This window comes from Microcoleus vaginatus FACHB-2002, from assembly GCF_040004035.1.
Classification (GTDB): Bacteria; Cyanobacteriota; Cyanobacteriia; order Cyanobacteriales; family Microcoleaceae; genus Microcoleus; species Microcoleus vaginatus_C.
On sequence record NZ_JAMPLN010000049.1, the window covers coordinates 1 to 40451 of the forward strand.

The following is a 40451-nucleotide window of genomic DNA, read 5'->3' on the forward strand; positions in this document are numbered from 1 at the left end:
CCGACTCCTGCGGAAACTCCGACGCCAACTCCTCCGACTCCGACGCCGACTCCTGCGGAAACTCCGACGCCAACTCCACCGACTCCGACGCCGACTCCTGCGGAAACTCCGACGCCAACTCCACCGACTCCGACGCCGACTCCTGCGGAAACTCCGACGCCAACTCCACCGACTCCGACGCCGACTCCTGCGGAAACTCCGACGCCAACTCCACCGACTCCGACGCCGACTCCTGCGGAAACTCCGACGCCAACTCCACCGACTCCGACGCCGACTCCTGCGGAAACTCCGACGCCAACTCCACCGACTCCGACGCCGACTCCTGCGGAAACTCCGACGCCAACTCCACCGACTCCGACGCCGACTCCTGCGGAAACTCCGACGCCAACTCCACCGACTCCGACGCCGACTCCTGCGGAAACTCCGACGCCAACTCCACCAAGTCCGACTCCGACTCCTGCGGAAACTCCGACGCCAACTCCACCAAGTCCGACTCCGACTCCTGCGGAAACTCCGACTCCGACTCCTGCGGAAACTCCGACTCCGACTCCACCAACCCCGACTCCGACGCCAACAGCATCGGAAACTCCGACTCCGACTCCACCGACGCCAACGCCAACACCATCGGAAACTCCGACTCCCACTCCTGCGGAAACTCCGACTCCAACTCCAACTCCGACGCCTGCGGAAACTCCGACCCCAACACCGACCCCAACACCAACTCCGACGCCTGCGGAAACTCCGACCCCAACACCGACCCCAACACCATCAGTACCCGTTGTTACACCAGGAAGTGATACTGATTGCATTTGCAATACTATTGAGTATCCAAAAGTTGATCGCCCCAACCAAGCTGACAACATTATCAACGGCGATGGTAGCGATAAAATTCAGTTTGGCACGTCAGAAAATGATGCTTTTTACGGCAGCCCAAATCCGAATATTTTCGATGCGGATTTAGGCGATGATAACCTCTACGGCGGTGAAGGAAACGACCTCCTTTACGGCAAGCGAGGCAATGACTTTATTGACGGCAACAAGGGAGATGATATCCTTTTTGGCGGCAAAAGTAATGACATCATCCTTGGCAATGAAGGCGAAGATATCATCTTCGGAAATCGCGGCAATGATTCAATAAATGGTAAACAAGACGACGACTTAATTTTTGGCGGTGAAGGTGATGATTTTATAGACGGTGGCAAAGGCAGCGATCTCGCATTTGGAGGCAAGGGAAATGATATAATCTTCGGCAGCGAAGGCGAGGATTCTCTCTACGGCGATTATGGTAATGATACCCTCTGCGGAGGTGCTGGCAATAATTATCTGAGTGGAGGTGCTGGCAATGATTTGCTAGACGGGTGCGAGGGAAATGATACTTTGATTGGTGGCAAAGGTAATGATACTCTGATTGGCGGTTTGGGGGATGATTGTTTAATTGGAGGTGCTGGGAGCGATCGCTTTTTACTGTCTGCAAATTCCGGTATCGATATTATTGCCGATTTTGAAGCTGGAAAAGATTTGCTGATGCTAGCTAATGGCTTGACATTCGAGCAATTAACTCTTACTGAAAATAGCGGTGCAACATTGATTCAGTTTGGGGAAACAGGAGAAATTATAGCTGCTTTAAACGGAGTTTCTGCTAGCATAATAAGCGCCAGCGATTTCAGTTTCATTTAAACAGGCTCACCACTGATGCAGGTCGGCAACAAAGGGTGTCCCGGAACTCGAATTTTTGTGCCGATCGAGCATCTCCAAGATGACGCACCCTACCGCAACTGTCTCTTTCTCCTCTTACTCTGTGTCCTCTGCGGTTAAAAACTCTAATTCTTATATGAATTAAAGCATTTTTTCCAGAAATTGCTTGGCGCGATCGCACTTCGGGTTGCTAAAAAACTCCTGCGGCGGCACATCTTCCGCCACCTTTCCCCCATCCAGAAACAAAATCCGGTGGGCGACTTCCCGCGCAAAACCCATTTCGTGAGTTACAATCGCCATTGTAATGCCCGTTTTCGTCAAAGCTTTCATCACCTCTAACACTTCTTTAACCATTTCTGGATCGAGTGCAGAAGTCGGTTCGTCCATCAACAAAATTTCCGGTTCCATAGCCAAACAGCGGGCGATCGCCACCCGCTGTTTTTGTCCTCCCGAAAGTTTAGAAGGATAAACCTCTGCCTTATCTGACAAACCCACTTTTTCCAGCAATTCTAACCCCTTCCGACGCGCCTCATCCTTAGCAACCTGCTTCACCTTTACAGGGGCATACATCACATTTTGCAGCACAGTCATGTGCGGGAACAAGTGGAAATGCTGAAAAACCATCCCCACTTTCTGGCGGATTTTCAGAATATCTGCCTTCGGCAAAGTAATATCCACTCCGTCAATGTATATGTGTCCCGAAGTCGGAATTTCCAGTAAATTCAAACACCGCAAAAAAGTAGACTTGCCGCACCCCGAAGGGCCGATAATGGCAATCACTTCTCCTTTATGAATCTCAGTAGTTATCTCGCGCAAAACCTTCAGATTGCCAAAAGATTTATACAGGCGATCGACCTTAACTGCTACTTTGGAGTCTGCGTTCGAGTACATTGGCCCCCCAAGTTAAACTAAGCACCATCAAATAATAAATTGCGCCGACAAATATCAAAGGTTCAAAGTAAATATACTTTTCTGCTCCCACAATTGTAGCGCGGCGCAGCAAGTCTTCTACGCCAATTACTGAAACTAAAGCTGAATCCTTCAGCAAAGCAATACTTTCATTCACCAATGCAGGCAAAATATTTTTCAACGCTTGCGGCAAGATAATATCGCCCATCATCAGTTTGTAGGGAACGCCAAGGGATTCTGCGGCTTCTTTTTGACCTTTATCTACGGCTTGAATTCCCGCGCGGATTGTTTCGGAAATATAAGCCCCAGAATTCAGGAAAAAAGTAATCACGCCAGCTTGCAGCGCCGATATATTATAGCCCGTAAGCTGCGGCGTTGCAAAATAAACTAAAGTCAACTGCAAAATTAGCGGCGTTCCTCGAAAAATAGAGGTATAAGCAGTGGCAAACCAGAACAGCGGTTTAATGCTAGAAATCTTAAACAGAGACAGGACGATTCCCCAGATAAATCCGAGAAATGCCGACAGCAAGGTAAAAGTTAGCGTTACCCCAAGCCCGGACAAAATATAAGGCAGACTCGGCAAGATTTTGCCAAAATCTAACCCGAACTTGGGCGCTACCGGAGGCTGAGTTGCTTGAGCAAGTTCTTGCGGAATCGGTCGAGAAAACCACTTAGTAGCTAGTTCCTTAATTTGACCGCTGGCTTTCATTTGCTGGAGGACTCGGTTGAATTCTGGAACTAATCTCGAACCTTTGGGAAAGGCGATCGCCGAACCGCTTTCTTCAGTATTCGGAATTGTGTTAAATTCCAAGTCCGGGTTCGCTGCTGCATAACCCGTAGCAACAGTATCCTCGATCACTCCTGCGGCGATGCGGTTCGATTTAATTTCTTGAATGATGTCAGGAATCCTATTGAGAGCAGCCAGTTGCACACCGGGCATTTTTTTCACAGCTTCCTGCTGAATGCTTCCGAGTTGAACGCCTACTTTTTTCCCGGCTAAATCTTCAGCTTTGGTCAAATTGCTGCCTTTATTGGCGACAATTGTATTTTGAGCTTCGTAGTAAAGGTCAGAAAAAGCAACATTTTTTTTCCTTTCTGCTGTGGGAGTCATTCCAGCCATCACAAAATCGGCTCTTCCCGCCTGCAAAGCGGGAATTAAGCCGTTAAAATCCATGCCAACTACTTTCAGTTCGTAGCCTAATTTTTTAGTAATATATTTGGCAATATCGATGTCAAAACCGATGATTTCGTTGCCGCTAACAGCCGTATCTTTAAATTCATAGGGCGGGTAGTCTGGAGAAGTCGCCAGTGTTAAAGTCTTGTTGGCTTGGGCGTAGCTGGCGATCGCAATTAAGCAAAAGGCGATCGCGATCGCCGCCGCCAGCATTGATTTTAATGTTAAACGTTTCATATCGAACATTGTCCTAAAAAATCCCCTCGCCCAGAAAATATACCACAAATCGGAATCAAGTCACCTTTGTAAAGGAAGATATAGTCCTGGAAGCACGGGTTGCCAGAAACCGGGTTTGATGGACAAACAAACTGCATAATTAGCCTTTAACGAGGGTAAAACACCCGGTTATAAAGGTATTAATGCGCCCAGGGCTAAAGATAGATAATTGTGCCACCAACTTATATCTAAAAAATGTCCGAAAGGCACAATTTTTAACATTTTATAAAGTAAAGCTTATCCGCACAACTCCCATCAATGTTGTACCGTTGTCCAAGTTGCGATCGGTATTTGTAATCATCATCAATTCTAAGCCGCCCAGAACGATCGAATGGGAATAATATCGCGTTCGATTGGCGGCTTGCGATCTTCAATTTTCGAGAGTTCTAAATGTTATGTGCAAGTCATGTAATTAACGCGGGACTTACACATAACATTTATATTTGCTATTGAAGACACAAATGTATGGGTGGCGATCGCCGCTGATTCAACCGTGGGTTTTGTAGCTGTGAAACTAGATTCCGAGTCGCGCATGGGTAAAATCTACATGGTAGCTGTCGATCCAGACTTTCAAGGTAACGGGATTGGCACTACGCAGAAATGGTGGCGGCTCAACGGTTTAACCGACAAAAGCAACAGCCGATATCGACGATTTACGGGACGGTTACTAGCGGTACGGTTTGGCGGTTTCTCAAGCTAGAATAGCAATGCGCGTCCATCGATCTTACCGATTATCCGCTACCTCCGGTCGAGCAAATCTTGGGTTTTCTAGTTTGGATGATGGCCCGAGGGTGAGCTGATATTATACAGAAATATCGACCTGCTGCGGCGTTGATGCGTCAAGGACTGGAGGCGATCGCCAAACAACTATTTTAACCGTCATGAAATCAATTTTATTTCTGAGTGCATTAATCTTTGCCGAACTAGCAAATCTTTGCTGTTCGACTCCAGCCACAGCGCAGCTCGTTCCCGACACGACTTTAGGGGCCGAAAATTCTCTGGTTGCGCCGAATGTCGGGATTAAAGGAATTCCGGGCGATCGCGCAGAGGGGGGCGCGGTGCGCGGTGCTAATTTATTCCACAGTTTTCGAGAATTTAACGTCAGCGAAGGCAGGGCAGTTTATTTTGCCAATCCGGCGGGTGTGGAAAATATTTTGACTAGGGTAACTGGCGGCAATCCTTCTAATATTTTGGGAACGATCGGCGTTTTGGGAAATGCCAATTTATTTTTGCTCAATCCCAACGGTATTGTCTTCGGGCCGAAGGCGCGTTTGGATGTCGGGGGTGCTTTTTATGCCTCAACTGCGAGCAGTTTGGTATTTAGAGGCGGATTGAATTTCAGTGCAGCTAATCCGCAAACTGCGCCGCTGTTAACTGTGAATATTCCTGTAGGTTTGCAGTTTCGGGGAACGGAAAAAGGAATTCTGAATGCAGGCGGCAAACTTGAGGTACAAAATGGCAGAATTTTGGCTTTAGTGGGGGGGCAAAATACCGCACCGGGAACGGCAGGAGTGACGGTTTCAGCGGCAGGAAGTTTGACTGCTGCTGATGGCAGAATTGAATTGGGAGGGTTGGCGGCGGCGGGAATTGTGGAATTGAGCGCTAACGGCTTGATTTTTCCCGATCGCGCGGCGCGCGCTGACGTATCCCTGAACAACCGCGCCAGCCTGAACGTGTCAGCTAGCGGCAGAGGCAGCATTGCGATCGCCGCTCGAAATTTAGACATTGCTTCGCAGAGCTCTCTGAATGCGGGCGTGCTCGCGGGTTTCAATTTGGGGGGCGCTGTGCCCGGAAGCATCAGCATCAACGCTTCGGATGCGGTGGCGATCGCGAACAGCCGCGTCGAAACCGATGTTAAAAGCGGAGGTGTCGGCGATGCCGGGCCGATCGAAGTGAGGGCGGGTTCTCTGTTTGTCAGAGACGGTGCGGTGCTGCTGAGCGGCGTTCGGAAAGCCGACGCTCAAAACCCCGCCGGTCAAGGAAAAGGGGGCAATATAGCTGTGGAAGTGCGCGATCGCGTTTCCCTGACTGGGAGCGATACTGCGATCGTCGCCAACATCGGCAACGGCGTTGTCGGCAGGAGCGGTAAAATTAGAATTACTGCTAGCAGGGGCTCAATTTCCCTCGCTGACGGCGCTAAGCTGCGGACGGGTACGTCGGGACAGGGAAATGCCGGTCAAATTACCCTGCGTGCGGGAGATGCAGTTTCCCTGACTGGCGGCAGCCGGATCGAAGCGGAAGTTGACAGCGGTGCTGTGGGGAACGGCGGCGATGTCAGCATTGTGGCGCGATCGCTCTCCCTGACAAACGGCGCGGCGCTGGTAACGCGCGCTAGCAAAGCAGAAGCCGAAAAGCCGGCCTCCCGGGGAAATGCGGGAAATGCGATTGTTAACGTGCGCGAAGGGGTGACGCTTGATCGCGGTTTTATTGTCACCGCGGTGGGAGATGAAGTGCTCGGAAAAAGCGGCGAAATTGTCATAAACGCGCGATCGCTGGCGCTCAGCAACGGTTCTCGCCTGGAAACTGCGACTTCTGGGGGGAATCCGGCTAATCGGTCGATCGCGGGCAATACTGACATCAGCGTGCGCGATCGCGTGGTGATTGCCGGCAGCAACAGCGCCAATCCCAGCGAGCGATCGGGCATTTTTGCCACTGTTACCGAGCGGGCGCAAGGCGGTTTTGGCGGCAATATCAAGATCGCAGCCCGATCTGTTACTGTCAGAAACGGCGCCCAAATAACGGCAAGCAGCCAGACTTTTCAACCGCTGCAAACAGCGGAAAATTTGCGGAACAATGCAGGCAGCATCAACATTAAAGCCGGCAACATCCGTTTAGAAACAGGCAGCATTGAAGCCAACACGCAAGCCGGGAAACGAGCGGAAATACAATTAGATTCATCGGGATTGCAATTGCTGAGAAATAGCGCGATCGCTACTAATGCCGACAATACCAACGGCGGGAATATTAATCTCAGACTCAGTACATTAGTTGGATTAGGAAATAGCGACATTACAGCCAACGCCCGAAATGGAGGAGGGGGAGTAATATCGATTTCTTCTCAAGCAATTTTTGGGTCAAAATCGCAGACAAGACAGCAAGTAGAATCTCGATTGACAGGCGAGCAAATTCTCGATACAGAGTTCAGCCAGAGATTTTTGCCGACCAGCGATATCGTAGCAATTTCTCAAACAGACCCCACCCTTAGCGGCACGGTAACAATCGTAACTCCTGATATTGACCCCGCATCTGGGTTAGTCGAATTGCCGGAAAACGTTGTCGATCCGGCGGCATTGATCGGGCAGAATCCCTGCGAAAGAGGGCGGGAAAGCGAATTCACAATTACCGGGCGCGGCGGCTTGCCTGCGAATCCCGGCGAAGCGTTAAATAGCGACAGCGTGCGAGTTAATTTAGTCGATCCCGCAGCACCGGCAAATTCGGGAAATACACTGCAAACGCAGCCGCTATCAAATATTGAGGGAGGGAATGGGGAAACTGCGCCGATAATTGTGGCTGCTAATGGGTGGATTCAAAACGAACGGGGGGAAGTAATTTTAGTTGGCTATAACCCTGCAGGTACGGGAACAAATCATCGAGTTCAAAATCGGGCTGCTTGTGGGCCGCATCTGCGTTGATTTACCGGAGTACAATGTGATCTTTCAACCGCAGATATCAGCCGGTTAACACAAATTAACGCTGATAGAGTTCGATCTGTTATGATGGAGCAACTAATAATCTCCGCGCTTTTGTGTTGGCCGAAGGTGGCATCGCCTGCGCTGGTATGATGCTAATGGTAATTGGATTGCCACGACTGCCGAAGGAGCCGGCGCAGCAAGCCGAACAGCAGCGCTGTTCGGGCAGAAGGTTTAGCCGAAAGATTGAGGGCGATGGGGCTCGATCGAGATGAACTTTAGCTGAGAACCGTAAATGGCACGCAAACAGATGAGAAAAATTCAAAAAATACTCGATATTTTGGCGGGTATCGCTCTATTTGCAGCCATCAAAAGACTGTACGGCAGGCACTGGTCGATCGCGCTTGCTGTATTATTTATCATCTCCACAGCAGTGCCGCCCATCCTCTCGGCAACAGCTCAAATCCCAATTATTCAAGCTCAACAAAATACCCCGCAGTTAGTACAGCAAGCTAAAGATTTTTACCGACAGAGACAGTTCGAGAGCGCTGCGAATATCTGGCAGCAAGCCGCCGCTGCATTTGCCGCCAAAAGCGACAGTTTAAATCAAGCAATGGCACTCAGCAATCTGTCGCTCACCTACCAGCAACTCGGAGAGTGGCAGCAGGCAAAAACTGCGATAGACCAAAGCATCAATCTCCTGCAAAAATTAGCAAATAGCTCGGAAAAACAGCGAATTTTTGCCCAAAGCCTCGACATTCAAGGGCGGCTGCAAAGAGCCAGCGGCGACTCAGAAACTGCGATCGAAACTTGGCAAAAAGCCGCCGAAATTTATACTCAAATCGAGAACAAAGACGCTGCAATTCAAAATCTGATAAATCAATCCCAAGCCCTGCAAGATTTGGGTCTTTACCCCAGAGCTTGCAAAACTTTACTAAATGCTTTCGCTCTGGATATCCAAGACTGTAAAAGTTTAACCGAGTTACCGCCAGAAAGCGCAAGCAAAAAGTTAGAAATTATCGCAAACCGACCCGATTCGCTGCTGAAATTTGATGCAATGTACGGTCTCGGCGAAATTCTGCGAGTTATCGGCAATTTGCAGCTATCTCAAAATATTTTAGAATCGAGTTTAACGGTGGCGCGGAATTTGCGATCGCCCTTAGAGGAAAGTACAGCAATGCTCGGTTTGGGGAATACAGCCAGAGCATTTGTCGAAAGGCAAATCTTGCTGCCTCCCCAAGACCAAGATACCACCATACTTATCTTAAAAACTCAAGAGGCTTTAAACTTTTACCGCGAAGCCGCACAGCTATCTCCATCTCCAACAGCCCAACTTCAAGCCCAACTAAATCAGCTCAGTTTGCTGTTAGAAAGCCAGCCGTGGATAGGAGACGGCGAATTAACAAAAGCTGGGGATTTGTGGCCGTCCATTCAAGCAAAAATCAATAACTTGCCCGCCAGCAGAGGCGGAATTTACGCTCAAATTAACTTAGCTCAAAATTATATCAAACTGAGCAAAAGAGGGGCAACCGCAGCAAGATTGCCTTTACAATTGCCAACAGCTAGCGAGATTAATAAAATCTTGACAAAAGCAGCAGACCAAGCTAGAACATTGGGGGATAAAAAAGCAGAAGCTTATGCAGTTGGCAGTTTGGGTACTCTGTACGAAAGCTCGAAACTGTGGAAACTGGCAGAAAATTTGACATATCGATCTTTAAGCTTAGTTTCATCCTCCAAAGCAGCCGACGTTACCTATCAATATTTCTGGCAGTTGGGACGCATCCACAAAGCGCAAGCAGATATTGAGAAAAGCTTGGGAAATACCGACCAAGCCGAAAAGTATATTGAAACAGCAGTTGCAGCTTATACCAATGCGTTTGAAAATTTGCGATCGCTCCGCAGCGACTTGGTAGCGCTCAATCCCGAAGTGCAATTTTCCTTCCGCGACAGCGTAGAACCAGTTTACCGCCAATTAGTAGCGCTGAACTTGCAAGTCGCCAAATCTCTGATTGGTAAAGGCAAAATTGATGACAGCCAAAAATCTCTCAAACAAGCTCGAGATGTCATAGAATCCCTGCAAATAGCGGAACTCAACAACTTCTTTCAAGATGCCTGCATTGATGTCAAAACCCAACAAATCGATCAAGTCGATCGCACCGCAGCAATTATCTATCCAATTATCCTCGAACAGCAGCTAGAAGTAATAGTTCGTTTGCCCGGTGGCAAATTGCTTTTGTACACTCCCACTAACCCGGATAATAACAGTCAGGCTGTCACTCAACAAGAACTAGAAAATACTTTAATAGAATTGCGATCGGGCGAAAAAAACGCTTCTCTTCAATCCACAGCCAGCCGCAATAACTTTTTGCCTTTAACTCAAAAAGTCTATAATTGGTTGATCCGCCCTATCGAAACAGGACTGCAAGAAAGCCAAGCCAAAATATTAGTTTTTGTCCTCGACGGCGAATTGCGAAATATCCCGATGGCAGTGCTCCACGACGGCAGTCAATATTTAGTAGAAAAATATGCGATCGCTCTCACGCCCGGTTTGCAACTGCTAAACCCGCAACCTCTCTCGCAAGCGCAGTTAAGAGCCTTAATTGCCGGCGCCGCTAATGCCCCCAGCTTTCAAGCAAACAATCTCAATCCGCTGCCCGGTGTCGAAAGAGAATTGAACGATATTGCCGAAACACTGCCGAATAATGACAAGCGCGAAAATGAGAATTTTACCAAAGCTAACCTGCAAGCTACTATCAATCGAGTGCCTTTTCCTGTAGTTCACATCGCCACCCACGGACAGTTTAGTTCCAACGCTGAAAGAACATTTATTCTCGACTGGAACGGACAGATAAATGTTAAAGATTTAGATGGATTGCTGCGGGTAACAGATCGAAAAAGACCGATCGAACTGCTTGTTTTAAGCGCTTGCGAAACCGTAGCCGGAGACAGCAGGGCCGCTTTGGGATTGGCCGGAGTTGCGGTGCGCGCGGGCGCTCGCAGCACCCTAGCGACGCTGTGGCAAGTTAGCGATGAAAGCACGGCTGTGTTTATGAGCGAATTCTACAGCGAATTAGCTAAATCTCAAGGGCAGGTTAACAAAGCTGAAGCGCTGCGCCGAGCTCAAGTCAAGCTTTTAAAAGATAGCAAATACCAGCATCCATATTTCTGGGCGCCTTATGTTTTAGTGGGAAATTGGAAGTAGCAGCAAACAGTTGATAGTTGACAGTTGATAGTTGATTATTGGCAATTGTTAACGCAGTTTTTTCATCGTTCTGAGGGTTGGTCGATCGTTCCGATAGTCCGACAGGGGTTTTCAACCGCGGTCTCACAGCTAAAGTCCTCTAAAAGAAAACTAAAATTTATCGGAAGTGCGATCGTAATTAACAGTCGGTATCAACCAACTTAAGCTATGAGGCAGGGGTTTAAACCCCTGCCGAACTGTCGGACTACCGAAATGCCCGATCGCATCAAAGTCAGTTTCATAAATCCGGGGGTAAAAGTAAATTATCTACCCGCACAATTACCCCATTTTTAGCCTCAATAGACGGTTGAACTCCTTTAACATTATCATTCATAATCACTCCATCAGGTGCGACGCGAATTTTCACCGTGCCGCCTTCAACTGTTTTAATTTCCCCTTTATTCACATCTTCAGCAGTGACACTGCCAGCAATTAAATGATATTTCAAAACTCTCGCTAATTTCTCCTTGTTTTGCGGCTGGAGTAGCTGATTGTAAACAGCGGCATTTTTACGAAAAGCTTGATTGGTAGGAGCGAAAATTGTTAAAGGACGACCTTCTTGTCGGAGTAGATCCGTCAAACCAGCAACAGCCAACACAGAAGCAAGAGTTTGGAATTCGCTTTCTCTCTTGAGAGTATCTGCAATGTTGCCGCCCGATCGCTGGGGGGAGTCAAGTACGGAAGAGGGCTGAAAAGTGCTCTGGGATTCGCGGTTAGATTGCGCTAAGACGGGTAAAATCAAGAGACTGCTGAGGCCAAAAATTCCCGCTAGCACCGCCGCCCGATCGCGCCATCCTTGAGAATTGTAAAATTTGCTCATAATTTATAAGTGAATTTACAGAAATAACCTACACTCATTATTATAATCCTAAGAATAGAAGCTGCTTGTGGCGATCGACTGCCAAACATTTTATACCCGATGCCTATTTTTAGCGACTGCAACGCTGCTGCTGTGGGCGTCTCCATCTGGGCAGATATTTTTCTGTCCTCAAATCTCTCTGGCACAAACCCCAACAGTTCGGGAAACCAACAAATCGAAAGCAGAACAGCTTTATCAAGCAGCTACCGAGCAATTAAATAAAGGTCAACTCCGCACAGCTTTGAAAACATTCGAGCAGGTTTTGGCAACTCTCAGGGAAATGAGCGCTCCGCAAGCAGAAGCAGCAACGCTAAACCAAATTGGTTTGGTTTACAACAATCTAGGCGAGTCGCAAAAAGCGCTCAATTACTATCAGCAAGCCCTGACCATTTTTCAACAGCACAAAGCTCGGAAAGAGCAAGGCACAACCCTGACAAACATAGCAGCAGTTTACCGCAATCTCGGTCAGTATCAAAAAGCTTTGGAATTTTACCAGCAAGCTTTGGCACTCCGCCGCGCAGTCCAAGATGCGCTCGGTGAAGCGATCACTCTCAATAACATGGCGGCCGTTTACGACAATCTCGGTCAGTATAAAAAATCTCTGGAATTTTACCAGCAAGCTTTGGCAATTTTTGATAAAGTAAAGGACGCTAGAGGTAAAGGAACTACTCTCAATAATATTGGCTTGAATTACAGCAATCAAGGTGCATATACCGAAGCTTTATCTTACTACAAACAAGCGTTGGAGATTTTGGAAGCAGCGGGCGATCGCATGGGAGTAGGTCGAATTTTAACTAATATCGGTTTTGCTTACAGCAATCTCGCTGAATATCAAAAAGCTTTGGCATCTTTAGAACAAGCTTTGGCAATTCGGCGGGAAATCGGCGATCGCCCCGGAGAAGCTGTCACCCTCGATCGCATGGGAACTGTTCACCGCCAGCAAAAGTCCGATCGAACAGCGCTGCAATTCTACCAGCAAGCTTTAACCATTTTTCGGGAAGTAAATAACAGCCCAGGTGTCGGCTATACTCTCAGCAATATCGGCGCAACTTTGTTAAAAAGCGACCGCTTTGAGGAGGCAACAAAGAAATTAATGACCGCAGTGGAAGTTTGGGAATCCCTGCGGCCGGGATTGACTGACGAAAATAAAGTATCGCTGTTTGAAAAACAAGCTGAAACTTACAGTTTTTTGCAACAAGCTTTGATTGCTCAAAACCAAATAGAAGCCGCTTTAGAAATTGCGGAAAGAGGCAGGGCGCGAGCATTTGCCGAGCTGTTGGCTTCTCGCCTGGGAACTGAGAATTCCGAACAATTAGCTCTGCCAAAACCGCCAAATTTAGCGCAAATTAAACGGATAGCTGCGGAGCAAAAAGCGACATTAATTGAATATTCAATTGTTGATGAAAAACTTTATGTATGGGCGATAGCCCCAAGCGGCGATATTGCTTTCCGCCAAATTGATACCAGCAATTTAGATATTTCCCTGGCTGATGTGGCGAGGAATACGCTAGTAGCTGCTGCTACGGGCAGAACTCGCGGTTCTGCACCGGATGCCCGCGCCGCAGAAAGTGCAAATAATTCGGCAGCGGTTTCAACTCGAAGACTCAACCGCCGCCTGCATCAAACATACAAATTATTGATAGAACCCCTCGCCAATATTTTGCCAAAAAATGAGGGCGACCGGGTAATTTTCATCCCCCAAGGCGTGCTGTTTTTAATTCCATTTGCAGCTTTACAAGATGCAGCGGGAAATTATATAATAGAAAAACATACTGTCTCAATTGCACCTTCAATTCAAGTATTGGGTTTAACTCGCCAGCACCGGCAGCGGCTGCGATCGCACCCGAGTTCGCAGTTATTGGTAGTCGGAAATCCGACAATGCCCAGCATTCGATCGATCCCGGATGAGGCGCCGACACCTTTGAGTCCTTTGCCCGGGGCCGAACAGGAAGCGATCGCAATTGCGAGAATACTCCAAACGCAAGCTATTGTCGGCAAGGATGCTACAGAAAGGGCGATCGTGCAGAAGATGCCGCAAGCGAGAATCATTCATCTAGCGACTCACGGATTGCTCAACGAATTGCAAGATATGGATTTGGGAGTACCGGGTGCGATCGCGCTTGCACCCGATCGCACCCCCCCAACCGGGGCAACAACAGCGGGATTGCCCCTACATCAAGGGGGGGCTATGACTTCAACTACCGCCGATTCAGGGGGGGGGGCAGGTGACGGTTTGCTGACTTCTGGGGAGATTCTCCACCTGAAGCTGAACGCGGAATTGGTGGTACTGAGCGCTTGCAATACCGGTAGGGGAACGATTTCGGGAGATGGAGTGCTGGGATTGTCGCGATCGTTTATTGCTGCGGGAGTTTCCAGTATTGTAGTATCGCTGTGGTTTGTGCCCGACGCACCGACAGCGGATTTGATGACAGAATTTTACCGTCAATTGCAGCAGAATTCCGATAAAGCGGCAGCGCTGCGGCAGGCAATGTTAGTGACGATGCGACAGCACCCTCAACCGAGCAATTGGGCGGCTTTTACCTTGATTGGGGAAGCGGATTAATTGCGATCGGCAATTTCAGCATCCAGCAGCCATTCGCACTGTTGAAACACGTAATTGATCGCGGCAAAAAGCCGATCTAATTCTTGAATTGTATAAAACATTTGATTGCGAGTAAAAACATTAGATTTGAGTTTGCCTAACTGCCAGACTCCCCCATTTGATACAATTCCAAAAACATCTTGCTCTGAGTTTTGATTCAGTGGCTGTGCCGCAATCATTTCCGCCAAACACTGCGCCCATCCATTTTCAAAGTTATCTTGTTTCGCTTCCACTAACAGAAAGTAAGGTTGTTCAAAAACCACTTTTCCTAATGAAGAACGTTTAGCCAAAATATATTCAGGAAATCCAGAAAGATATTGATCGTAGGTGAGAGATTGATGGCTCCACAAAACAAACCCGCTATAATAGCGCTTCCAAACTTCTTTGAGCACTGGATAAATCAAATTTTCACAAATTGCAAATTCAGAATTATCAACCACTCCTTCTCGCATTGTAAATTCTAAATCTTCTCGAAAATAGTCAGAGACATGAAACTCTGTTTCTACTATAAAATTAGATTCGGTGTAGGTAATCTGAAATTCTTTGAGGACTGAACTGATGGTTTTACAAGCACTGAAGGGCATAATCGCTTACCAGATTTAGGTTGCGTATTTTAGTGAGCTGATTTTAGCATGAGCAAAAGGCGATTGCGCTTCAGGGGATGGGGGAGTTGGAGTGTGCGATCGGCAAAAATAATATTTACCTCACAGTTTATTTTTGTGGCAGTAAGCTTTCTCCAAGCTTTTTCAGTCGAGGATAGAGTGATGAAGCCTTCTTTTTAAGCTTGGCTGCCGCTTGAGGTTTCAGATTCATGCCAACATGAGCAATATCATTACGCAATTCAGTCATTTTACTCCAAACACTAGCAAGTTCACCTGCTTCTGACAAAGCTGCAAACTTTTCATTGCAACGGCTATCAAGAGGAGGACGAGGATGAGGTTTATTCATTTCAACTGCATTATTGAGAGCAGCTTCTACAAAGTTACGACCGTTTTTCTCATCGAACATGGGTTCCTCAAATCGCAGGGCTAAGATAGAAACCAACCACTCACGTGCTAAAGTAACTGCTTGTACCAATTGATTTCGGTCAATGTACCATTTAATCATCTGAAATTGTAGTCGCAGATTCTCGCTTAATGCTGCTTCATCTTTAGGATTGGGGAGAGCAAATTGCCCATACTCTTGAACCACTTTTTCTGATAGTAAGGAAAATGGTTTAGCTCGTTCAGCAAAACTTGTAGTAGCTTGACGAAGAATTTCTTCTAGCTTAGTTGCAGATTCCATTGTTTCAATCGGTCGTGTAAGGCTCAAAGCAAGTGATATATCTTCAATAGCTTTGGCAGATTGTTTAAGCTGATCTCTTAGAGGTCTAGTATTTGGATAGTTTTTCAACTCTTCATTGGATGGAATAGCACCTTCAAGTAAACTAGCAAGCGGTTGCCCGTCTCCTATTTCGACAAATTGAGTCGTGGCTGTAATCCAATCTATCATGGATACAAACTCTGATAAATCAATCACTGGTGCAGGTATGCCCTCGTTTTTGTTACCTAACTCTAATGCGCCGTAATAAATAGCTTCGATCGTAACCTTTTTAGCAGCTTTCAAATAAGCCGCAAATAAAAACACCAGAAATGGTAATGAACGCAGTCCGTGAGTAATATCAAAAATTACGCCATCGCCTTCATCAACATATTTAGTGATGGTTTGAAAAGTTTCCCACATTTCCTCGGTAGTTCTTCCCGTGGGGATATCAATTGCCTGAATGCGCGGATCTTGCAATGCTTCCAGTACAGGCCAAGTATTTGTTTTGGCTTTTTCTGTTACACACACCAACATGGTGTCGTATTTGCAAAACAGGCGTAATGCTTCCGCAAAAACTCCACCAATATAACAATTTTTATTGTAGCTATATGTGGTTTGCATGGCGCCTCGATCGCCTAAAAATGTAATGATTTTAGTTTTGCTCATTGATGGTTTCCTCTTGGATATAAATTAATAGTTGTCTGACCCATTCCGAGACGGGTTTTAATTCCCGTACCTGAATACTGACTGTATTGAGTCAGTAGATTCGCTACATTAGCTAGCAAGGAATCAGTGCGGTAAGGAATTTGCAGCGTTACTTGACCAACAAACCCGTTTACATATCCTCTCGGCAACTGGTGCGATCGCGTTTGAATCTTGTGGTGTTTTAATAAAACAGCCTGACTCAAATAAGCGATTAATTCATCACTCCCCAAATAAACAGGAGCAAAGTGATTCCACCTTTCTAACCAACTGCGAAACATCTGATTGGGAACGGGTAAAGCTAAGTGTGCCGAACCTTGTGCGAAAGCAGTCGGAGTTGTAAATTTAAGGTCGAAGCGGCGGACGGGTTCGGGTTCATTGGCTACAAGTTCTGTGTAAAGTTGTTCGTAGCTGGTGATTTCATCTTGTCGATTAATTATATCAAATTTAGCACCTAGAAATTCGAGAGATGGTGAGAGATTCAGGGAGGCGAGCGCTTTTGCAGCATTTTCCTGCAAACCAGACAAAGACAAGGTATAAAACTCATCTGGTGTAAACGTCTGAAAATCTTTTGAAACTTGGTAGAAACCCTGAATTCCTGAAAAACTTACAGAAGGTACAGCCTCACTCCCGACTTCTAAGTCTAATCGGCGATGCAACTCCTTCACCAATTCTAAATGGTAAGCGCGCGGCAAAAGAGCGGGTTCGGATACAGTTAATGTCCAGGTAGAACGAATTAGCATGGCTTAAACTTTACCCATCCAGGTACATATTTGATATCGCCCTTATGATCTACAACAGTCCGCCGCGATTTTGGTGCTTCAAAACCCGGTGCTTTGATTCCGCAAGTATCGCGAATTTCTGCTGTCAGGCGATCGTCTAAACACAGAGCAATTGTTGTTCCCAACATTCCGCTTGCCCAACCAACCCTTAAGCTATAAGGGCACTCAGTGGGTTCGTATAGTTCCTGAATATAGCTAAAATTTAAGTCTTTACCTTGAGATAGATTAGTTTGGATATCCTCCCAATAATCGTGTTCAGCATCCCATTGCTCTTGAGCGAACTCTTGACAAATTTTTAGGAGTTCATCCAGATTTTTAAAGGGTATTTGCATCCCTTGGTTGTGGGTGAACCATTGCAGCATTTCCGTATCCAGACTGATGGTAAATTCAGTCTGCACGTTGCGAACCATTTCCGCATAAATCGGAGCGTGATATTTAGCTTTATAATCTCGAAAGTGACTGGAGACAACTACCTCAGCAACTATAGGTAAGTTAAAAACTACCTTCTTTCCCTGCTTAGGGTGTTTTTCCAAAGGCTGAGAATCGCTGACTTTTATGGCTCGCATGAAGTCCGTGTTAGGCCCAATTTTGCTTTTGACCGATCGCCCTTGATATGATAGCTCAAAATCAGTGAATAAACTATCCATGAATAGTTCATCATCTAAAAATTTTTGTTTGTGTTTATTTGCGACTTCCCCTCTACCAAGTTTTTCTCGTAATTTGATTTCTATGACACTAAGGCTGGCAGATTCTGGGAGTTGATATTTGTTTTCATGTTTGAGAAGGTGGTAGGCGATCGCAGTTCTAATTGCCCCCTTAATCGACGAACCGGGAATATACAATTGTCCCATGCCGTTGCGAATCATCGGACGCAAATCTGTCACCGGATTTTCAGTCCATTTATGACTGACGGCAATTTCAGGAAAAATGCGATCGCCATCTTCACCTGTAGCATTCCACCATTGATCGCCCAAAACATCTTCAAGCAATTTAGTAATATTTTTGGACTCTTCAATAGTACGAATATAATCGTCCAATCGACCCCCTTGATACAGCACTTTTGCTAAAGCTTCCCGATCTGGGAGATAAACCCTTTTAGATGTCTGGACATATTCAAAAGGATTCAAGCGCGAGACTTCTGAGCCGATATGTAAAAGAGGACTTGTTAGCTGAATCCGCTTTGATTCGGAAGCTTCAGGTTTTTTGATGGCAAGGTGAGAAGTAGCAGTCATGATATTTATTCACTCTTGACTTTGATAGGAAGACTTAAACTAATGCCGCTGCGGTAGATCGGATGATTTTTAGGTTTTTTAGTTTGTTTATCTATTAATTGATGAGGTGTAACGTCAGCAATTTTTCCTAACGGCGGCGACGAAAAAACCGAACCTTCCACAAACATTCGCAGCATTTGGCGGCGCAACTGTTGCCATGAAATCCAACCTCCTCGCTCTATAGTTTCATAGCAAGCATCTTTATCTTCGGTTATCAAATGCTTTAGCGCTGACAAATCATCATCCCAGAATAAACTCATTAGACTGTAATGACTTGCCTTGAAATCCACTACTTTTTGCCAAAATTCAGGTAACGACAACCATTCAACCTCAAAGTGTCCTGCACCGCTGCTGCGTTCGCCTCCTATTCCTTCTTCACCAAGCAGTTGTAAAGCAGCATAGAGTTGATTTTCTAAGGTTTCGTCTTTCTGAGAAAAGTTCAGCAGGAAGTACAAACCCGATAGACTTTTGATATCGTTACCATTTTGCTCCCATTGGAATTGCACAAAACCTGTATGATAAAAGTTGGTTGCTCTGGTAACGCGGTCTACTGCTATTTTTGGTTCTTGACCGATTTTAAAGGCTTCTTTATAGCTAAAAGTTCCCTGTTCGCGCAAAAAGCACTCAGATTTTTTCTTGTTACTCTCCTTAATTAGTTCTTGTCTGTCCTCACTGGTAAATCCTTCTCCCTGATACCATTTATGCCACACTTCTAAAGGCAGATAATTAATCTTTTTGTAAGCCTTGAAAAATTCTAAGTCTCCGTCACCAGCAGGGTAGTTAGCGGGAAACTTTAAAGGACGCGGCAAATAGTAAATATCGCGATCGTTGTGATGGCGATAGACAAACGTCGAACTCATCGTTACGGATGGCTGCGGGTTGAGAAACCGCTGCAATACTTTCTCAAAGTCATCCTTCTTAAACAATCGAGCGCAAGCACTAATCCAAGCACTAAATAGAGTGTCAGAACGCACGCGATCGCTCGTCTCCTCCATCCCAATTCCCAATTCCCCAAAATGAGCGGGAGAGTTGCCAAAATTGAGTTTAACTAATCTCCAGTTATTCATGCTTCGCCCCCATTTCCTGGCAGCAATCGCTGCTGAATTTCCTCGCGAAATTGGCTGAAGTTTTCGAGAAGTGCTTCTGTATTAGCCACGGGTTGAATTGGGGGCAAACCTGATTCTCCGCTGGCTATCTGACGGTATTGATTTAAACTGCGAAAAGAAAACTGAAAATCCGCAAATTTGACTTTGCCATAGCCGCGAGAACCGTGTCCGCCGAGAGCATCATCTTCTAATAATGCAAGTGCGATCGCCAGATTCTGCAAATCCTCAATAGCTTGAGAAGCATCTTCAACCGTGTAGATCAGTTCAAACTGAAATTTTGACCCAGCAGGAACCCTTTCTACTTGTCTGGGATTGGCTGCTGCTGTAATGCGATCGATACCGTTTTCAAACTTCCACTCTGTCATGTAAAGTCCGGTATTTACCCTCTCAAGTTTTTCTGCAGATTCCCTCTGTAAATGACAGTCCCGAACAATCAAACGGGCTGTGGCGTTCCGTCCTTTAACTTTAGTGTATAATTCTCCAATTTCGCCTTCTCTTTCCTCTACAAAACTCCCCAATCTACTGCCATCATTAGCTTTAGCAATCCTTCGCTTGGAACTGTCTTTTACTGCTTCTAATTGCTCTGCTTCAACCACATCAGTTTTTACCCAACAATCTTCCCCCGTAGATCCAAAAACGCGACAGACTTTGCAAGTTTTAGCGCCATCGTAAAAAATTAGCAGAGGTGGTTTTTCTCTTCCTTGCTTAACTTCGGTAAATCCATCTACTAAATCATCGCTTTCGTAGCGATAAGTACCGCTTCCACCAGGTCTGTTAACTGGCTTGTTTTCCAATCGTTCTAGAATGGAACGCAGTTTGCCTTTAATTGACGAACCAGGTAAATAAGGATGCTGAGTTAAAGGATCGCGAATGACCGGTTTATCAAGTCCTCCGATGTCGAGACTTTCTCCGCCTCCACCAATATGCAATCCGGTTTCTACATTCAGCGTACTGGTAATGCGAACTTTACCGAGTAAAGGTTTTTGTGTAAGATATACAGGCATAGCTATTTTCCACCTTCTGCTTTGTGATAAGCAATAATTGATTCAATCAGTTGAACGAGACGCTCAAAATCTTCGGTGCTGCGTACTTTGTCGATCGCCGCTGACATCACCTCACTCATCGGTTTTGCAGCTTTTTGTCTGGCTGCGGCGTAGGCTAGTTTTGGTTTAAGTAGAACTACTTCTATTTCTATTTTAGAAAAGTCATTCGTTTGAGCCAAAGTGACTTTCATCTGGTTCACAGCGTCGAGGAACTTCCGAACCTGATTAGTTTCTAATCGTTGCTGCTTCAAATAAGGGCCAAAATCCTCAGCGTGTTTAACCAAGTCGCGAATCGGATAAGTTTTTAAACTTTCTAATCCAGTAATGGTTTTGACTATCTTTTGCGTAATTTCTAAAGTCTGTTCAGTTGACTGAACCGTCTTGTCTGTCGAGGTGTGTAGTTGTTGTTTTTCCTGTTGTCTATTTGGAGAATTATAGACATTTGGAGAATTGGGTTTTTTAGGTGGTTCAGGCATTTTTATAAGCGGTTGAGTAGTTCAAGCCAAGTTGCGATCGCCCTAAAATAAGGCGCGTTATACGGATTTTTTAGAGAAGTTCGCACCGGGGCAAAATTATCATTGTCTCGGACTTGACTGGGAAGTCGCGCCAAAGTATAAACTATTTTAGGCAAATGTAAGTAGTAACGAATTTCCCTTTGTTGCTCTTCTGATTTATCCTGAATTTTTGCCAGAATATTTTCTTGAGCTTCCGCAGTCATCAACAGGTTGCGAATAAAACTTCGGGAGTAATTGCTCTCTAGATTTTTCAGTTGTTCGACAATGGGAAATATCCCCCACAAATCTGGTTTAAACTCGGTATTTAAGTAGTTTATAATTTCCTCGTCTATGACATCCCAGTTTTCTTGAATTCCCAACCATTCATCCCATTTAAACTTACCTCCAAACAAACCTAAACTATCCCGCCCATTACCTTTAGCAGCTTCTTCTGCTTCGCCAGATCTTTTAGCCGCTTGATACAGAGGAAATTTAGCACAATCGATGCTAATTCCCCCAGATAACGTAATATCTGGGTTTCTTCCCGTATAAGCTCGGAAACACTGGTAAACGTCAAAGGCAAATTCAACTATTTCATTCCATGCACCGCTGACAAATAGATCGTCGCCACCCGCGTAGATGAACAGGAGATTTGGGCGCTCGTCCTCTGTCAAGCATTTTGCATTCTCTAAGATTTTAACACTGTTTCGAGTTTGTAGGAAATTCTCCTTGCGGTTTTTTGCCAAACTGTTGAGATAGACTTTAAAGAAGTAACTCATTTGGCGAGAAAGTCCAGCCAATCTCGGTAACGTTTGATTTTTACCCAAACCTTCAGCAAAAATTCTCCCCAGCCTATCTACATCCATCCGCAAATAGCCAACTCTAGCAATACCCTCGGCTTTCTCAGCCATCTCATTCGCTCGTATAAATCCAGCCTTTTTTTGGTATTTTTCTTTTTTTTCGCTCCGCAGGGCATAGTTTCCTAACAAAAGCGGCACAGTATTATTTTTGTGATATTTTTTTAAGTCCCAATTGTTAACGAGCAAGACTGTTTCATCATCTTTAGCTACTTCTAAAGCTCCCTCGCATTCAGGAAAAAAGTAGTAATAAAAATTTGGCAAATAAATTCTGCCTACTCCGCCTTTAATGTTCGATCGCTTAGAGCGGACTATTGCCTTAACATCAAACAATTCATCCCCCAGCTCAAACATGGTGCGACACATCCAACAAGCACGAGATGAATCAGGCTCACGGCGATTTAAACTTTTGAGACTCTGCAAATCATCACGGTGGCAAACTCGGCAAGGTTCATGACTAGGTTTGGGTTGGATAAAGTCATGAAGGTCACTTTCAAACTTGCGGAGTTTCTGCTTGGCCAGGTTCTTAGTTACTTGTGTCCAGATATCCGCAAATTCTTTACTTTTGAGAGCTGTAGTTGGCACAGGCAAATAATCGATAGCTAAAAATAGTTTACCTTGAAACGTATTTTTGAGCCACTTGTTAAAGCGGTCTCGAATAGTATTTAAAGTAGCTTTTACCTTGCTTGTATCATTTGAGGCCAGCAAATATAAATTACCGCCACCCGCATAAATAACATTAGTACGTGGTAACTTTAACTCTTCCAAAAGCTGCTGAACAATTTCTTCAGTGACTAATTCCAGATAAAAACTTCGAGCGCGGAGAGATTTCAGCGCCCCGTCAGAAGAAATCGTGTAAATAAATTTTTGAATTCCCGATAAATCGCCAGCAATTAAACCGATTTCGTTGGCATCATGATTGTCAACCAAAGCAGATGCAACAGCCGCCGTCGATCGCACCATATCTATTAAAGCAATATTCCGCTCGCCAGAACTGAGACAAGAACCATACTTCTCTAACACCATAGTTAGCAGCGATAAGTTTTTGCAGTCTTGTTCGCGAAGATTTTCTAACTCTTTTTTTACCTTTTCTTTGTAGTTTTCTAAATGGGGAGGTTCTGTCAATGGATAAGGAATAGATGGATAACAATTATCCTTAGCTTCGATAGCCACTACCGGACAATAATGAGGTTCAAAATCTCTGTGTTTGCTATCGGGAAACTTTACCTCATCAAATAGCAACGCCAAGTAACTCACTTCTGGCTTTTTCCATGACAATAATTCTTTCGCTTTAGCCACGGCTTGATGTTCTGTATCTTCTGTTGAAAGTGGACAGCCATCGGGCAAACTTGCCCCAGCCCAATCTGCTAAAGTGCAGATAGCTTGCTGGATAACTTGGAGAGCAACTTCTTGTGATGTCATATCTAAAACTTCCTCAATTACCTAGCGAACTATCAATCAACTAAGTCACCCAAATTATACTCAGGATTGTGAGTAATAGCAATTACATATTTTCCCAATTTGGGATCGAAAACTCCAACTGCACCGTAAAGATGAGAAACTTTGTGAGCCAAAACACAAGCTACAGGTATAGATGTGGACCCATTAATTTTAATTAGCCGCCCTCCCGACAATTCCCCAGAATTGCTCATTTCTTCCAAACGAGCCGCCGCATCTTGCACAATTTGGTCGTTTTGAGCAGCTTCTCCAAATCCAATTTTTAACACTTCACCCTGAAGTTCAATCTTGTAAGTAGTCATCAGCTCTTCCCACTTGATCTCCCGGATTATTGCATACTATCGGAAACACCCCCTTCCGATCGCCCTTACGCTATAAAACACAACTTAAATCCCTCAACCCACCATGAACCCAACATTTCGCAATCCGCCACACCCCAGACTCCTAGAGGATTTCGCCAACGGATCACTCGACCAAATGCAAAATCTCACCCGCGCCATTAGGTTATGGGTTTTGGTAAGTTGGCTGTACAGCGACGAGGGATATATTGCCCTTAGCAGCCCCTTTACCTATGCTGATTGGCGCGAAGCTTTCTTTGGCAAAAATTACAAAGATGAAAAGCAGGAAGATATTCTTAACTATTCAGACCCGAATTGTGCTTGCAACAAAACAACGCAACAGTGGTTGACAAAATGGAATGTATCTGTAAACGAGTGGCGGCATTCTTTGCAAAAACAAATAGCTATTGCCGATGCGGATTTAGACAAGCTCTTAGCAGAAAAGTTATTCGCTCAGGTGCGAAAATCGCTGCAAAATGACTTCGATTTCTTGGTAAGCCGGAATTTGCTGCAACGGTTAACCAGGGTGACGGGTAGAAGTAAAAACTACCGCAGAGTTGACACAATACCGCCAATTTCCTGTCAAACAGAAAACCCCAATACAGACAGCAATTTGACTCCAAAAACACAGGCTTATCTCGCTGCTACTTTGGGGATGTTTAGTTTTCTAGACCCAAGTTTGCCTTTATTAGCCGACCAATTTTCAGAAGAGCTAGTTGATGAAGATAATCACCGCGTCTTTTTGTACGTTGATTATCTCGTACCCGAATCTAGTCCCATGCAAGATGCTGTCGATCAATTTCAGAGCGAATTGCAGGAAATGTGGGATTCTCAAAATATCGCTCCTTTGCTATTAACTTATCGCAGCGCTCATCAAAATCAGATTAAAGAGTGCGTTGTTTATCCTGTTTGTATTTACTTTATGGATCGAGCTAAATATTTGTGTGCCTACGGCAGCACCCCCAGAGGTGAAATTAATTGGTACAAATATCGGCTCGATCGCATTATTTCAAAACGTCTAGAATCCTTGGATTGGCAAGATTCTCGGGTTCCCCAATTACTCAAGGAAAAATATCAGGGAAATAACCTGCCAACTCCCAAAACAGTTAACGATATGTTAAAGGAAGCTTGGGGCTGCGATTTTTATAAAGAAACTGCGCTGATGGTATTGCGGTTCGATCGCACTTTTCATCAAAGTTATATGCAGGGAATCAGCATTCACCATACCTGTAACGCCATAGAGTACGATCGCGCCGCCACATTAATCAAACAATATACTCCCAACCCAGAACACCGATCGGCACTTTTACAAATCCTCCAGTCTCGCCCAACCGACGATGCTTACTACCAAGTCACTTACCGAGAGACAGACTACTACCCGCTGAGGTGGTTGCGCGCTTTAGGTTCAGAAGTCGAAATTCTGCTACCTTGGAACTTGCGACAGAAAATGGCCGTAGAAATCCAAAAAACTCGGAACTTGTACCAATAGTCTTTGGCTCGATAATTATCAAAGCTATTGTGGAAAACTTGCTGATTTCTGTGGAAAACCCCCCTTTTCCTGTGGAAAACTAGCACTAAATTAAGTGCGATCGCTTTAACTTCATTGATAGCATTTAAAAAATTGGAGCAATTGCGATCGCAAAAACCGCCTTCCTCCTTCATCCCTCAACCTGCGGTTTGCTAGAAATACAGCCTAAATATTTCCTCCTTCACATCCATCCTCTTCCAGCTTCAGTCTATCCGTTACACCCTTTAAATCCCTTACACTCATCCGTTACCCAACTTCACGCTTAACTTCTTCCTTCTCTTGAGAATCGTAGCTAATTTGGTCGGAATGGTAAGCCGGCGGCTCAACATGAATTAAGATGCGTACAGGGCTGAAACGTTCTTCCAAACGAGCTTCTACTTCTTCTGTAATCCGGTGAGCTGTTTCTACATCGACAGCATCCACAATCATGTGCATATCAATAAATACTTGACGCCCTACCACACCACGGGAGGCGATCGAGTGACAGTTGACAACCCCCGGTACATTGATCGCGATCGCGTGAATAACTTCCGGTGCGATCGCCATTTCATCCACCAGCCAAGGCAGATTTTCCCTTAAAACCTTCCAACCGCTGCTAAATACCAAAACAGCCACAGGAAAAGACAAAAACACATCCAGGGATTGTAATAGAGGTATATTCCAAACCTGCCCTTGCCAAACACCAATCAACCCGCCGATGACCATAATTGTCACCCAAACATCGCTCATCGTGTGCTGAGCGTCAGCCACTAAAATCGCGCTACCGAGACGTTGGCCAACTCTCCGCTCGTAAAAAGTGACAAAAATATTAATCCCCAGTACAATCAGCAAAATCCACAGTTCATTTGGGGATATTTTGACAACTTTACCCCCGTTAATCAGCCTTTCGACAGCACCGCTGAGAATTTCAAAACAGGCAATTCCCAGAAAAGCAGCAATTCCCAGAGCTCCGAGAGCATCAAATTTTTGGTGTCCGTAGGGATGATCGCGATCGGGCTGCGGATTGGCATAATGATTAGTTACCAATCCTAAAATATTATTAGCGCTGTCCGTGACGCTGTGCAAAGCATCTGCCAGCAAACTGAGGGAACCAGTCAGCCATCCCACGGCTGCTTTAATTGCCATCACCAGCAAATTTAGTAATAAAGTAATTATTAAAACCTTGCGGACTTCGGAACGGTTATCGGCCACCATAAAATCTCCTCGATCGGCCGTCAAGTTTTCTGGCTTCTAGTTTAAAGCTTATCAAGTCATAACAGGTTAAAACTATTGCTGAATCTAGCTTGCGACTAGATTTATCTTCATTAATTTAGCCTAGCTTCTTGAGACAAATTTTAATTAATAGCAGTTTTGCCGCCCAATTTAGCTGGCAGGTACTTCTTTTAGGTTATTGTATATTTTATCATTAACAATTGTATGTTAAATTTCATTGCCCATGTCTCTTTCTCCGCTGACACTGAATTTAGTCGAAGGTTCTGTCTCCTTTAGCTTTTCCCCGCAAGCCGCGCGGGATTTGCAAAGCGCGATCGCCGCTTTGATGGAAAGCTTGAAAGCTGTAGCCGCCAAAACTGCTGGCGGCAAAGCTTCTCCCCAGAAACCTATGGAATATCGGTATGCAGGAGATGTATTTTTGGAAGTTTTCTGCAACCCGAATATCTGGCCAACTCCTTTTGCTGCAAAAGTGCTGATTACGGTTAGGGACGATCGCGTGCGCGTCACCACCGAAGCCGAACTCAGCCGCCTGCGCGACGATCTCGCTCAGTATATCGAACAAGTCGGTTGAGATTCTCAACCTGAAACGCTCTTGTTTTAGATTCCCGACTTCTTGAAGCAGAACAGGCTTTCCGCCCTGTTCCACAAAGAGTTAATTTTCTTGTGGGGAGGAGGGGTTGGGCTTCTAGCCCGCCCCTGAAAGGCTTATTGAAAGGGGATAACTATCTGCCGGCGACGCCGACCATTCCCACATAGAACCTGCATAATTCTTAGCATTAAATCCCACATTTGTCAAGACACAAGTCAACCATGCAGAGCGAATTCCCCCGGAGCAATAACTCACAATTTGAGTTGACTGCGAAACTCCTTTTTGCTGCAAAATAGCGACAATTTCCCCACGACTCAGCAGTTGTCCCTGTTTGTCCATTAACTGTTTGTAATAGAGGTGAACCGCACCGGGAATGTGGCCGCCCCGCTTTTCTCCGTAAGGCGTTTTACCTGCATATTCTCGCGGCTCTCTGGCGTCAATAATGACTAAATTATCATCTCCTAAAATAGCTTTCAAATCATCCCGCTGAATTGCCCAATTCGAGCTGCGAGATATTACAAAATCTCCAGTTTGCGGTGGATTTTTTGCAGCTTTTACTCGATTAATTCCAGCTTTGATTAAAGCTCGATATCCTCCATCGACAAAAACTGCTTTTTCGTGTCCCAAAGTCCGCAACATCCAAACAATTCGCCCGTCTTCGCCCCACCCTTTCACGGAATCGGCAACCACTATGACAGGTTTGTCTTGACAAATACCAATTGCTTGCAGTTTTTGAGTTAAAACTGTGTTATTTTCGATAATTTTTCCCTTGTGGGGAAAGTCGGAACGCGAAAATTCCTGCCAAGTTACGGGAATAGCTGGTGGGAGACGGCAAAACCACTTTAAAATGGGTGCGCGAGCATCTAGTAAAGTAGCTTCTTGTTCCAGCAATTGCTTAGTTAAATCTGCATTAACTATCCAGTTATTTGCTAAATTACCCAGTAAATTAGACATAATTTATTGAGTAACTTTGGCTGTATTAGCACCGCAGGCTAAAACCCCTTTGGTATTAGTTGGATTAGCTGGTTTAGTCTTGCCAGGAGCAGCATTTATACACAAGATTGTTTGGGTCTTGTTTTCCACCAAAAAGACTCCCCCCACAAAACTTTTGAGATTAGCTTGTTTCGATACTCCGTAGTTAAATACAGCACCTTTTTTCATCATGCCGATCGAGTAGCTGTAATTGGCTGAGTTAGGTTTAACTTGGAGACCGAGATAAACCAATAGATTGGAAACAGAACTTGTAAAGCCTGCTTTTTCAGCATAGTAAACTTGCTGAGCTTTATTCATCGAACCCACAAATTTTTTGGCTTCTAATTCCTTAGCTTTAAGTGTTTGTGACACTTGAGCTTCCGAGACAGGACTGAAAACAACTGGCAGAGTTAGAGCTGCGATCGCAACTTTGAGCTGCCAGTTGCGGCTGCTAGGAATCATGCTTGATTTCACAGATAACAGGTGGAATGAGCGGTTGGGCAACATACAATTAAACTAATTGTTTTGCCTGAAACTGTTTCAACGCCCCAGGAGCAACCGTGCCGTGTTCAGTAATAATTCCTGAGATTAATTCCGCCGGAGTTACGTCAAAAGCGGGATTGTAAAATTCGACCCCCACAGGACAAATTCGCGTAGTTCCAACTTGATACATTTCAACTGGATCGCGTTCTTCAATGGGGATTTTGCTGCCGTCGGAAAGTTCAAAATCAATTGTTGACAGAGGAGCGGCCACAAAAAACGGGACGTTGTGAGCTTTGGCAACAATTGCTAAACTGTAAGTGCCAATTTTATTGGCGGCGTCGCCGTTAGCAGCGATTCTGTCTGCACCGACAACTACTGCGTGAATCATGCCGAGTTTCATGCAGTGAGCGGCCATATTGTCGGCTATTAATGTGACGGGAATTCCTTCTTGCACGCATTCCCAAGTGGTGAGTTTGGCACCTTGGAGACGGGGCCGAGTTTCGTCTGCAAAAACTCTTCCGAGTCTTCCTTCTCGCCAAGCAGAACGAAATACACCTAAAGCAGTTCCGTAGCCGGCAGTTGCTAATGCACCTGCATTGCAGTGAGTTAGTAAATTCAATTTTTCGGGTGTAGCGGGCAGAACTTCTAAACCTTTGTCGCCGATATCTTTACAAGTTTGCAAATCTTCGGCTTGAATGGTTTTGGCCATTTCTAACAAAGTTTTTTGCACTTGTTCGACAGAACCGCTAGTTCTCTCAGCCGTTTTGAGCATTCGCGATATTGCCCAAAACAAATTAACCGCCGTGGGACGAGTCGATCGCAATAACTCGCCAACTTGTTCTAGTTTAGTAAAAAACTCGGTGCGATCGCCCGTTTCGATTTCTCGCGCCCCCAAATACATCCCGTAGGCTGCTGCAACCCCGATCGCCGGAGCACCTCGGACTATCATAGTTTTAATCGCCTCAGCCATATCTTCGCAGCGGCTAATTTCGACTACAGCGTATTCTTTCGGCAGTCGGTTTTGGTCAATTAGCAGAACTCGGTCTTCGATCCAAGTGACGGGGGAAACGGGGGAGTTTTGAGCGGTCATCTATTTCAATTATGTGAGGGACAAGTTTCTATGATGCCATGAAGGCGACTATTCCTCTATGTTATGAGGGACACGCTGAATTTGCCAAAATCCCAGTTTTGCGGTTTGAGATTCGAGACAGGAGATTTGAGATTGAATAATTGCTGCATACCTACCACTCTCTGGGTTTGGAACTTATACAGATTTGGATTCTTTTTCACAAAAGTGTACTTAGTAAAAAACCGTACATTAAGTTGTGTAAATTATACTTACGTTTTCTGAAAAATTTCCGTAATCGGGAACAAGCTAGCTGTACCAGGGGTCTGGTTTTTTTAAGTTGAGAATGAAAAAGTGCGATCGAGCAACTTTCCAGCTCCAACAGATTTACAAGAAGCACAAAAATAGATAATTGTAAAGCTTTGTCTGTACAACTTTTACTGAGTTGAAGGCGGGTTTTGTGGTAGCCGTATTTGTGGTGGATTGAAGTAGCGATTATCATCGCACGGAAACAACATTTTGAAAACCTACTTAGGTGCATGGGGGAACAGTAATTATGAAAAACCTACACATAGTCTTCGTAGATTCAGCAGTTGAAGATTGGCTAAGTCTGGCGGTCGGTGTTAAAGCGGGGATGGAGGTAATTTTAGTCGATCGCACGCGGGACGGCATCGAACAAATTGCCGAAGCACTGCAGAGCCGCAAAGGTATAGAAAGCGTTCACATTATTTCTCACGGGGAATCTGGAAGTTTGCAGCTAGGGCCAACTATCCTGAATTCCGACAATTTAGAAACATATAGCGACTGTTTGAAACAGTGGTTTTTGTCATCGGTAAACTCAATTAAAAATCGATTTGAAATTCTGCTATACGGATGTAACGTAGCAGCAGGTGAAAAAGGAGAGGCTTTTGTACAAAAGCTGAGCAAGTTAACAAAAGCTAATATTGCTGCTTCTGCAGATATTACCGGGAGTGCCCATAAAGGCGGAAACTGGGTACTTGAATACGCTACTGGAGCGATTAAAACAGGATTGGCGATCGAGCCGGAGGTAATGGCCAACTACGCGCATACATTGGCGACGTTTACTGTTACTAATATCAACGATGCTGGGCCGGGTTCGCTGCGACAAGCGATTACGGATGCGAATGCAGCGGCCGCACCGCCGCACAATATTAACTTCAACATTCCCGGTGCAGGCGTTCAGACGATCGCGCCCCTGACTGCCTTGCCACCCATCACCACGGCTGTTAGCATCAATGGCTTCAGTCAACCTGGGGCTGCTGCTGCGACTGCGACTGCTCCAGCCACGGTACTGATTGAACTAAGTGGAGCCAGCCCGGGGTTGGTTGCAAACGGTTTAACACTCCAGGGCAGTGGCATCAACGTAGAAGGGCTGTCAATCAATCGCTTCAGTGACAGCGGGATCGCTATCCTAGGCAATACTTCCACGGGAAACGTAGTGCGGGGCAACTACATCGGCACCAATCCAGCAGGGACTGCTGCGTTGGCCAACGGCTTCGGTGTGTTTAACAACGCACCAGGAAACAGGATCGGTGGGAATTCAGCAGCCGATCGCAACGTCATTTCCGGCAATACTGCCGATGGTGTCGTCATCTTGGGCGGTATTGGGGGCAACCAAGTGCTGGGTAACTACATCGGCACTAACGCCACAGGCACCACCGCCTTGCCTAACACCAGCGGAGTTACCCTCAATGGCGTACCGAACAACACTGTTAGCGGAAATGTTATTTCCGGCAATGGCACCGGTACGGTCATTCTCGGTGCTGATGCCAGTGGCAACTTTTTGACAGGCAACTTTATCGGCACTAATTTTGACGGCAGCGCCGCTGTCCCTAACACTAATACCGGCGTATTCATTGTGGCAGGTGCAAGCAACAATACCATCGGTGGAACGACCCCAGCGGCTCGCAACATTATTTCCGGCAACGGTAATGGTGTCGCTCTTTTTGATGCCACCACTACCGATAACTCCTTGTTAGGCAACTTCATCGGTGTCGGGGCTAACGGTACAACTGCGCTGCCCAATGCTACTGGGATATTTATTGCTGCTGGCGCAAAGAACAATACTATTGGCGGAACGACCTCACAGGCTCGCAACATTATTTCCGGCAACGGTAATGGTGTCGCTCTTTTTGATGCCACCACTACCGATAACTCCTTGTTAGGCAACTTCATCGGTGTCGGGGCCGACGGTACGACAGCGGTGCCCAATGCTACTGGGATATTCATTAACCTAGCAAACAATAATGCGATCGGCGGTACGGCAGCAGGTCAAGGAAATACGATCGCCAGCAACCTCGGTTCGGGAGTAAATATCATCGCCGGTACGGGTAACAGCATCCAAAACAACTCGATCTTTGCCAACGCCGGCTTAGGAATCGACCTCGGCAACGACGGCATCACCGCCAACGATCCCGGCGACGCCGACATCGGTGCAAACAACCTCCAAAACACCCCCGTACTCACCACCGCTACTGCCAGTGCTGGCAGCGTCACCGTCGCGGGTACTTTCAACAGCACTCCCAGTACCCCGTTCACCCTCCAATTTTTCGCCAACACTCCCCCCGGCACCCAAGGCCAAACATTCATCGCTTCTATCCCGGTAACTACTGACGCTGCCGGCAACGCTGCTTTCAATCAAACTTTCCCAGCAGCCGTCACCGCAGGCCAATTAATCACCGCGACAGCAACCGACGCCGCCGGCAACACTTCGGAATTTTCCGCACAGCCTGTTCCCGTTGTCGTACCGCTGAGTACCATCACCGGCATCAAATTTAACGACATTGACGGCAACGGCACTCAAGCTGCCGGAGAAGTTGGTGTCGCCGGAGTGACTGTTTTTCTCGACACTAACGGTGACAACATCCTCAGTGCCGGTGAAACTTCCGCAACTACCGGGGCTGACGGCAGTTTCACTTTCGGCAACTTGCCTGCGGGCACTTACAACGTTCGGGAAGTCGTACCGGCTGGCAGTCAACAAACTACTCCCAACCCGCCCCCAGTGACGCTGGCAGCAGGCCAAACTACTCCTGCTACAGTTAATTTCGGCAACCAAGCAATACCAGTACCGCTGAGTACGATCGCCGGCATCAAATTCAACGACATTGACGGCAACGGCACTCAAACCGCCGGAGAACTAGGCGTCGCCGGAGTGACTGTTTTTCTCGACACTAACGGTGACGACCTCCTCAGTACCGGTGAAACTTCCGCAACTACCGGGGCTGACGGCAGTTTCACTTTCGGCAACTTGCCTGCGGGCACTTACAACGTTCGGGAAGTTGTACCAGCTGGAAGTCAGCAAACTACTCCCAACCCGCCCCCAGTGATTCTGACAGCAGGCCAAACTACTCCTGCGACGGTGAATTTCGGCAATCGATCGACACCCGCTGTACTCGGCAGCATTACTGGTATAAAATTTAACGACATAGACGGCAACGGCACTCAAGCTGCCGGAGAAGTTGGCGTTCCCGGAGTTACAGTTTTCCTCGACACCAACGGTGACGGCATCCTCGGTGCCGGCGAAACTTCGGCAACTACCGATGCTAACGGCGGCTTCAATTTCCCCAACTTGCCTGCCGGCACTTACAACGTTCGGGAAGTTGTACCGGCCAACAGCCAGCCAACTACTCCCAATCCCGTTGCTGTGACGCTGGCAGCAGGCCAAACTACTCCTGCTACGGTGAATTTCGGCAACCAAGCAATACCCGCTGTACTCGGCAGCATTACTGGTATAAAATTCAACGACATTGACGGCGACGGCACTCAAGCAGCCGGAGAAGTTGGTGTGCCCGGAGTCACTGTTTTCCTCGACACTAACAACGACGGCATTCTCGATGCCACAGAAACTTCGGCAACTACCGATGCTAACGGCGGCTTCAATTTCCCCAACTTGCCCGCAGGCACTTACAACGTTCGGGAAGTTGTACCGTCATTCAGCCAGCCAACTACTCCCAATCCGGTTTCAGTGACGCTGGCAGCAGGTGAAACGACTCCTGCTACAGTTAATTTCGGCAATAGCCTCCAGACGGGCACCATAACTGGCATTAAATTCAACGACACCAACGGTAACGGCACTCAAGATACCGGAGAAATTGGCATCCCTGGCGTCACGATTTTCCTTGACACTAACAACAACGGCACTCCAGACACCGGAGAAACCCAAGTTACTACCGATACCGATGGCAGCTACAGCTTCCCCAACCTGCAAACAGGTACCTACAACGTCCGGGAAGTGGTGCCGACAGGTTTTACGGCAACCACCCCTAACCCCCGAACGGTTCCGTTAGATCCAGGTCAAACTTCCACTGCCAATTTCGGCAACCAACCAGTCCCGCCAACACCAACGCCGCCTCCGACTCCGACACCGCCTCCGACTCCGACTCCGCCTCCGACTCCGCCTCTGCCTCCCACTCCGGTCCAGCAAGGCAGCATCAGCGGTCTTAAATTCAACGACGGCAACGGCAACGGTACTCAGGATGCGGAGGAAACTGGTCTTTCGGGATGGCAAATTTTCCTCGATGCTAACGGGAACAACTCTTTAGATGAGGGCGAAACTACTGTTACCACTGACAATTCTGGTAATTACAGCTTCAACAACCTCAATCCCGGCACTTACAATGTGCGGGAAGTCCAGCAGACTGGCTGGACGCAAACTACTGCTAATCCGGCGGCGGTTAATCTGGGTAGTGGCGAAAGTCAATCGAACGTTAATTTTGGCAATTTCCAAAATATTAGCATCTCCGGCAGCAAGTTTAATGACCTCAATAATAATGGGGTTTTGGATGCTCAAGAACCGCTCTTGCCGAACTGGCAAATCTTCCTTGACGCTAACAGCAATGACTCTTTAGATGCTGGAGAAGTTAACACTTCAACGGATAGTTTGGGCGGCTACAATTTCGCTAATTTAGGCCCGGGAACTTATCGAGTTCGGGAAGTCAATCAACCTGGTTGGACGCAAACTACTGCCAATCCTGCTGATATTATTGCTGTCAGCGGCACTAATGTTAGCAATATTAACTTTGGCAATTCCTTCGCCCAAGTCCAACCACCAACACCCACACCACTACCACCGCAAGAAGGACAAGATGCTGACTGCATTTGTTCGCAAATTGTTTTACCCAGCCTTAGCAGTATTCGCGCTCCAAATTCTGTCACTAATAGCCGCAACGGTACTAACGGCAACGACACTATTCTCGGCACTAATAACGGTGACGAAATAAATGGTTTTGATGGCGATGATTTGTTGGCAGGATTACAGGGCAATGATAATATTTACGGGGGACTTAACAGTGCTTTCCCGGTTGGCCCAGATATAGACAGCGACTTGCTGTTTGGCAATGAGGGTAATGATTACCTCAATGGGGTTGCTGGAGATGATTTAATCTTTGCGGGCAAAAACGAAGATGTGGTTTACGGCGGCAAAGATGACGACATTATTTTCGGCGACCAAGAAAGCGATACTTTAATTGGCGACCAGGGTAACGATACTATCTACGGGGGAACTATTAACCCCTTCGACCCGGATTTGACTGGCAACGATTTGCTGTTTGGTTTGGCGGGCGATGACTTCCTCAGCGGGCAGAACAATCAAGATACGATCGCAGGTGGTGATGGTAATGATACAGTGCGTGCTGGCAAGGGCGATGACTTAGTTGTCGGCGAATTGGGCAGCAACCTGCTGTTTGGCGATGAAGGCAGTGATACTATCTGTGGCGGCGAGGGGGAAGATACAGTGTATGGGGATATTGGTAGCCCCCTCCCCATTGGTTCTACTGGCGGAAAAGACCAAATATGCGGCGGTTTGGGCAACGATTTGTTGTTTGGCAATGAAGGTCAGGATACTGTCAACGGGGATACTGGGAACGATACTCTTTACGGCGGTAAGGATGAGGACAGTTTGCTTGGCAGTGCTGGGGACGATTGGCTGTTTGGAGATCAGGGGAATGATACTCTGATTGGAGGTACCGGAAACGATCGATTTATGTTGGGTATTGACCTCGGCAGCGAGACTATTTTAGACTTTCAATACGGCCTCGATTCGATCGGCTTAATGGGTGGTCTGGATTTCTCGCAACTGAGCATTGTTGCGGAGAATACTTCTACTCTCATCCGAGTTACTGGTTCCGGGCAACTTTTGGCAACTCTCAACAATGTGCCTGCAAGCGTGATTACTGCAACAGATTTTGCTGTCCTGTAGTGCGATCGACCTAATTAATTAGGTGAGAATATTGTAGGGACGATGGATGAAGAGACGGTTGGCGAATCAAAAAAGGGTGAAACCAAACATCTTACAGCAGATTCCACGTTGTTTGTGAAGTACACCCCAGATCCATGAATCCCCGTAGGGAAAAGGCATTGCCTTTTCCCTACTACTTTATGAACCTGGAACACGCTGTATAATCATGGCAAATAAAATCTAATGAGCCCGAAGTAATATCGTTTTCGGGGGAGCATCTCATATTTGTAAAAACACTTCTTCTGGCTCCTGACTTCTTCCTTCTGACTCTTTTCTCCTGGCTCCTGACTCCTGACTCCTAACTCCAATTTTGGGCTTGGCTGCTTTCATTGAGATGCTCCCGTTTTCGGTTACACAGCGCCGTTTCCTACCGGTGAGTAATATTAATTCCGACGCTACCGCAGTTGATATGACTCGGGGTCTAAAAACTGCATGGTTGAGTGTTAATTGTTGACTCGATTTTATGATTCCGATGCAACCGAAAACGATATCAGATTAAACTTGGCATCGTAGAGGTCGTCGGTTCAAATCCCGCCACTTCGATCGACAAAACCCGCCTAACCAAGCGGGTTTTGTAGTTTCCCTAAATAGTTTCACTCTTTGGCAATGATTAAACAATCACTCTCAACTTTAGACAGCATATCTGGAAAAGCTGAGGTGTAATTGCCATCTTTGTCTACAATCCTGCGAAGTATATATCCGTTGTCAGGAGGTCTGCCGAAAAACGAGTTTGTGCGATGCCAGATATCTCCATTCGGAGTGTTCGGATCTCGATCGATCAAAAAATCTACAAGCCACTGCGGCACAGCGAATCCAAACACTATGGGCGTGATGTGTCCGTGCTGCAAAGTTGCATCCGAGAATCGGAACAAGTAGCTGAAGCGAGAAAATTTGACTAAATAAAGTAACATCCGTCCCGCCATTGATGAATGAAATGTCCAGATAACAGGGTCAAAAACGCGCAGCAATAACGTCCGTTCCTGAGCATTCCAGTCTGAACTGTACATCGTCAGACAATCGTCTGGTAAAACATTCCCGTCCATAAAAAAGATACCTTGCAGGGCTTCAGGTAACTCCGCTGGATGTTCTACTTTCATCCAATTCGCGATGTCTTTTAGTTGCTTTTGTTCGATTAACATGGTATTATTTATCCTCAAAATAGTTGTGTTTTGGTTTCCTATTAGATACCCCCTTGACTTCTTACTTGCTCGATAGATAGTTTGTGTGGCGTGCGGTTTCAACTCAGATCTTGCACCATTGCCAATCAGTTATTCAAGGGCGGGTGGGACACCCCACAAGAAACTTGATGTCTTGTGGAACAGGCCGGAAAGCCTGTTAAGCGAGAATGGTGCAATATCTCAGTTCAATCACTGTCCGATCGAGCTTTTGGATTGATTACCGCCGCAAGTTAGGATCAGAGCTTCGCCGCACTTTGCCTACCGTACTCACAACATCCACCAGCATCTTGAGTGCAATGTCTTTACCGGGGCAAATCCGTCCCGCGCTCCGATCGCCCACGGAATGAAATCCCATATGAAAAGGGCACAGATTCTCCCGCTTAGGGTTGAATTCATATACCGTAGAGCCCCAGAAACTCTCGTCTAGCAGCCCCAAACTGAGCGGTATCAGTACCTTGGTTCCGGCAGGGAAAGTGCGCTCTTTGCCCGCTACCGTTGCGGTGAAAGGCTCTGTCGCGACTCGGTGGGTGGCGCTGACGGGGGCCCAGAGGCGCGCGCATTCCAGGAGGAACAGCTCGATCGACTGGCGATCGTCCAAATCGAGCTGATCCCAAAAATCAGTCGGGTTAATTTCGGCCGTCTGCTGTCCTTTATAGGCGGGGAGAGGGCGATATCCCATTGCCGTGTAGCCTAGGTGCAGGGGGCCTTGCAGTCCCGCTATCCCCATAATCGATGTCATCAGCTTCGCCAATTCCCGCTTAGTCATGCCGTTGTTTTCCGAGCTCTCCTCGAAGTCGGCTAAAGCTGGGGAATTTTCATAGATAGTCGCTGCACGCTCGATTAGAGTGGACAAATCCCCGTGTCCAAACAGGTTCAGGCTTTGCAGCAGGTTGCCGATGACGGCGAAGTAGTGCAGCGGGCTTTGGCGAGTGTAATGCAATTCGGTGAGAAGTTCGATCGACTCTGAATCGTCTGGATTAATTCCAAAGATGACGTAGTGCAGGTATCGGACTAAAAATCCCATCCAACCCCGCTTGACATCGGTAAAAAACGCTCCCCCCGCACCGTGTGGCATTTGGGCATAATCTGCGGCTAGCCGATCGAGCAACCGCCTGCTGATTTCGTCTCCCTGGCGATCCGCTGTCGCACTGTTGAAGAGATATTTCTGCATACAGCTTCGGAATGCTGCGTGGTTGCTGCTACCATCAGTTTCGCGATCGGACAAAGACAGCAGGAAAAGGTTTCTGCCGCCGACATCTTGGTTGGGGGCGCTATCGGGATCGAGTACAGAAGTACCAAGCCGCCATCCGCGCGCCTGGGGCGATGTGAGTGCTTTTTCCAGCGTGTCAAACTCTCCCATCACGACTTGCCCCGCGCAGCAAAAGTTGGCTCCGAAAGCCAGCCGTTTTATCTGCAAATAGGTGGGTTCGTTCGCAATCAAACCCTCAATCAGGGCGATCGGCGGTAACATCGTTTTGCTGAGACTTTCTTCCGGGTTTTGCAAAGCCCAAGCCTGAAACTCGTTCAGGGCCGGGTTCATCAGCGATGAGAAAATAGTATCTAAATTTAGGTTCATCATAATTCCTCCAAGAATCCCTCGCCATCACCCGCTTAGCATTTAGCAGCAAGAGGGTATTGAGCAGTAATAGAGCGGGTATTGAGTCCCACTTAAATGCCAAAATCAGTAAGTATAACTATAGCCATCTTTATTTGTAAACGCAGTGGCAATATAGATATAGTTTTACTGAATATGTCTGCACCCCCGTCTAGCCTTGTCCCGGAGATTGAGTGGAATTTTTAACGATTGCTGGTAAGTAGATCTACTTTCTGTATCTAAACTATTAGCCCCAATCTCTGAGAGTAGCACATAAACCGTAGTTATGTGCTACTACTTGCTATTAAATTTAGCAAAAATCGGCGACATTAATTAGAGTGGATGATACCTCATTCAGAGCAGCTAAAATTTCTACGGCTGCTGACAAACGAATTAAATTTACACTGTTTTAGTGAGTAATTGACAGTTGGGAGAAAGTAAGATTGTTTCCTAGAGAAAGCAAATCTTTAGTGTCTTCTTTTTTGCGAGCGTGCCCCGTCGCACTTTGAAGATTCCGCAAATAAGCGAACAACCCAGGGCTTTTTGTCCCGTCACCCAGCGTTACTTCATCATTGTTAATGAATTTGAGCAAATCATCGCCGCTCATCCCTTCATCATCAGCAGCCCAATCACGGCCACGGTAAGGATGTTCAATTAAAGGTTTATAACTTGTTCCTTCTAAAAATGTTTCGGCTTCTCTGACCTTCTCCACATCATCTAATAGCTTGAGAAAAAGAACCCAAGTAAATTGGGGTAAACGCTCTAACTCCCCATTCATTCCCTTATCTTTCCGCATGATGTCACGCGCAGACTTAATCACGCTGCCGAGGCGCTGGGCAGTGGTGACGGTTTTATCGTTTTTGGACGTGGTACGTTTTTGCATTAATTTTTATATTAGACCTCTTGCAAAATAATTTTGTGATATAATGAAAAGTTTTTCTGAGAGTTGATTGAATCCCAACTCCTAACTTATTTTCACTCTGGTCTTGCTATAAACAAGATAAAATGCTAGAAAGTTCTGTTGTCGTTACACAATAAGTAAATCATGAAAAATCAATCTTATCTAAATTTGAAACCCGATCAATTTCAACGTAGATTTGGTATCAAGATTCAAACCCTAAAAGCAATGGTTAACGCCAAGCGTAAACTTTGCCGTAGAAAATCCTAAAGACAGAAGAGGACGTCGCACCATTCTAACTCTAGAAGAACAGGTCTTAGTAGCCTTGGAATATTGGCGAGAATATCGAACATATTTTCATATTGGGACAAGTTGGGGAGTATCTGAATCAACTATTTGCCGAATTGTAACTGATATCGAATCAACTTTAATGAAAACGGTAAAGTTCCGTATTCCGGGGAAAAAGGCATTATTCAAAGACTCTGATTATCCAGACTGCGTGGTAATGGATGTCACAGAAACAGCGATTGAACGACCTAAAAAAAAACAGAAGAGATATTACTCACGCAAGAAGAAATGTCATACTCTAAAAACTCAATTGGTAATTAATCAAGAGACAAAAAAAATATTTGCACTGCTTTTGGACCAGGGCATTGCCACGATTTTAACTTGTTTAAAAAAGTAAAATTTATTTTTATCCCGAAACAAATAGCTTAGAAGACAGTGGCTATCAAGGGATAAAGGATTATCAGCCTAATAGTTATCTCCCTAAAAAAAAACCAAAAAATAGGAAAATTTCTCGTCTAGAAAAAGACTACAATCGACAGGGTAAGAGCATCTCAATCATGCTTGACAAAAGCACTTGAGAATTTGCATCATATAGTCATTGTTCATCGCAGCCCGTTTGATTTTTTGTCGCAGGCTACGCTGGAGAGTT

The 40451-nt window shown here is 46.2% G+C and carries 28 protein-coding genes and 1 pseudogene; 10 read left to right on the plus strand and 19 right to left on the minus strand.

Features of this window, described 5'->3' with window-relative positions; genetic code table 11:
• Positions 1-1677: calcium-binding protein (locus NDI35_RS26515; protein ID WP_445315340.1), on the plus strand; the 1677-nt coding region annotated here is incomplete at its 5' end.
• A gap of 159 nt (positions 1678-1836) precedes the next feature.
• On the opposite strand, the gene NDI35_RS26520 is transcribed toward NDI35_RS26515, so the two are convergent.
• Both NDI35_RS26520 and NDI35_RS26525 read right to left on the minus strand, forming a co-directional pair.
• Complete coding sequence (locus NDI35_RS26520; RefSeq protein WP_445315341.1) at positions 1837-2586, minus strand: amino acid ABC transporter ATP-binding protein; 750 nt, start codon at positions 2584-2586, stop codon at positions 1837-1839.
• Positions 2552-4015 carry an ABC transporter substrate-binding protein/permease gene (locus NDI35_RS26525; protein ID WP_445315342.1) on the minus strand — a complete coding sequence of 488 codons (1464 nt, stop codon included), beginning with the start codon at positions 4013-4015 and terminating at the stop codon, positions 2552-2554. Before NDI35_RS26525 ends, NDI35_RS26520 begins: the two co-directional genes overlap by 35 nt.
• 487 nt (positions 4016-4502) lie before the next feature.
• Here NDI35_RS26525 and NDI35_RS26530 point away from each other — a divergent pair, with 487 nt between their 5' ends.
• The 4 genes from NDI35_RS26530 (at position 4503) to NDI35_RS26545 (ending at position 10885) form a co-directional block, all read left to right on the plus strand.
• Complete coding sequence (locus NDI35_RS26530; RefSeq protein WP_445315365.1) at positions 4503-4754, plus strand: GNAT family N-acetyltransferase; 252 nt, start codon at positions 4503-4505, stop codon at positions 4752-4754.
• A 181-nt stretch (positions 4755-4935) separates the two neighbouring features.
• Positions 4936-7686 carry a two-partner secretion domain-containing protein gene (locus tag NDI35_RS26535; RefSeq protein ID WP_445315343.1) on the plus strand — a complete coding sequence of 917 codons (2751 nt, stop codon included), beginning with the start codon at positions 4936-4938 and terminating at the stop codon, positions 7684-7686.
• Between the two features lie 113 nt (positions 7687-7799).
• Positions 7800-7958 (plus strand): hypothetical protein, encoded by a 159-nt coding sequence (locus NDI35_RS26540; protein ID WP_445315344.1) that lies wholly within the window; start codon positions 7800-7802, stop codon positions 7956-7958.
• Positions 7959-7978: 20 nt separating this feature from the next.
• Positions 7979-10885 carry a CHAT domain-containing protein gene (locus tag NDI35_RS26545; RefSeq protein ID WP_445315345.1) on the plus strand — a complete coding sequence of 969 codons (2907 nt, stop codon included), beginning with the start codon at positions 7979-7981 and terminating at the stop codon, positions 10883-10885.
• Positions 10886-11162: 277 nt separating this feature from the next.
• Here the strand turns inward: NDI35_RS26545 and NDI35_RS26550 are convergent, their stop codons facing one another.
• Positions 11163-11744 (minus strand): fasciclin domain-containing protein, encoded by a 582-nt coding sequence (locus tag NDI35_RS26550; RefSeq protein WP_445315346.1) that lies wholly within the window; start codon positions 11742-11744, stop codon positions 11163-11165.
• Between the two features lie 67 nt (positions 11745-11811).
• On the opposite strand from NDI35_RS26550, the gene NDI35_RS26555 reads away from it, so the two are divergent.
• On the plus strand, positions 11812-14346 hold the full coding sequence (locus tag NDI35_RS26555; RefSeq protein WP_445315347.1) for a CHAT domain-containing protein: 2535 nt from the start codon (positions 11812-11814) through the stop codon (positions 14344-14346).
• Here the strand turns inward: NDI35_RS26555 and NDI35_RS26560 are convergent.
• The 9 genes from NDI35_RS26560 to NDI35_RS26600 form a co-directional block, all read right to left on the minus strand.
• The gene (locus tag NDI35_RS26560; RefSeq protein ID WP_445315348.1) at positions 14343-14969 is read right to left on the minus strand and encodes a hypothetical protein; all 627 of its coding nucleotides are present in this window, start codon (positions 14967-14969) and stop codon (positions 14343-14345) included. The two genes, NDI35_RS26555 and NDI35_RS26560, sit on opposite strands and share 4 nt — an antisense overlap.
• Before the next feature lie 127 nt (positions 14970-15096).
• Complete coding sequence (gene csx2, locus NDI35_RS26565; RefSeq protein ID WP_445315349.1) at positions 15097-16353, minus strand: TIGR02221 family CRISPR-associated protein; 1257 nt, start codon at positions 16351-16353, stop codon at positions 15097-15099.
• Positions 16350-17132, minus strand: coding sequence for a CRISPR system precrRNA processing endoribonuclease RAMP protein Cas6 (gene cas6 / locus NDI35_RS26570; RefSeq protein ID WP_445315350.1), 783 nt, complete (start codon positions 17130-17132; stop codon positions 16350-16352). Before cas6 ends, csx2 begins: the two co-directional genes overlap by 4 nt.
• Positions 17126-18403 (minus strand): type III-A CRISPR-associated RAMP protein Csm5, encoded by a 1278-nt coding sequence (csm5, locus tag NDI35_RS26575; RefSeq protein WP_445315351.1) that lies wholly within the window; start codon positions 18401-18403, stop codon positions 17126-17128. The genes cas6 and csm5 overlap by 7 nt, the downstream gene beginning before the upstream one ends.
• Before the next feature lie 5 nt (positions 18404-18408).
• A complete protein-coding gene (csm4, locus tag NDI35_RS26580; protein WP_445315352.1) occupies positions 18409-19509 on the minus strand; it encodes a type III-A CRISPR-associated RAMP protein Csm4 in 1101 nt (366 codons plus the stop codon).
• Positions 19506-20495, minus strand: a complete 990-nt coding sequence (gene csm3, locus NDI35_RS26585) for a type III-A CRISPR-associated RAMP protein Csm3 (protein ID WP_445315366.1) — start codon at positions 20493-20495, stop codon at positions 19506-19508. Before csm3 ends, csm4 begins: the two co-directional genes overlap by 4 nt.
• Positions 20496-20554: 59 nt before the next feature.
• Positions 20555-21067 (minus strand): type III-A CRISPR-associated protein Csm2, encoded by a 513-nt coding sequence (gene csm2, locus NDI35_RS26590; RefSeq protein ID WP_445315353.1) that lies wholly within the window; start codon positions 21065-21067, stop codon positions 20555-20557.
• Positions 21068-21069: 2 nt separating this feature from the next.
• On the minus strand, positions 21070-23364 hold the full coding sequence (gene cas10 / locus NDI35_RS26595) for a type III-A CRISPR-associated protein Cas10/Csm1 (protein ID WP_445315354.1): 2295 nt from the start codon (positions 23362-23364) through the stop codon (positions 21070-21072).
• 32 nt (positions 23365-23396) lie between these two features.
• Positions 23397-23702, minus strand: coding sequence for a CRISPR-associated protein Csx3 (locus NDI35_RS26600; RefSeq protein WP_445315355.1), 306 nt, complete (start codon positions 23700-23702; stop codon positions 23397-23399).
• A 103-nt stretch (positions 23703-23805) separates the two neighbouring features.
• On the opposite strand from NDI35_RS26600, the gene NDI35_RS26605 reads away from it, so the two are divergent.
• Complete coding sequence (locus NDI35_RS26605; protein ID WP_445315356.1) at positions 23806-25227, plus strand: TIGR03985 family CRISPR-associated protein; 1422 nt, start codon at positions 23806-23808, stop codon at positions 25225-25227.
• A 285-nt stretch (positions 25228-25512) separates the two neighbouring features.
• Here the strand turns inward: NDI35_RS26605 and cdf31 are convergent, their stop codons facing one another.
• Entirely contained in the window at positions 25513-26460 is a 948-nt protein-coding gene (gene cdf31 / locus NDI35_RS26610; RefSeq protein ID WP_445315357.1) for a CDF family zinc efflux transporter Cdf31, read from the minus strand.
• A gap of 241 nt (positions 26461-26701) precedes the next feature.
• Between cdf31 and NDI35_RS26615 the strand changes: the two genes are divergently transcribed.
• Positions 26702-27049, plus strand: coding sequence for a hypothetical protein (locus NDI35_RS26615; protein ID WP_332956056.1), 348 nt, complete (start codon positions 26702-26704; stop codon positions 27047-27049).
• Positions 27050-27163: 114 nt separating this feature from the next.
• Here the strand turns inward: NDI35_RS26615 and NDI35_RS26620 are convergent, their stop codons facing one another.
• Genes NDI35_RS26620 through mtnA form a run of 3 tightly spaced genes read right to left on the minus strand, consistent with a single transcriptional unit; the run spans position 27164 to position 29612 of the window.
• Complete coding sequence (locus tag NDI35_RS26620; RefSeq protein WP_445315358.1) at positions 27164-28021, minus strand: sulfurtransferase; 858 nt, start codon at positions 28019-28021, stop codon at positions 27164-27166.
• 3 nt (positions 28022-28024) lie between these two features.
• Positions 28025-28501, minus strand: coding sequence for a type IV pilin-like G/H family protein (locus NDI35_RS26625; RefSeq protein ID WP_445315359.1), 477 nt, complete (start codon positions 28499-28501; stop codon positions 28025-28027).
• A 49-nt stretch (positions 28502-28550) separates the two neighbouring features.
• Positions 28551-29612 (minus strand): S-methyl-5-thioribose-1-phosphate isomerase, encoded by a 1062-nt coding sequence (gene mtnA / locus NDI35_RS26630; protein WP_445315360.1) that lies wholly within the window; start codon positions 29610-29612, stop codon positions 28551-28553.
• A 532-nt stretch (positions 29613-30144) separates the two neighbouring features.
• On the opposite strand from mtnA, the gene NDI35_RS26635 reads away from it, so the two are divergent.
• A complete protein-coding gene (locus NDI35_RS26635; protein ID WP_445315361.1) occupies positions 30145-35805 on the plus strand; it encodes an SdrD B-like domain-containing protein in 5661 nt (1886 codons plus the stop codon).
• A gap of 632 nt (positions 35806-36437) precedes the next feature.
• On the opposite strand, the gene NDI35_RS26640 is transcribed toward NDI35_RS26635, so the two are convergent.
• The 3 genes from NDI35_RS26640 to NDI35_RS26650 all read right to left on the minus strand — a co-directional run bounded on the left by NDI35_RS26640 (position 36438) and on the right by NDI35_RS26650 (position 39499).
• A complete protein-coding gene (locus tag NDI35_RS26640; RefSeq protein ID WP_445315362.1) occupies positions 36438-36983 on the minus strand; it encodes a hypothetical protein in 546 nt (181 codons plus the stop codon).
• Between the two features lie 256 nt (positions 36984-37239).
• Positions 37240-38598 (minus strand): cytochrome P450 family protein, encoded by a 1359-nt coding sequence (locus NDI35_RS26645; protein WP_445315363.1) that lies wholly within the window; start codon positions 38596-38598, stop codon positions 37240-37242.
• A 427-nt stretch (positions 38599-39025) separates the two neighbouring features.
• Positions 39026-39499, minus strand: coding sequence for a type I restriction-modification system subunit M N-terminal domain-containing protein (locus NDI35_RS26650; RefSeq protein WP_445315364.1), 474 nt, complete (start codon positions 39497-39499; stop codon positions 39026-39028).
• A gap of 162 nt (positions 39500-39661) precedes the next feature.
• Between NDI35_RS26650 and NDI35_RS26655 the strand changes: the two are divergent.
• Positions 39662-40338, plus strand: a pseudogene (locus NDI35_RS26655) (transposase family protein); the annotation flags it as partial.
• Positions 40339-40451 lie beyond the last annotated feature (113 nt).

Bases quoted from the DNA above. Each gene is read 5' to 3' on its own strand.
- NDI35_RS26520 (WP_445315341.1), bottom strand. From the start codon at position 2,586: ATGTACTCGAACGCAGACTCCAAAGTAGCAGTTAAGGTCGATCGCCTG.
- NDI35_RS26525 (WP_445315342.1), bottom strand. From the start codon at position 4,015: ATGAAACGTTTAACATTAAAATCAATGCTGGCGGCGGCGATCGCGATC.
- NDI35_RS26535 (WP_445315343.1), top strand. From the start codon at position 4,936: ATGAAATCAATTTTATTTCTGAGTGCATTAATCTTTGCCGAACTAGCA.
- NDI35_RS26545 (WP_445315345.1), top strand. From the start codon at position 7,979: ATGGCACGCAAACAGATGAGAAAAATTCAAAAAATACTCGATATTTTG.
- NDI35_RS26550 (WP_445315346.1), bottom strand. From the start codon at position 11,744: ATGAGCAAATTTTACAATTCTCAAGGATGGCGCGATCGGGCGGCGGTG.
- NDI35_RS26560 (WP_445315348.1), bottom strand. From the start codon at position 14,969: ATGCCCTTCAGTGCTTGTAAAACCATCAGTTCAGTCCTCAAAGAATTT.
- csx2 (WP_445315349.1), bottom strand. From the start codon at position 16,353: ATGAGCAAAACTAAAATCATTACATTTTTAGGCGATCGAGGCGCCATG.
- cas6 (WP_445315350.1), bottom strand. From the start codon at position 17,132: ATGCTAATTCGTTCTACCTGGACATTAACTGTATCCGAACCCGCTCTT.
- csm5 (WP_445315351.1), bottom strand. From the start codon at position 18,403: ATGACTGCTACTTCTCACCTTGCCATCAAAAAACCTGAAGCTTCCGAA.
- csm4 (WP_445315352.1), bottom strand. From the start codon at position 19,509: ATGAATAACTGGAGATTAGTTAAACTCAATTTTGGCAACTCTCCCGCT.
- csm2 (WP_445315353.1), bottom strand. From the start codon at position 21,067: ATGCCTGAACCACCTAAAAAACCCAATTCTCCAAATGTCTATAATTCT.
- cas10 (WP_445315354.1), bottom strand. From the start codon at position 23,364: ATGACATCACAAGAAGTTGCTCTCCAAGTTATCCAGCAAGCTATCTGC.
- NDI35_RS26600 (WP_445315355.1), bottom strand. From the start codon at position 23,702: ATGACTACTTACAAGATTGAACTTCAGGGTGAAGTGTTAAAAATTGGA.
- NDI35_RS26605 (WP_445315356.1), top strand. From the start codon at position 23,806: ATGAACCCAACATTTCGCAATCCGCCACACCCCAGACTCCTAGAGGAT.
- cdf31 (WP_445315357.1), bottom strand. From the start codon at position 26,460: ATGGTGGCCGATAACCGTTCCGAAGTCCGCAAGGTTTTAATAATTACT.
- NDI35_RS26615 (WP_332956056.1), top strand. From the start codon at position 26,702: ATGTCTCTTTCTCCGCTGACACTGAATTTAGTCGAAGGTTCTGTCTCC.
- NDI35_RS26620 (WP_445315358.1), bottom strand. From the start codon at position 28,021: ATGTCTAATTTACTGGGTAATTTAGCAAATAACTGGATAGTTAATGCA.
- NDI35_RS26625 (WP_445315359.1), bottom strand. From the start codon at position 28,501: ATGATTCCTAGCAGCCGCAACTGGCAGCTCAAAGTTGCGATCGCAGCT.
- mtnA (WP_445315360.1), bottom strand. From the start codon at position 29,612: ATGACCGCTCAAAACTCCCCCGTTTCCCCCGTCACTTGGATCGAAGAC.
- NDI35_RS26635 (WP_445315361.1), top strand. From the start codon at position 30,145: ATGAAAAACCTACACATAGTCTTCGTAGATTCAGCAGTTGAAGATTGG.
- NDI35_RS26640 (WP_445315362.1), bottom strand. From the start codon at position 36,983: ATGTTAATCGAACAAAAGCAACTAAAAGACATCGCGAATTGGATGAAA.
- NDI35_RS26645 (WP_445315363.1), bottom strand. From the start codon at position 38,598: ATGAACCTAAATTTAGATACTATTTTCTCATCGCTGATGAACCCGGCC.
- NDI35_RS26650 (WP_445315364.1), bottom strand. From the start codon at position 39,499: ATGCAAAAACGTACCACGTCCAAAAACGATAAAACCGTCACCACTGCC.